The 57,671-nt window shown below is 38.1% G+C and carries 55 protein-coding genes, 1 tRNA gene and 3 pseudogenes (2 of these 59 running past the window's edge); 39 read left to right on the forward strand and 20 right to left on the reverse strand.

Annotated elements, in window-relative coordinates:
* On the forward strand, positions 1-525 hold the 3' portion of the coding sequence (gene hslO, locus PZ638_RS00475) for an Hsp33 family molecular chaperone HslO (protein WP_004263166.1). The gene continues 348 nt to the left of window position 1, outside the view; the window shows 525 of its 873 coding nt (coding positions 349-873); its start codon lies beyond the left edge, outside the window; the stop codon is at positions 523-525.
* 203 nt (positions 526-728) lie between these two features.
* A complete protein-coding gene (pckA, locus tag PZ638_RS00480) occupies positions 729-2,348 on the forward strand; it encodes a phosphoenolpyruvate carboxykinase (ATP) (protein WP_004263163.1) in 1,620 nt (539 codons plus the stop codon).
* Positions 2,349-2,415: 67 nt separating this feature from the next.
* Here pckA and PZ638_RS00485 read toward each other — a convergent pair whose 3' ends face one another.
* Together PZ638_RS00485 and PZ638_RS00490 are read right to left on the reverse strand one after the other, a co-directional pair.
* Positions 2,416-3,114, reverse strand: a complete 699-nt coding sequence (locus tag PZ638_RS00485) for a pirin family protein (protein WP_206277579.1) — start codon at positions 3,112-3,114, stop codon at positions 2,416-2,418.
* Between the two features lie 478 nt (positions 3,115-3,592).
* Complete coding sequence (locus PZ638_RS00490; RefSeq protein ID WP_206277578.1) at positions 3,593-4,801, reverse strand: BaiN/RdsA family NAD(P)/FAD-dependent oxidoreductase; 1,209 nt, start codon at positions 4,799-4,801, stop codon at positions 3,593-3,595.
* 375 nt (positions 4,802-5,176) lie between these two features.
* On the opposite strand from PZ638_RS00490, the gene pitA reads away from it, so the two are divergent.
* A complete protein-coding gene (gene pitA, locus PZ638_RS00495) occupies positions 5,177-6,667 on the forward strand; it encodes an inorganic phosphate transporter PitA (RefSeq protein ID WP_004263157.1) in 1,491 nt (496 codons plus the stop codon).
* A 132-nt stretch (positions 6,668-6,799) separates the two neighbouring features.
* On the opposite strand, the gene uspB is transcribed toward pitA, so the two are convergent.
* Positions 6,800-7,135 carry a universal stress protein UspB gene (uspB, locus tag PZ638_RS00500; protein ID WP_004263154.1) on the reverse strand — a complete coding sequence of 112 codons (336 nt, stop codon included), beginning with the start codon at positions 7,133-7,135 and terminating at the stop codon, positions 6,800-6,802.
* A 450-nt stretch (positions 7,136-7,585) separates the two neighbouring features.
* Between uspB and uspA the strand changes: the two genes are divergently transcribed.
* Both uspA and gdhA read left to right on the forward strand, forming a co-directional pair.
* The gene (uspA, locus tag PZ638_RS00505; protein WP_004263149.1) at positions 7,586-8,020 is read left to right on the forward strand and encodes a universal stress protein UspA; all 435 of its coding nucleotides are present in this window, start codon (positions 7,586-7,588) and stop codon (positions 8,018-8,020) included.
* 266 nt (positions 8,021-8,286) lie between these two features.
* Positions 8,287-9,621, forward strand: a complete 1,335-nt coding sequence (gene gdhA, locus PZ638_RS00510; protein WP_004263145.1) for an NADP-specific glutamate dehydrogenase — start codon at positions 8,287-8,289, stop codon at positions 9,619-9,621.
* An 83-nt stretch (positions 9,622-9,704) separates the two neighbouring features.
* Here the strand turns inward: gdhA and rsmJ are convergent, their stop codons facing one another.
* On the reverse strand, positions 9,705-10,475 hold the full coding sequence (gene rsmJ, locus PZ638_RS00515) for a 16S rRNA (guanine(1516)-N(2))-methyltransferase RsmJ (protein ID WP_196724699.1): 771 nt from the start codon (positions 10,473-10,475) through the stop codon (positions 9,705-9,707).
* Positions 10,468-12,510 (reverse strand): oligopeptidase A, encoded by a 2,043-nt coding sequence (prlC, locus tag PZ638_RS00520; RefSeq protein WP_180312275.1) that lies wholly within the window; start codon positions 12,508-12,510, stop codon positions 10,468-10,470. Before prlC ends, rsmJ begins: the two co-directional genes overlap by 8 nt.
* Positions 12,511-12,819: 309 nt before the next feature.
* Between prlC and PZ638_RS00525 the strand changes: the two genes are divergently transcribed.
* Both PZ638_RS00525 and rhuM (PZ638_RS00530) read left to right on the forward strand, forming a co-directional pair.
* Positions 12,820-12,914, forward strand: a tRNA-Sec gene (locus PZ638_RS00525).
* Positions 12,915-13,090: 176 nt separating this feature from the next.
* Positions 13,091-13,354 (forward strand): annotated as a pseudogene (gene rhuM, locus PZ638_RS00530) (RhuM family protein); the annotation flags it as partial.
* Between the two features lie 68 nt (positions 13,355-13,422).
* On the opposite strand, the gene PZ638_RS00535 reads toward rhuM (PZ638_RS00530), so the two are convergent.
* Positions 13,423-14,319, reverse strand: coding sequence for a LysR family transcriptional regulator (locus tag PZ638_RS00535; protein WP_096863483.1), 897 nt, complete (start codon positions 14,317-14,319; stop codon positions 13,423-13,425).
* 111 nt (positions 14,320-14,430) lie between these two features.
* Here PZ638_RS00535 and PZ638_RS00540 point away from each other — a divergent pair, with 111 nt between their 5' ends.
* From PZ638_RS00540 to rhuM (PZ638_RS00555), 4 genes and pseudogenes are all read left to right on the forward strand, one after another.
* Positions 14,431-15,633: an MFS transporter gene (locus PZ638_RS00540; protein WP_144138655.1), complete on the forward strand. Its 1,203-nt coding sequence runs from the start codon at positions 14,431-14,433 to the stop codon at positions 15,631-15,633.
* A 1-nt stretch (position 15,634) separates the two neighbouring features.
* The gene (locus PZ638_RS00545; RefSeq protein ID WP_004263133.1) at positions 15,635-16,111 is read left to right on the forward strand and encodes a cyclophilin-like fold protein; all 477 of its coding nucleotides are present in this window, start codon (positions 15,635-15,637) and stop codon (positions 16,109-16,111) included.
* 6 nt (positions 16,112-16,117) lie between these two features.
* Positions 16,118-17,233 carry an alpha/beta hydrolase gene (locus PZ638_RS00550; RefSeq protein WP_112308020.1) on the forward strand — a complete coding sequence of 372 codons (1,116 nt, stop codon included), beginning with the start codon at positions 16,118-16,120 and terminating at the stop codon, positions 17,231-17,233.
* Between the two features lie 32 nt (positions 17,234-17,265).
* Positions 17,266-17,382 (forward strand): annotated as a pseudogene (gene rhuM, locus PZ638_RS00555) (RhuM family protein); the annotation flags it as partial.
* Positions 17,383-17,477: 95 nt separating this feature from the next.
* Here rhuM (PZ638_RS00555) and PZ638_RS00560 read toward each other — a convergent pair.
* Complete coding sequence (locus tag PZ638_RS00560; RefSeq protein ID WP_036958636.1) at positions 17,478-17,840, reverse strand: YibL family ribosome-associated protein; 363 nt, start codon at positions 17,838-17,840, stop codon at positions 17,478-17,480.
* A gap of 290 nt (positions 17,841-18,130) precedes the next feature.
* On the opposite strand from PZ638_RS00560, the gene PZ638_RS00565 reads away from it, so the two are divergent.
* Positions 18,131-18,670 (forward strand): DUF2058 domain-containing protein, encoded by a 540-nt coding sequence (locus PZ638_RS00565; protein ID WP_004263100.1) that lies wholly within the window; start codon positions 18,131-18,133, stop codon positions 18,668-18,670.
* Positions 18,671-18,702: 32 nt separating this feature from the next.
* On the opposite strand, the gene PZ638_RS00570 is transcribed toward PZ638_RS00565, so the two are convergent.
* Positions 18,703-19,401, reverse strand: a complete 699-nt coding sequence (locus PZ638_RS00570; RefSeq protein ID WP_164454808.1) for an RluA family pseudouridine synthase — start codon at positions 19,399-19,401, stop codon at positions 18,703-18,705.
* A gap of 182 nt (positions 19,402-19,583) precedes the next feature.
* Between PZ638_RS00570 and PZ638_RS00575 the strand changes: the two genes are divergently transcribed.
* From PZ638_RS00575 to PZ638_RS00590, 4 genes are all read left to right on the forward strand, one after another.
* On the forward strand, positions 19,584-20,066 hold the full coding sequence (locus tag PZ638_RS00575) for a cold-shock protein (RefSeq protein ID WP_004263097.1): 483 nt from the start codon (positions 19,584-19,586) through the stop codon (positions 20,064-20,066).
* Positions 20,067-20,165: 99 nt separating this feature from the next.
* The gene (locus PZ638_RS00580; protein WP_094960882.1) at positions 20,166-20,906 is read left to right on the forward strand and encodes a MurR/RpiR family transcriptional regulator; all 741 of its coding nucleotides are present in this window, start codon (positions 20,166-20,168) and stop codon (positions 20,904-20,906) included.
* 193 nt (positions 20,907-21,099) lie between these two features.
* On the forward strand, positions 21,100-22,656 hold the full coding sequence (locus PZ638_RS00585; RefSeq protein ID WP_272674396.1) for a PTS transporter subunit EIIC: 1,557 nt from the start codon (positions 21,100-21,102) through the stop codon (positions 22,654-22,656).
* A gap of 14 nt (positions 22,657-22,670) precedes the next feature.
* Complete coding sequence (locus tag PZ638_RS00590; RefSeq protein WP_180312276.1) at positions 22,671-24,041, forward strand: class-II fumarase/aspartase family protein; 1,371 nt, start codon at positions 22,671-22,673, stop codon at positions 24,039-24,041.
* 71 nt (positions 24,042-24,112) lie between these two features.
* On the opposite strand, the gene ytfE is transcribed toward PZ638_RS00590, so the two are convergent.
* Together ytfE and norV are read right to left on the reverse strand one after the other, a co-directional pair.
* Positions 24,113-24,775 (reverse strand): iron-sulfur cluster repair protein YtfE, encoded by a 663-nt coding sequence (gene ytfE / locus PZ638_RS00595; protein WP_180312277.1) that lies wholly within the window; start codon positions 24,773-24,775, stop codon positions 24,113-24,115.
* A gap of 62 nt (positions 24,776-24,837) precedes the next feature.
* Positions 24,838-26,031: pseudogene (gene norV, locus PZ638_RS00600) on the reverse strand (anaerobic nitric oxide reductase flavorubredoxin); the annotation flags it as partial.
* Between the two features lie 181 nt (positions 26,032-26,212).
* Between norV and norR the strand changes: the two are divergent.
* Positions 26,213-27,727: a nitric oxide reductase transcriptional regulator NorR gene (gene norR / locus PZ638_RS00605; protein WP_180312278.1), complete on the forward strand. Its 1,515-nt coding sequence runs from the start codon at positions 26,213-26,215 to the stop codon at positions 27,725-27,727.
* A gap of 50 nt (positions 27,728-27,777) precedes the next feature.
* Here the strand turns inward: norR and PZ638_RS00610 are convergent, their stop codons facing one another.
* The gene (locus tag PZ638_RS00610; RefSeq protein WP_112308014.1) at positions 27,778-29,598 is read right to left on the reverse strand and encodes an FUSC family protein; all 1,821 of its coding nucleotides are present in this window, start codon (positions 29,596-29,598) and stop codon (positions 27,778-27,780) included.
* 108 nt (positions 29,599-29,706) lie between these two features.
* Here PZ638_RS00610 and PZ638_RS00615 point away from each other — a divergent pair, with 108 nt between their 5' ends.
* Positions 29,707-30,168 carry a MarR family winged helix-turn-helix transcriptional regulator gene (locus PZ638_RS00615; RefSeq protein ID WP_004263073.1) on the forward strand — a complete coding sequence of 154 codons (462 nt, stop codon included), beginning with the start codon at positions 29,707-29,709 and terminating at the stop codon, positions 30,166-30,168.
* Between the two features lie 117 nt (positions 30,169-30,285).
* Here PZ638_RS00615 and PZ638_RS00620 read toward each other — a convergent pair whose 3' ends face one another.
* From PZ638_RS00620 to PZ638_RS00660, 9 genes are all read right to left on the reverse strand, one after another.
* Entirely contained in the window at positions 30,286-30,732 is a 447-nt protein-coding gene (locus PZ638_RS00620) for a YbaY family lipoprotein (protein ID WP_004263072.1), read from the reverse strand.
* A 26-nt stretch (positions 30,733-30,758) separates the two neighbouring features.
* Positions 30,759-31,187, reverse strand: coding sequence for a winged helix-turn-helix domain-containing protein (locus tag PZ638_RS00625; protein ID WP_094960902.1), 429 nt, complete (start codon positions 31,185-31,187; stop codon positions 30,759-30,761).
* 318 nt (positions 31,188-31,505) lie between these two features.
* Positions 31,506-31,985, reverse strand: coding sequence for a hypothetical protein (locus PZ638_RS00630; protein ID WP_094960875.1), 480 nt, complete (start codon positions 31,983-31,985; stop codon positions 31,506-31,508).
* Positions 31,975-32,625 carry a hypothetical protein gene (locus PZ638_RS00635; protein WP_094960874.1) on the reverse strand — a complete coding sequence of 217 codons (651 nt, stop codon included), beginning with the start codon at positions 32,623-32,625 and terminating at the stop codon, positions 31,975-31,977. Before PZ638_RS00635 ends, PZ638_RS00630 begins: the two co-directional genes overlap by 11 nt.
* Positions 32,597-33,154, reverse strand: a complete 558-nt coding sequence (locus PZ638_RS00640; protein ID WP_094960873.1) for a hypothetical protein — start codon at positions 33,152-33,154, stop codon at positions 32,597-32,599. Before PZ638_RS00640 ends, PZ638_RS00635 begins: the two co-directional genes overlap by 29 nt.
* Positions 33,138-33,887 carry a type III secretion system inner membrane ring lipoprotein SctJ gene (sctJ, locus tag PZ638_RS00645; protein WP_094960872.1) on the reverse strand — a complete coding sequence of 250 codons (750 nt, stop codon included), beginning with the start codon at positions 33,885-33,887 and terminating at the stop codon, positions 33,138-33,140. The genes PZ638_RS00640 and sctJ overlap by 17 nt, the downstream gene beginning before the upstream one ends.
* 3 nt (positions 33,888-33,890) lie before the next feature.
* Positions 33,891-34,187 carry a type III secretion system inner rod subunit SctI gene (gene sctI, locus PZ638_RS00650; protein WP_004263051.1) on the reverse strand — a complete coding sequence of 99 codons (297 nt, stop codon included), beginning with the start codon at positions 34,185-34,187 and terminating at the stop codon, positions 33,891-33,893.
* A gap of 53 nt (positions 34,188-34,240) precedes the next feature.
* On the reverse strand, positions 34,241-34,549 hold the full coding sequence (locus tag PZ638_RS00655; RefSeq protein ID WP_094960871.1) for an EscF/YscF/HrpA family type III secretion system needle major subunit: 309 nt from the start codon (positions 34,547-34,549) through the stop codon (positions 34,241-34,243).
* 47 nt (positions 34,550-34,596) lie between these two features.
* On the reverse strand, positions 34,597-35,805 hold the full coding sequence (locus PZ638_RS00660; protein WP_094960870.1) for a PrgH/EprH family type III secretion apparatus protein: 1,209 nt from the start codon (positions 35,803-35,805) through the stop codon (positions 34,597-34,599).
* Between the two features lie 227 nt (positions 35,806-36,032).
* Here PZ638_RS00660 and PZ638_RS00665 point away from each other — a divergent pair, with 227 nt between their 5' ends.
* From PZ638_RS00665 to PZ638_RS00765, 21 genes are all read left to right on the forward strand, one after another.
* Entirely contained in the window at positions 36,033-36,812 is a 780-nt protein-coding gene (locus PZ638_RS00665; protein ID WP_094960869.1) for a helix-turn-helix domain-containing protein, read from the forward strand.
* Positions 36,802-38,505, forward strand: coding sequence for a type III secretion system outer membrane ring subunit SctC (sctC, locus tag PZ638_RS00670; protein ID WP_206277926.1), 1,704 nt, complete (start codon positions 36,802-36,804; stop codon positions 38,503-38,505). The genes PZ638_RS00665 and sctC overlap by 11 nt, the downstream gene beginning before the upstream one ends.
* Positions 38,496-39,596, forward strand: coding sequence for a type III secretion system gatekeeper subunit SctW (gene sctW / locus PZ638_RS00675; RefSeq protein WP_094960867.1), 1,101 nt, complete (start codon positions 38,496-38,498; stop codon positions 39,594-39,596). The genes sctC and sctW overlap by 10 nt, the downstream gene beginning before the upstream one ends.
* A 21-nt stretch (positions 39,597-39,617) precedes the next feature.
* Positions 39,618-41,684 carry an EscV/YscV/HrcV family type III secretion system export apparatus protein gene (locus tag PZ638_RS00680; RefSeq protein WP_180312281.1) on the forward strand — a complete coding sequence of 689 codons (2,067 nt, stop codon included), beginning with the start codon at positions 39,618-39,620 and terminating at the stop codon, positions 41,682-41,684.
* A 97-nt stretch (positions 41,685-41,781) separates the two neighbouring features.
* Complete coding sequence (locus PZ638_RS00685) at positions 41,782-42,186, forward strand: InvB/SpaK family type III secretion system chaperone (RefSeq protein ID WP_094960865.1); 405 nt, start codon at positions 41,782-41,784, stop codon at positions 42,184-42,186.
* 6 nt (positions 42,187-42,192) lie between these two features.
* Entirely contained in the window at positions 42,193-43,485 is a 1,293-nt protein-coding gene (gene sctN / locus PZ638_RS00690) for a type III secretion system ATPase SctN (RefSeq protein WP_180312282.1), read from the forward strand.
* A complete protein-coding gene (locus PZ638_RS00695) occupies positions 43,485-43,940 on the forward strand; it encodes a hypothetical protein (protein WP_180312283.1) in 456 nt (151 codons plus the stop codon). The genes sctN and PZ638_RS00695 overlap by 1 nt, the downstream gene beginning before the upstream one ends.
* Positions 43,912-45,681, forward strand: coding sequence for a SpaN/EivJ family type III secretion system needle length determinant (locus tag PZ638_RS00700; protein ID WP_272674389.1), 1,770 nt, complete (start codon positions 43,912-43,914; stop codon positions 45,679-45,681). The genes PZ638_RS00695 and PZ638_RS00700 overlap by 29 nt, the downstream gene beginning before the upstream one ends.
* 2 nt (positions 45,682-45,683) lie before the next feature.
* Positions 45,684-46,616 carry a FliM/FliN family flagellar motor switch protein gene (locus PZ638_RS00705; RefSeq protein ID WP_180312285.1) on the forward strand — a complete coding sequence of 311 codons (933 nt, stop codon included), beginning with the start codon at positions 45,684-45,686 and terminating at the stop codon, positions 46,614-46,616.
* A gap of 10 nt (positions 46,617-46,626) precedes the next feature.
* On the forward strand, positions 46,627-47,283 hold the full coding sequence (locus tag PZ638_RS00710) for an EscR/YscR/HrcR family type III secretion system export apparatus protein (RefSeq protein WP_172412213.1): 657 nt from the start codon (positions 46,627-46,629) through the stop codon (positions 47,281-47,283).
* Between the two features lie 13 nt (positions 47,284-47,296).
* On the forward strand, positions 47,297-47,569 hold the full coding sequence (gene sctS / locus PZ638_RS00715) for a type III secretion system export apparatus subunit SctS (protein WP_004262998.1): 273 nt from the start codon (positions 47,297-47,299) through the stop codon (positions 47,567-47,569).
* Complete coding sequence (sctT, locus tag PZ638_RS00720; RefSeq protein WP_136134131.1) at positions 47,566-48,360, forward strand: type III secretion system export apparatus subunit SctT; 795 nt, start codon at positions 47,566-47,568, stop codon at positions 48,358-48,360. The genes sctS and sctT overlap by 4 nt, the downstream gene beginning before the upstream one ends.
* A gap of 20 nt (positions 48,361-48,380) precedes the next feature.
* Positions 48,381-49,502: an EscU/YscU/HrcU family type III secretion system export apparatus switch protein gene (locus PZ638_RS00725; RefSeq protein WP_180312286.1), complete on the forward strand. Its 1,122-nt coding sequence runs from the start codon at positions 48,381-48,383 to the stop codon at positions 49,500-49,502.
* Positions 49,503-49,594: 92 nt separating this feature from the next.
* A complete protein-coding gene (gene sicA, locus PZ638_RS00730; RefSeq protein ID WP_272674385.1) occupies positions 49,595-50,095 on the forward strand; it encodes a type III secretion system translocator chaperone SicA in 501 nt (166 codons plus the stop codon).
* A gap of 12 nt (positions 50,096-50,107) precedes the next feature.
* The gene (gene sctE, locus PZ638_RS00735) at positions 50,108-52,141 is read left to right on the forward strand and encodes a type III secretion system translocon subunit SseC family protein (RefSeq protein WP_094960859.1); all 2,034 of its coding nucleotides are present in this window, start codon (positions 50,108-50,110) and stop codon (positions 52,139-52,141) included.
* Between the two features lie 18 nt (positions 52,142-52,159).
* On the forward strand, positions 52,160-52,333 hold the full coding sequence (locus PZ638_RS00740) for a hypothetical protein (RefSeq protein WP_275612171.1): 174 nt from the start codon (positions 52,160-52,162) through the stop codon (positions 52,331-52,333).
* A 24-nt stretch (positions 52,334-52,357) separates the two neighbouring features.
* The gene (locus tag PZ638_RS00745) at positions 52,358-53,320 is read left to right on the forward strand and encodes a hypothetical protein (RefSeq protein WP_275612172.1); all 963 of its coding nucleotides are present in this window, start codon (positions 52,358-52,360) and stop codon (positions 53,318-53,320) included.
* Positions 53,321-53,322: 2 nt separating this feature from the next.
* Positions 53,323-54,411, forward strand: a complete 1,089-nt coding sequence (locus PZ638_RS00750) for an IpaD/SipD/SspD family type III secretion system needle tip protein (RefSeq protein WP_094960857.1) — start codon at positions 53,323-53,325, stop codon at positions 54,409-54,411.
* Positions 54,412-54,458: 47 nt separating this feature from the next.
* On the forward strand, positions 54,459-56,048 hold the full coding sequence (locus PZ638_RS00755) for a hypothetical protein (protein ID WP_094960856.1): 1,590 nt from the start codon (positions 54,459-54,461) through the stop codon (positions 56,046-56,048).
* A gap of 1 nt (position 56,049) precedes the next feature.
* Entirely contained in the window at positions 56,050-56,301 is a 252-nt protein-coding gene (locus PZ638_RS00760) for an acyl carrier protein (protein ID WP_094960855.1), read from the forward strand.
* 231 nt (positions 56,302-56,532) lie between these two features.
* Positions 56,533-57,671 carry the 5' portion of an MFS transporter gene (locus PZ638_RS00765; protein ID WP_094960854.1) on the forward strand. It continues 247 nt past the right edge of the window, so only the first 1,139 of its 1,386 coding nucleotides appear in the window; it begins with the start codon at positions 56,533-56,535; its stop codon lies beyond the right edge, outside the window.

Genomic DNA, 57,671 nt, shown 5'->3' on the forward strand with positions numbered 1-57,671 from the left:
ATCACACCGAACCAAGGTGAACGTTATCAAGGGATTGTGGCTATTGAAGGGGATTCTATCGAAGAAAGCATTGATGCCTATTTCCGCCAATCAGAGCAATTACCAACCCGTTTATTTATCCGTGTGGGTGAAGTAGATGGGAAACCAAGTGCAGGTGGTATGTTATTGCAAGTTTTGCCAGCAGCAAATGAAACAAGCCATGACTTTTTTGACCACTTAGTGCAACTGACTGCCACGATTAAAGGCCAAGAGCTGAGCACATTGGATGTGAAAGAGGTTTTACATCGTCTTTATCATGAAGAAGATGTCACTTTATATGACCCTCAATCTGTCGAGTTTCGTTGTACTTGTTCAAGGGAGCGTTGCGAAAGTACGTTAGCCACCTTACCTAAGGAAGATGTTATCGATATTTTGCACAAAGATGGGAAAATTGATATGGAATGTGAATTTTGTGGCTCACATTATGTATTTATTGAATCCGATCTTCAGGGGTTAAATAATGAGCTAAATCAGCAACTTCACTGATACGATTTAGCAACCTAATTATGTGACAAGGGTGCAATTCTGCACCTTTTTCTTATAATTTTAAAGCATTATTACGTGCTCTAAGTCTCATTATGAATTAAAAAAAATCATACATTTTCAATTCTTTGATAGCAATCGCTGTTAATTAGTCGTAAAGAATTATGATCATCCGCAGATTAGTTATGTTTACCAGGAGCAATATAATGAGCGCTAAAAGCATTACCCTGAAGGAACTTGAAAAGTACGGTATTCATGATGTAACTGAAGTGGTTTATAACCCAAGTTACGAGCTATTATTCACGGAAGAAACTAAGCCTGGACTTGAAGGTTATGAGCGTGGAACAGTAACCACTTTAGGAGCTGTTGCGGTTGATACAGGTATCTTTACTGGTCGTTCACCAAAAGATAAATATATTGTACGTGATGACGTGACTCGCGATACAGTTTGGTGGGCAGACCAAGGTAAAGGTAAAAATGACAACAAACCTATGTCACAAGAAGTTTGGGCGGATCTCAAACATTTAGTGACTGAACAACTGTCAGGTAAACGTTTGTTTATCATTGATGCATTCTGTGGTGCGAACGCTGACACTCGTCTAAAAGTACGTTTTATCACCGAAGTTGCATGGCAGGCGCATTTCGTTAAAAACATGTTCATTCGCCCATCTGATGAAGAATTAGTGGGTTTCGAACCTGATTTCATCGTCATGAATGGCGCAAAATGTACTAACCCGAATTGGAAAGCACAAGGTTTGAATTCAGAAAACTTTGTTGCGTTCAACTTAACCGAACGCATGCAACTGATCGGCGGCTCTTGGTATGGCGGCGAAATGAAGAAAGGTATGTTCTCTATGATGAACTACCTGCTGCCATTAAAAGGCATTGCATCTATGCACTGTTCTGCTAACGTCGGCGAAAAAGGTGATGTAGCCATTTTCTTTGGTTTATCTGGAACAGGTAAAACCACACTCTCTACCGATCCAAAACGTAAGTTAATTGGTGACGATGAACACGGTTGGGATGATGACGGCGTATTCAACTTTGAAGGTGGTTGCTACGCAAAAACTATCAACTTATCTAAAGAAGCTGAGCCAGACATCTATGGCGCTATCAAACGTGATGCGTTATTGGAAAACGTGATGGTGTTGGCAGATGGTTCAGTTGACTTCAATGATGGTTCAAAAACAGAAAACACCCGTGTTTCTTACCCAATCTACCACATTGAAAATATTGTAAAACCTGTTTCTAAAGCGGGTCATGCAACAAAAGTTATCTTCTTAACCGCAGATGCATTTGGTGTGTTACCTCCTGTTTCTCGTTTAACGCCTGAGCAAACGCAGTACCACTTCCTATCAGGTTTTACCGCGAAATTAGCAGGTACAGAGCGTGGTGTCACGGAACCAACTCCAACCTTCTCCGCTTGCTTTGGTGCGGCATTCTTATCACTGCATCCAACACAATACGCTGAAGTATTAGTTAAACGTATGGAAGCAGCGGGCGCGAAAGCTTACTTAGTGAATACAGGCTGGAACGGTACAGGTAAACGTATTTCCATCAAAGATACACGTGCCATCATTGACGCTATTTTAAGTGGTGACATCGAAAAAGCAGACATGATTAAACTGCCAGTGTTCGATTTAGAAATCCCAACAGCATTACCGGGTGTGGATACCAATATCCTTGACCCACGTAATACTTATGCAGACAAAGCACAGTGGGATGAAAAAGCGCAAGACTTAGCGGAACGTTTCGTGAACAACTTTGATAAGTACACGGACACCCCAGCAGGCGCTGCACTGGTGAAAGCAGGGCCAAAACTGTAATTGGTTTTGTGAATCAATAAATAATAAAGGCTCTACCAAAGTAGAGCCTTTTTTGTTGTGAAAATGATTATTCTGCTGATGGTAAGTCAAACAACAGGATTTCACTATCTTCACTCGCTTTGATGGAGAGTTCAGTTTCCTGCCAAATGGCTAAACCATCGCTGGTGGTTGCTTTTTGGCCATTCACTTCAACATTCCCTTTAACGAGCTGGATCCACACGACACGTTTATCAGCGATAGCATGGGTGTGTGTTTCATTAGCAGGTAATGCCCAGCGCCACAGTTCCATATTTTGATAAATTTTTAATGAGCCATCACGTGCATCCGGTGATAGCACCAATTGCTTGCCGTCTTTGGAGTCGAACCGTTTTTGCTCATAACGTGGCTCAATGCCTGTTCTTTCAGGAATGATCCAAATTTGGTACAGATGTAGCTCTTCTTCATTGCTTGGGTTGTACTCAGAGTGACGAATACCCGTACCCGCACTCATTATTTGAAATTCACCCGCAGGGATTTGCTCCATATTGCCCATGCTGTCTTTATGTTCCACAGTACCATTGAGCACGTAGGTTAATATTTCCATATCTTTATGGGGATGTGTTCCAAACCCTTGGCCAGCAGCAATAAAGTCTTCGTTAATCACTCTCAGCGCAGAAAAGCCCATAAATTGCTCATCATAGTAGCTAGAGAATGAAAAAGTATGCCAACTGTCGAGCCACCCATGATTTGCATGACCACGTTCGTTCGCTTTGCGTAAATAGATCATCGTGTTCTCTCCTGTACGGGTTTCAACCTTGGTTGAACTCGCTCTAAATGTATTGATGACAGTTTAACCAATTTATACACAGAGAAAAGTAGCTCCCATTAACCATAGGATCCAAAAAATTTGAATAAGATATAAGGTGATTGCAGAGAATGTGGTGTGAATAAAAAAATAGCCAGCGCAAGGCTGGCTAAAGTAAACACTGGAAGCAATGTGAGCAATGTCGTACTCCCTGCAAAGGGTGACTAAGTAACCCTGTTGAGGAAGTGATGATAATGATAATAGTTATCACTATCGTTTGTAAAGCATTATTTTTAACCAAAATAATATATCTTATAATTAAAACTGCAATTATATGATTTATATGAAATTAAATATTAACCATTATTTTTCAATGGATTAAGATTATTTGGCCATAAATAAAGGCCGATAACTTTAACAGAGCAATCCTGTTAAGAGTCTGGTTAAGGCCGAGTGTTTTTTAGTCGTTTTTTGCAAAAGGGAGAGGTAAGCTTTCCGCGCATGCAGCCGCGGAGCTCCATGCCCATTGGAAATTGTAACCTCCGAGCCAGCCGGTCACATCCATCACTTCACCAATAAAATACAGGTCTGGTACTTTAAGTGATTGCATGGTTTTAGATGATATTTCGTGAGTATCAACGCCACCCAATGTCACTTCGGCGGTACGGTAACCTTCCGTTCCATTAGGTTGCACCTGCCATTGGTGTAAGGTGGTGTGTAACGCTTCAATTTGAGGATGATTAAGCTGTTTTAGAGCAAACTCAGGGATTTGTCCTTGGGCTTGTAATACCTCAATTAGCCGTTTTGGTAATAATTTAGCTAAGGTATTTTTCAATGATTGATTTGGGTGCTGTTGTCTCTCTGAAACGATAAAATCATTGACGGAGATATCTGGAAGTAAGTTAATACTCACGTACTCGCCAGGGTTCCAGTAGCTGGATATTTGTAAAATAGCTGGACCAGAAAGCCCTCGATGGGTAAATAAAATATTTTCTTTAAATACGGTGCCGCTTGCCGCTGTTACCGTTGCAGGGACAGAAATACCTGAAAGTACCTGTAAGGTTTCTAAAAGGGGTTTATGTAAGGTGAATGGCACCAGTGCTGCTCGTGTTGGAATAATAGTATGCCCAAACTGTTCCGCAAGACGATAGCCAAAAGGGGTCGCACCTAAAGCTGGCATAGATAGGCCGCCTGTTGCAACGACAAGTGAGTGGGTACTTACTTGAGAGCCGTTGATCGTGACTAAAAAACCATCATCTGCTTTGTCAACGGCAGTCACCTCACTGCGTAACTTGATAGTGATATTAGGTAGATTACACTCACTTTGCAGCATATCGACGATATCTTGTGCACTATTATCACAAAAAAGCTGCCCTAAGGTTTTTTCATGATAGGGAATATTATATTTGGCCACTAAGGCAATAAAATCCCACTGTGTATAGCGAGCAAGTGCTGACTTACAAAAGTGTGGGTTTGTTGAAATGTAATTGCTGTGTTCTGCATACATATTAGTGAAATTGCAGCGCCCGCCACCGGACATCAATATTTTTCTGCCTAATTTTTTCCCGTTATCAACCACTAGCGTCTTCAAACCGCGTTTGCCAGAGTGTGAGGCACAGAATAAACCCGCTGCACCAGCACCTAAAATAATAACGTCGAAATTTTTCACAATAAGTGTCTCTATATATGTTTGATTTTAAGCGTAATTACATTGATAACTGGGATATTTTACGTCATCTCACCGGGATTGTAATGTAAAGCTTTGAGGAAGAACTGATGAAAACTATACAGGACGTATTATAATTAGAAAAATTCGTCTAAAAAAAGCAAACAACGATTATTTTCTGGAAATATCGTTAAAAAGTTTCAAAAATTCAGAATAAGTTTGATTGCTTTAATGTATTGAAAAATATGGGGTAATTGCTATGAGGTGCTTTTTTGATGGGTAGTTAAATCAAAAAAAGGTTAGATTTTGCTTCCACCGCCAGCGTTTGTCACTGATAATGCGCCGCGTTCATGTCCAACATATAATGGCTTAACGTCTATGCTACATCTTTTTACAGGTTTAGAATTTCATACAGGTCTATTATTAGTTCTGGCACTGTTATTTGTGCTGATCTATGAGGCTATAAATGGCTTCCATGACACCGCTAACGCGGTAGCAACGGTTATTTATACCAGAGCAATGCGGGCTCAGTTCGCAGTTGTCATGGCAGGGGTTTTTAACTTTTTTGGTGTCTTGCTGGGAGGGTTGAGCGTTGCATATGCCATTGTCCATCTCTTACCAACAGACCTCTTGCTTAATGTGAGCTCAGCTCACGGCCTTGCAATGGTTTTTTCATTGCTCTTGGCTGCAATTATTTGGAACCTTGGAACTTGGTACTTCGGTATCCCTGCTTCCAGTTCACACACACTGATCGGGGCAATAATCGGGGTGGGTTTAACCAACGCGATTGTGACTGATTCGTCTGTTGTTGATGCCTTGAATATACCGAAAATGATCAGTATTTTCATGTCATTAATTTTGTCTCCCGCTATCGGTTTCGTGATTGCCGGTTTGATGATTTTCTTTTTGCGCCGTTATTGGAGTGGCACAAAGAAACGTCGTCGTATTCACTTAACACCAGCGGAACGTGAGAAAAAAGATGGTAAGCGTAAGCCACCATTCTGGACCCGTACTGCATTGATTTTGTCAGCAGTTGGGGTGAGTTTCTCCCATGGTGCGAACGATGGCCAGAAAGGCATCGGTCTTATCATGCTGGTGTTAATTGGTGTTGCTCCAGCAGGTTTCGTTATGAATATGAATTCTAACGGTTATGACATCGCAAAAACACATGATGCGGTTGTCCACCTGCAACAATACTATGAAACACATAAACCAGCGTTAAACCATGCAATAGAAAATGCCCCGGCCGTTGCAGAAAGTAGTGATGAGCCTGGCGGTGAATTCCATTGTGATAGCACGCGTACTAGCGCTATTTTAAATCAAGCGCAAAAGATGCTTGATGGCATTCAAAGCTATGAAGAGCTGACGCCAGACCAACGTAACCACGCACGCCGTTTGCTGATGTGTATCTCTGATACTGCGAATGCGGTTGCGAAATTGCCAGAAACCAGTTCGAAAGATGCCAGCTTACTGAAAAAACTCAGTAATGATTTGCTGTATACCGTTGAATATGCGCCACTGTGGATCATTATTGCGGTTGCTTTAGCATTATCATTAGGCACCATGTTTGGTTGGCAGCGTGTTGCTGTGACCATTGGTGAGAAAATTGGTAAGAAAGGCATGACTTATGCGCAAGGTGTATCTGCCCAGGTGACTGCAGCAGTTTCTATCGGCGTGGCAAGTTATACTGGTATGCCAGTTTCAACAACGCAGGTTTTATCTTCTGCGGTTGCGGGGACGATGGTTGTCGATGGTGGTGGTGTACAAACAAAAACCATTAAAAGCATTGCATTAGCATGGTTATTGACTTTACCGGTGTCCATTGTGTTATCGGGCGGTTTGTACTGGCTATCGCTGTTGTTTATCTAGTCGCACTAATTTTGGCTTCATACATGAGTATGGAGCCTTTAACAGTTACATGAACACAGTAATCTACATATATAAAATAGTGATGATCGGAAGGTCATCACTATTTTCTCGCTAGCAAGTTACTAATCACAATTAACCGGTTATCAATAAATAGGCTAAGCTCACGACAACAAGAATACTGAGTCTGCTTATCATCATGAATTGCTTACGGATCCGCTCACAACGCAAAATAACTTCTGGGTCGTAATGTTCCAGATATTGTTTATTATTTATGTATCGAACTAACCGCAGTTGTTTGTTCAGTTGGCCGTGTGTAGTAAAAAAACCATTACCATCAACGGATTGATAAAGCAGGGGATCTGAATCCCTTAGAATAGACAATAAAACACGAACGGAAGAAAAGTACCGCATCATATTTAAGATGCACAAAATGCATAATGCCCAAAACAATGCAATCATACTGAACATAATCCTCTCCTTAGAACCTAGCTCAAGCTCACAGCAATTGTCGCAAAGGAAATACAGCAGAAAAATTGTACTTATACTCAGTTATTTTATTGTAGGATAAATTACTGTTTAAAAAAAGTGCAGTTAGCGCAAATTTGTGATGACCTCTTGTTTCTATTGAAGAAAATAAATCTGAGTTACTGAACTTTATTATCACAGTTTGCTGTGCAACTTTGTTGCATTTCTAAACTAAAGAGTCGCCATAACTCGAATTTTTTAGGGCAATATATTAATATTGAATGAATGATGTTATTGTTTTATAAAATGTTATATGAAGTGATGATTTTAAGGTTAATCTGCTTAGATGTGATCAAAGCAACACTTAATAATCACAATTAGCAGGTATAGTATTCATAAAGATGTGGTGAAGGCATAACCACCAGATAATCAGCATTCGGAAGGAGTTTACTTATGGCTTACAAACATATTCTCGTTGCGGTAGATTTATCACCTGAAAGTAAAGTATTACTGGATAAGGCTGTCTCTATGGCAAAACCTTACGGGGCCAAAGTATCTATGATCCATGTTGATGTTAACTATTCAGACCTCTATACCGGTCTTATTGATGTCAATCTTGGTGACATGCAGCAACGTATTACTGATGAAACACGTAATGCTCTGAAGGATTTGTCTGCGGGCGCAGGTTATGAAATCCAAGAAACACTCAGTGGTAGTGGCGACCTAGGCCAAGTACTTGTGGACGCGATTAAGAAATACAATATGGATTTAGTGGTCTGTGGGCATCACCAAGATTTCTGGAGCAAGCTGATGTCATCTGCTCGCCAGTTAATCAATACTGTTCATGTGGATATGTTGATTGTGCCACTAAATGATGATGAAGAATAATCCATATCACTCAATTTGAAATATTATTCACTGAAAACGCTTGCTTATGCAGGCGTTTTTTTTGTTTCAAAATATGTATTTTGAGGGAGTTATTGGCAGGTCAAGCAATTTATTTTGCTATAGAGTGAAAAAAAACCTTGAATTTAGAATACAAACTAATGATATATTCAATAGGCAAACACAAATCAACCTCACATTTCCTAAAAATAATGATAAGAAAGAGTGAGGCACATCACAACAACTACATGTTAAAAAGGAAGACATAGATGACACAATCACTATCTTCGTTCTTGGAGTCTGTCCAAAAAAGAGACCCTTCTCAACCTGAATTTCTACAAGCCGTGCGTGAAGTATTCACTTCCCTTTGGCCGTTCTTAGAGCAAAATGCTAAGTATCGTGACCAAGCATTACTTGAACGTTTTGTTGAACCTGAGCGTGTAATTCAATTTCGAGTATGTTGGGTAGACGACCAAGGTAAAGTTCAAGTTAACCGTGCATGGCGTGTGCAATTTAGCTCTGCAATCGGCCCATTCAAAGGTGGTATGCGTTTTCACCCATCTGTGAATTTATCTATCCTGAAATTCTTAGGCTTCGAACAAACACTGAAAAATGCTTTGACCACATTGCCAATGGGTGGTGGTAAAGGTGGCTCTGACTTTGATCCTAAAGGTAAAAGTCATGGTGAAGTGATGCGTTTCTGCCAAGCATTGATGACAGAACTCTATCGCCATATTGGTTCAAATACTGACGTCCCAGCAGGGGATATTGGTGTTGGTGGCCGTGAAGTGGGCTTTATGACAGGTATGATGAAAAAGCTGTCTAATGACACTTCTTGTGTATTTACCGGTAAAGGCTTGTCTTTTGGTGGTAGTTTAATTCGCCCTGAAGCAACCGGTTACGGTTTGGTTTACTTCACAAATGCGATGCTAAAACGTCATGGCCTAGGCTTTGAAGGGATGCGTGTCGCGGTTTCTGGTTCTGGTAACGTTGCGCAGTACACCATTGAAAAATGCATGGAGCTAGGTGCCAAAGTGGTTACAGCTTCCGATTCAAGCGGTACTGTAGTTGATGAAGACGGCTTTACAACAGAAAAACTCGCACGTTTGGAAGAAATCAAAAACAACTATGGTCGTATTGAAGAATATGCAAAAGAGTTTGGCTTAACTTACTTAGCGGGTCAGCAACCATGGAATGTTCCTGTCGATATCGCTCTGCCATGTGCAACACAAAATGAGCTAGATGTTGATGCAGCAAAAGTGTTAATCAAAAATGGCGTTAAAGCGGTCGCTGAAGGGGCTAATATGCCAACGACTATTCCTGCAACTGAGCTGTTCCTTGAAGCAGGAGTGCTGTTTGCGCCAGGTAAAGCGGCTAACGCAGGTGGTGTGGCAACCTCAGGTCTTGAGATGGCTCAAAATGCGGCTCGTCTAGGTTGGAAAGCAGAGAAAGTTGACGCCCGTCTGCATCACATCATGTTGGATATCCACCAGCATTGTGTGGAGTTCGGTGGTGAAGAGAAACAAACTAACTATGTTCAAGGCGCTAACATCGCGGGCTTTGTAAAAGTCGCAGATGCAATGCTTGGGCAGGGTGTGTTGTAATCCTCTGACCTCAAAACGTACGCGAAAGGGCGGCTGTATCATACTGATAAATTCACCTGTACATACGCCCTTCGCCGTTACGTTTATTCGCTATTTTTAATGCATGGATAGATATCAAACCGATGGTTTTTAGTGATAACTGCTGATGGCGCTTTTTGTCCCGCAAGGGGCTCCGCGTAGTCAGGGCGCTTAACAACCACTCTACGTTTAGCCAAAGCAATCGCAGGGGCTAATAATGAATCTGCATCATCATCTGCTCCCACCAATGACTGAAATACTCGCATTTCTTTCTTCACTAAAGCACTTTTTTGCCGATGAGGGTACATCGGATCAAGATAGATAACATCAGGGGCATGGGTTATCTCACTCAGTGCTGTAATACTGGATGCATGAATCAATGACATTCGCTCTTGTAACCATGGGCCAATTTCTGCATCTTGGTAGCCTCGTTGTAAACCATCATCCAATAGAGCAGCAACTACAGGGTGGCGCTCCAACATACGGACATGGCAACCGAGAGCGGCTAGAACAAAGGCATCACGCCCTAGGCCAGCAGTGGCATCAATGACATCGGGAAGATAATCTTTTTTGATCCCGACGGCTTTGGCAACAGCTTCACCGCGACCTCCACCAAATTTGCGACGATGGGCCATCGCCCCAGAGACGAAATCAACAAAAATCCCACCTAATTTAGGCTCATCTAGTTTGCGCAGTTGTAAGTTTTCAGGCGTAAGTACAACCGCCATAATGGCATCAGGGGTATGAGAAAGTTGCCATTTTTCAGAAAGTTGAGAAAGAGTGCCGGGATCGGCACCCTCTTCGCAGATCAATTGGATCTCAATACGATTAGCCATGAATACCATAGCTCTTCAACATGGCATCTAATTCTGGTTTGCGACCACGGAAGCGTTCAAACAGCGCCATTGGTTCTTCTGAGCCACCACGACTTAAGATATTGTCGAGGAAAGACTGACCTGTTTGACGGTTAAAGATGCCTTCTTCACTGAAACGTGAGTATGCATCTGCCGCAAGCACATCTGCCCATAAGTAGCTGTAATAGCCAGCTGCATAGCCACCTGCGAAAATATGGCTAAAAGCATGTGGAAAGCGCGACCATTTTGGTGAAGGAACCACAGCGACTTTATCTTTAATCGCATATAGCGTTGGCATGACTTGCGCACCTTTGGCTGGGTCATACTCAGCATGTAAGGTGAAATCAAACAGGCCAAACTCTAACTGGCGTAGAACAAACATAGCTGATTGGTAGTTCTTCGCCGCTAACATACTATTGAGCATTTCTGTTGGTAATGGCTCGCCTGTCTCATAATGGCCGGAAATAAATTCGAGGGCTTCAGGCTCCCAGCACCAGTTTTCCATAAACTGACTTGGTAACTCGACAGCATCCCATGGTACACCGTTAATCCCTGCGACATTTGCAACATCAATTTGCGTTAACATATGATGTAAGCCGTGACCAAATTCGTGGAATAAGGTAGTGACTTCATTATGAGTAAACAGTGCGGGTTTATCGCCAAGTGGTTTATTGAAGTTACAGGTTAAATAGGCTACAGGATTTTGTAATGAGCCGTCTTTATGCACCATACGGCCAACACAATCGTCCATCCAAGCTCCACCGCGTTTATGTTCGCGAGCATAGAGGTCTAGGTAGAAGCTGCCGCGTAAGGTATTGGTTTCATCATAGAGTTCAAAGAAACGCACATCTTTATGCCATGTTTCTACATCATTGCGTTCTTTGGCAGTTAAACCATAAATGCGATGAACAACTTCGAACAAGCCATTCAGGACGCGTTGTTCAGGGAAATATGGGCGCAATTGTTCATCATTTAATGAGAATTTATGCTGTTTTTGTTTTTCGCTGTAATAGGCTAAATCCCAAGATTCAAGCGTATCGACACCATAATGTTCTTTAGCAAAAGCCGTCAGTTCAGCCAGTTCATTTTCCCCTTGCTGATGAGCACGGTCAGCTAAATCATTGAGGAAATTCAGCACTTGTTCTGGCGATTCGGCCATTTTGGTCGCTAGGGATTTTTCTGCGTAGTTTTTAAAACCTAATAATTGCGCTAGCTCGTGGCGTAAAGCCATCAGTTCATCGATTAATTCGCTGTTATCCCATTTACCCGCATTTGGGCCTTGGTCAGACGCACGGGTGCTATATGCATGGCTCATCTCACGACGTAATTCTGCGTTATCAGCATAGGTCATAACAGGTAAATAGCTTGGCATATCGAGAGTGAGTAAGTAGCCTTCTTCACCTTTTGATTCAGCCATGGCTTTTGCTGCAGCAATAGCGCTTTCTGGCATACCCGCTAATTCTTTTTCATCTTTAATCAGTTTGGTCCAACCCATAGTTGCATCAAGCACGTTATTGCTAAATTTAGACGCTATCTCCGACAAACGTGCCACAATTTCACCATAACGTTGCTGTTTTTCAGCAGGTAAGCCAATGCCGGATAACTCAAAATCGCGTAAGGTATTTTCGATAGACTTACGTTGAGCTTGGCTAAGGGAATTAAATTCAGCCCCTTCTTTTAATGATTTATATGCTTGATACAAAGGCTCATGCTGCCCCATCCAGGTACTGAATTCAGACAGTAATGGTAAACATTTTTCATACTCTTCGCGCAGTTCTGGGCTGTTTTTCACGGAGTGTAAATGACTCACTGGCGACCAAACACGAGACAGCTTATCACTGGCTTCTTCTAAAGGTTGGCACAGGTTGTCCCAAGTGTATTGATCTGTTGCACTCAACAGGTTTTCTACTGTTTGGCGATATTCATTGAGTACGTGTTGGACCGCGGGAAAAATATCCGCAGGCTCTATAGTAGAAAAACGGGGTAGTGCGGAATCGGCTAATAATGAATTTGTCATAAAACATCCTGTGATTGCAGGCTTGTGCTCGTAGGCCAAGGCTTACTGTGTTGACAATAAAAGTTAAATGGCGAACTTATACCCAAATAGGATAAATGTTATGGGTGATAGAACCAGCACGCCATTGCGAATATAAGAAAGTATATGGGGGCAGATGTACAAACCTCAATATCAATCTAACGTTTTTTCTTATTAACGCTTATCAATAAATGGGGTTTTTGTTGGTTTTTATCAATAAAGGCAATAGTTGTAGTTTCAATGCTTTGGAAAATAATGAATTCAGTCTATAATCACTTTCCAATCTATAGAGGAAGATCGTCGTCTCCGGTGAGGCGGCTGGATTTCAAATCCAGTTGGGGCTGCCAGCAGTCCCGGGCAGGTTCGACTCCTGTGATCTTCCGCCAAACGCAGTTTCTGAATTTCTCTCAAAGTCTATATTTTCCTTTTAAATCAACAAGATTAATCACTTCGAAGTCTGTCTGATTCTCCCCTTGTTTACTGGTTTATACCCCTGTTTGGGGGCAAAATTGGGGGCATAATTTTTCCCTATTTTTTGGATGCCCCCACAATGAAGCTTAAAGCCAGTCAGCTGGATATGGGCTTAACCAGCTATAAATTTGATGAGGTGCATAAAACCGATGTCACGATCGCGAAGAACTATCTTCGAGAAAATGAACTGAAAGAATTAAACCGTATCGTCAATATGTGGTTAGATTTTGCAGAAGACTAAGCACTGCGTCGTAAGCAAGTTTTTTTACAGGATTGGGATACCAAGCTGGATCAGTTTTTAAGTTTTAATGACCGTGAAGTTTTGCAATGTGCTGGTGGGATTAGTAAAAAAGCCTACCACTAAAAAACCAATCTGGGGGTATTAATGGGGGCACTGCTATTTATCCAACTCACCAAATGCGACTACTTTGTTCGATACCGTATCGCTTCTACAAAAGCCATAAAAGCGGGTGAGGACTGTCGACGGTTTGGGTAATACAGGTGAAAACCTTCAAAGTAAGGGCTATAATCGATTAATACAGCCTGTAACTTCCCCTTGGCAATATAAGGCTCGGCTAAATGTTCTGGAATATAGGCTATTCCCATTCCGTCCAGCGCTGCATTTAACTGGTGCAGTGTACTATTGAAAACGAGTTGCCCATCCACCTTTATACTTGTTGTATGATCATTTTGTTTAAATTCCCACGCATAAATAGCCCCCGCAGCACGATGGCGAATATTGATGCATTGATGTTCAGATAAGTCGTTAGGAAATAAAGGTTTAGGGTGCTGTTTAAAATAGTCCGGTGAAGCGACTGCAATTAAGCGCCAATCTGGCCCAATGCGAACTGCTATCATGTCTTTATTGATATCATCGCCAATTCGAATTCCTGCATCGAAACGTTCTTCAACAATGTTTGTAAAACCATAGTCCACATATATTTCTATTGTGATATCAGGGTATTTTTGTAAAAAATTATTCAATATTGGTCGAATATAAATTTCTATTTGGTCATCGGTACAACTTAAGCGAATAGTCCCTCTAGGGCTGTCTCTTAACTCACTTAATGCATTAAGTTCAATATCAATCTGTTCAAATAATGGTCGGATGGCATTCATTAGCTGTGCGCCAGCCTCTGTTACTGAAACATTTCGGGTTGTTCTTGCGAGAAGTCGAATCCCTAAGCGTTCTTCCAAAAGTCGTATTGTATGGCTTAATGCCGAAGGCGTCACACCGAGTCTTGCGGCCGCTTTTGTAAAACTTTGCTCTTGAGCAACGATAAGAAAAGCGTGCAAGTCATTCATTTTACCTTTCATCATTAATGAATTTTTCTCACAAGTTCATAAAGATTATACCCACTAATTAAATTATTACCTGTATGCCATGATGATGTCCATTAAATATCGTAGGTACATAGGCGAATATAACCGATGGATAATGCCATTTTTCAAGAGCGAAATTTTCCTGAAAGAGCGAACTGGAGTGCAGTTTTTGCCATGACGCTATGTGTTTTTGTATTGATAGCCTCAGAATTTATGCCTGTGAGCTTGTTAACACCGTTAGCGCTTGATTTTCAGGTGACAGAAGGAATGGCGGGACAAGGTATTACTATCTCAGGAATATTTGCTGTCATAACGAGCTTATTTATTTCTGCACTTACTCGTAATTTAAATCGTAAAGCCTTATTGCTGGGGCTTACGTTCTTAATGGGGGCGTCAGGCGCGATGATTGCTTTAGCCACCAATTATTATACTTATATGGTTGGTCGTGCGCTAATCGGTATTGTTGTTGGCGGTTTTTGGTCTATGTCTGCTGCGATAGCAATGCGCCTTGTGCCGATAGATCAAGTTCCTAAGGCACTGGCTATTTTCAATAGCGGCAATGCGCTAGCAACGGTTATTGCTGCACCTTTAGGAGCTTATCTGGGCTCAACTATTGGATGGAGAGGGGCATTTTTAGGCTTGGTGCCTATCGCGATTGCAACTATTTTGTGGTTGTGGGTGAGTTTACCCTCAATGCCAACTGATCCGAACATTCATCAAAATACGCCTCAGATTTTCAGTATTTTTAGCTTCTTTAAATACCGCGTTATCACACTGGGTATGCTTGCTATCGGGTTATTTTTTATGGGGCAATTTACCTTATTTACCTATGTACGCCCTTTTCTTGAGACCGTCGTAAAAGTCGATATTTCGATGGTGACATTTAGTTTGTTACTTATTGGTATTACGGGATTTATCGGAACTCTACTGATTAATCGTGTATTAAAAATAGGGTTCTATCAAACATTAATCGCCATTCCACTATTGATGGCCAGTATTGCGGTATCACTTATTTTCTTTGGCTATTCCAGTCTTACTTCCATCGTATTATTGAGTATTTGGGGTTTTATCGCGACTGCGGCGCCTGTTGGTTGGTGGAGTTGGATACCTCGAATATTTTCAAATAGTGCAGAAGCAGGAGGGGGATTGATGGTTGCTGTGATCCAACTTTCCATTGCCTGCGGCGCTTCGGTGGGAGGCATAATATTTGATTTGATGGGCTATGAAAGTACCTTTGCAGTCAGTGCGTTATTTCTTGTAGTCGCAGCAATACTTGTTCAATGCACAGCAAAGGCTGAAAAGGAAAAATAATATGTTGAATCTATTATTTAAAAATAGGCTTACCCCATTAAATTTTTATTTTCTGTTGGTATTTGCCTGCATCAGCCAGCCATTATTGGCACGTAGTTTACCAATAGAACCTAAAGTGTATTTAATCGAAATTCGTCTTGATACGCAAATAATCAAGGCAGAATTAAAAGATTCAGAAATGACGCGTGATTTTATCAGTTTATTACCGCTCACTGTTGAGTTAGCAGATTATTCATCCACAGAAAAAATCACTTATCTTCCCCGAAAACTACTAACTCATAATTCATCCAGTGGGATCGTGCCAGAGATTGGGGATATTACTTATTATGCCCCTTGGGGAAATATTGCTATTTTTTATCAACCATTTAGTTACTCCTCAGGGTTATTTAAATTAGGAAAAATAACCGATGGGCTGGAATATTTACAATTTACATCACCAAAACAAGCTGTGATAGAGCTTATCCAAAGAAATAACTAAAAGAGGATGCATATTATGAATCATGAACGTAGAGATTTATTGAAATTAACGGGGGCAAGTATTGCTGTTGCGAGTATGGCATCAATAATGACATCACCAGTATTAGCGCAACCAAATACAAATTTCAGTGAGCTATGGGATAAAACCTTTGTAAAAAGTGATAAGGTTGAACATAGAAAAGTCACATTCAAAAATCGCTATGGTTTAGCCTTAGTCGGAGATTTATATCAACCTAAACATACTAGTGGGTTATTTGCTGCGATTGTATTGAGTGGCCCATTTGGCGCAGTAAAAGAGCAGTCTTCGGGGTTGTATGCGCAAACATTAGCAGAGCGTGGTTTTATTACTCTAGCATTTGATCCCTCTTTTACTGGAGAAAGTGAGGGTGAGCCTCGAAATGTTGCTTCTGCGGATATCAATACGGAAGACTTTAGTGCTGCTGTCGATTTTTTAGGGCTACAGCCAAATGTGGATCGCGAGCGTATTGGTGCGTTAGCTATCTGCGGATTAAGTGGTATGGCTTTAACTGCAGCGAGTAGCGATTCACGTATTAAAGCCGTAGCAACAGCATCAATGTACGATATGTCTCGCAGTATTAGCCGCGGATACCAAGATAGTTACACCATTGAAGAACGACATAAAGTGATTGATTATCTTAGCCAGCAGCGCTGGAAAGATGCAAAAAACGGACACTATGCTTTAGGTTACCATGAGGTGCCATTCGATGAAGATGGCAATATTATCGAGGGACAACGTGTTTTACCGGAGACTCTGCCAGAGAATGCACCGCCTGTATTAGCCGCATTTTTTGATTATTACCGTACTCCTCGAGGTTTTCATCCCCGTTCAATTAATTCAACAACCGCGTGGACAGCAACAACGCCTATATCTTTTTTTAATTTTCCTATGCATACCAATATTGAAATGATATCACCAAGACCAATTTTGCTGATTGCAGGGGAAAATGCACATTCTCGTTATTATTCTGAAGATGTGTACAAAGTAGCTTCAGATCCTAAAGAACTCTTGATTATTCCAAATGCTGATCATGTTGATTTATATGATAATCTAAGCAAGATCCCTTTCGATAAACTCACTGTTTTCTTTCAACAGAATTTATAAATATAGTAGCACATTATTTTTAGTAAAATAATGTGCTTGCTGTCAGTTACTGCGTTACATCTGTTGGTGGCACTCAATTTCGCCAGTAGGCAACGCAAACGCTAGAACGGTATCTGATCAAAGGGTTTGTGATGGATGATGAGCGGCTGAATTACTTACTAGCGGTTCATAACTATAAAAAGTGTATTAAGAACCTCCCAGTATTCGTTGGGCATTACAGATTTTAGTTGGGTTGACTTTCTAACTAGAAATCAGCCTTAGAAAAACCGGTCATAACATCCAGTTCCATTTCGCGGCCTAATGCCGTCATTGGATGGACAATGGTCAAGCCTCGCACGGATTTTTTCAGCTTGCCAAGGTCGGCTTGTTCTTTCTTAGTGATGGGACGCTTGAACGGCATATCTACTAGTTTTTGCGCTTCTTTGCTTAGTTTTTTGTTACGCACCGCCTTCAGACGAGCGATTTCAATTTCCAGTGTCGCTTTTTCTTTCTCTAGTTCTGCGTGTTTTTCTACTTCACTCGTCAGTTGCATACTTGCCATCTGGCGACGAATAAGATCTAAACGGTCGCTAAGAAGCTTAATTTGTGCTTTTTCGATTTCTTTCATTATATTAATTAACCGTGAATAAATTTCTTGTTGGCAAGTATACACTATTCTAGATAAGGGGGGAAAAGGGATACAGGGCGGTTAGCTATTAAATATAACACTTATGACAAATTGTTAGATAGAACTTGTTATTAAACCAATGTAGGTTCAGCCAATAATTGTATTATCATCGGTATCATCTTTTCTTAAATAACATCACATAATTTCTACATCTATAAAGCTCAAAGCCTATCAGGTCTCAGTAGCTACAGGTATAATCACATAATTATCCGATAGATTTAGAGGCGAAGATGGCGAAACTCACCTTACAAGAGCAAATGCTAAAAGCAGGATTAGTTACTAGTAAGAAAATGGCAAAAGTGCAAAGAACGGCTAAAAAATCACGTGTTCAGGCGCGTGAAGCAAGGGAAGCCGTAGAAGAAAATAAAAAAGCACAGCTTGAGCGTGACAAACAATTGAGTGAGCAGCATAAACAAATGGTGCAATCCAAAGAGTTTAAAGCGCAAGTTAAACAACTTATTGAAATGAATAAAGTTGATATTTCAAAGGGAGATATTAGTTTTAATTTCACAGATAACAACGTTATCAAGCAAGTTGTTGTAGACAAGATAACACAAACGCAACTGATCAGTGGGCGTCTGGCGATTGCACGTTTAGCGATTGATAACAGTGATGTTAACGAGTATGTGATTATTCCAGCAAGTGTAGCGGATAAAATAACGCAAAGAGATGCGGATAGTATCGTACTCAACAATGCTCTCAGCCAAGAAGAACAGGATGAAGATGACCCGTATGCGGACTTTAAGATCCCTGACGACCTGATGTGGTAATACTCGTCAAATTTTAAGTCGTAGCTTTGGCGTTAAAACGGGCTAGCGCTAAACATTTTAACGTTCTTCTGACTCGCAGGGTGAACAAAATGCAATTCGCTAGCGTGCAAAAGTAAACGTGGAGTCTGCTCAGTCCCTTGTAATAATCGCCCACCATATAGGTCACAGCCTAATATAGGGTAACCTAATTTTTGGCAATGGATACGTAGCTGGTGGGTGCGCCCTGTCTCAGGGGTTAATTGGACACGGGTTACAGGTAACGATATCCCATTTTCTACAGGGTGATACAGACGCTCTATCACTTGATAGTGGGAGCGGGCAGGTTTGCCATTCACCTCGCAAAGCGACATGCGGGGAAACTGTGCAGGGTCTTTTGCTATTGCCGCATCAATGACACCCTCATCATTAGCTAAGTGGCCACAAAGTAGAGCTTGGTATATCTTAATGACGGAGCGTTGGCTAAATTGCTGGCTCAGAGCTGCATTGATGGCTTTATTGCGAGCAACCACCATCAATCCAGATGTGCCGAAATCTAAACGGTGGACAAGGGTGCAGTCTGGGAATATTTTTACTAATCGGTGATGGACGGAGTCTAAGTTTTGTGGGTTTTTTCCAGAAAGGCTGAGTAGGCCACTTGGCTTATTAATAAGAACCAGATGCTCATCCTGATAGATAATTTCTATCTCATCGTGACAGGGCGGAGCAATAAAGGTGTCGATGATTTCAGTCATTAGCCTTTCCAGCAAAAAATGGTTGTTGATAATAACCAATTTTTAGTAGGTAGGCGAACGCTGTCACTTGCATCACGTAAATTTATCACTCAGACTAAAAGCAAAGCCGTAGTCTGCACACGCATTGTGCTCTATACTGCGGGTTGTAAAAACTGAGTCAATAAAAGATTAATTAGGCGGTAATGGCAATGAATGGAACGATCACAACATGGTTCGAAGATAAAGGTTTTGGATTTATCAAAGATGAGAATGGCGATAACCGTTATTTTCATGTGGTTAAGGTTGCCAACCCAGATTTGATTAAAAAAAATGCTGCAGTTACTTTCGAACCGACGACAAATAATAAAGGGTTATCTGCTTTTGCGGTCAAAGTCATACCTGAAAGTAAATATATTTATATCGCAGGAGAACGGATTAAGATTACATCAATTAAATCCTATCGTGTTTATTCAGTAGAAGTACCTGCAGATACGCGTATCGATAAAGAAAATACCGTGTTATCAATTGGCGCATTAATGAATAGTATCAAACCAAAATCAGATAAACCTGGTCAAATGCGTTCATTGAAAAAATTAGAAATTAGTACGTTACATGGGACATCATTAACATTTTCGGAAGATGAAATTGATATCGATGAGGCTGTGAAACAACTTAAGTTTAAGTGATTTCTTGTCAGGTAAACAGCGCCACTCTTGAGTGCTGTTTACTTGTTTATTACTTAATAGAGTCATTTGAAAGCTAGCTAGGCTTATCGGAGAGGGGATATGTTAGATTTCTTAAAAAATTACGATAATTTAACCATTAGCGAAAAAAAAGTCTTAAAATACCTGACTGATAATATTACAGATATCCCTTACTTAAATATTAATGAACTAGTTGCTAAAACCTTTGTTTCTAAAACAGTTATTATTAATTTGTCGCAAAAATTAGGGTTTAGTGGATTTAAAGAACTTAAGTTTCAGATTAATAATTATATTTTAACAAAAAATAAAACTGAAAAAATCACACCTTCGTCTTATAAAAAACAACTCGAAAAAAATATTAATAAAAGTTTTACATTAATTAACGAAGAGCAAATTAGCGATTGCGCTAAAATACTACATAAATCGAGAAATATTTTTATTGTTGCCAGAGGGACAAGTAAAGCTGTTGGCTATTATCTTGAACACTTACTATTTGCGTTAGGTTTACACTGTTTTTTTATTAATGACTACAATTTATCTGACTCTTTCACTCGATTAGTTAGCAAAGATGACACCGTCATTTTTATCTCACTATCAGGGGGAACCAAAAAAATTATTGAAACAGCAAAAATTGTGCAATTAAAAGGGGCAAATATCATTAGTATGACCGCTTTTAATACTAATGAACTAACCACTTATACTGATAATACTTTGTTTTGTTTTGCCGATAATTTTGATACTAAAAGAGATGACACAAAATCCAGAATTGGCTTTTTTATTTTAGTTGATTTACTTATCAATGAATTAGAAAATCTACTTTAAATTTTCTTTTTTATTTTCTAAGAGAACTTCACTCGTCTTTCATTCTTATCTTTGGTAGATAGTTTTTATTAACATGACCTAAGTCATTAGTTATGACCTAAGATAACTTTTAAAACCGTGACATCATTTCTTTTATAATCCCCCCAAGCTAGTATGCCTTTAATTCTAATAATAGAAGTCATAAGGAAACAGTATGGCCAGAAAAAAGTTTGGTGAATCTATTCAACGCTTTGGGAGAACATTACTCCTTCCAATAGGTGTTTTAGCACCTATTGGTATGATATTGGGTATCAGTGGTGCATTAGTGCAAACTTATATGATTGCACGTTTTCCTTTTCTCGGAAATGAAACGGTTAATGCATTACTTGTCAGCATTCGTTCAATCGCGGGTGTTATTTTTGATAATATTCCCCTATTGTTTGCTATGGGTGTGGCCTATGGTATGAGCCATCGAGATAAGGGGATCGCCGTCTTTGCGTCGGTTGTCGGCTACTTGTCGCTGATCATCACCATGAATATTTGGTTAGTGCTTACTGGTAAACTTGCAGACCCTGCAATGATGGGGCAAGTAGGACAAATTAAAGTTCTTGGTATACAAACTTTAAATATCAGTGCCGCAGGAGGGATTATTACCGGTTTGATTGCCGCTTGGGCGACTGATAAGTTCTATAACCTTGAATTGCCAACCGCATTTGCTTCCTTTTCTGGTAAAAAATCCGTCTCTATTATTATGATCGGTTTAATGATTGGAGTGGGTGCGTTATTACCGTTTATTTGGGAAGTATTAGTCCAAGGTTTGATGAAACTCTCCGCGGTATTTTTAAGTCCTGTAGGGCCATTTTTTACCGCGGGTGGTGAACGTTTATTTATTCCATTTGGTTTACACCATGTATGGAACGTTTTATTTAGATTTACTGAGGCGGGTGGTACTTATGTTATTGACGGACAAACCTTTGTTGGTGTTGTTCCTGCATTAACTGAGGTGCTATTTAACCAAGGCCCAGATAGTGAATATTGGTCGATGATGCCAAGTTTGACTCGCTTTATGGCGCAGCAACAAATGCTAGTCACACTATTCCTATTCCCTGCAATTGCTCTTGCTATTTACAAAACATCGAAGAAAGAAAACCGCGCAGAAGTGAAATCCATGCTGGTTACCATGGTATTAACAGCCATGCTTGGTAACGTCACGGAGCCACTCGAATTTACCTTCGTATTTATTGCGCCATTATTGTACTTAATTTACGCCATTATTGTCGGTATCGGTGCGGTATTACTTTCTTTAGCTGAGGTCGGTATTGGTTATATTCGTGGAACCGTATTTGATTTCACGATTTTTGGTCTACTGTACGAAAACACTAACTGGATTTTCTTGGTTATTATCGGTAGCTGTTTGGCTGTCGTCACTTATTTTATTTTCTACTGGGCCATTATTAAGTTTGATATAAAAACACCAGGTCGCGAAGAATCGAGTAATCTGAAAAATACCTTAATTAAAGAAAAACGTTATGGCGAAATTGCAGAAATTTTAATTCAAGCGTTAGGTGGCAAACAAAATATTCGTAACGTAGATAACTGTATTACCCGTATGCGTATTGATGTTGGAGAAGTGAACCAAATTGATAAAGATTTAATGTTGGAATCAGGATGTACCGCATTCTTCTTTCCATCGGCAAACCACGTCCATGTTGTATATGGACCAAAGGTTGAGTTTGTTCGCAATGCTGTTGATGAAGCAATGAAGAAATAAAGAAGGGATACGAAATGAGAGCATTATACGATTCTAAAAGTAAAACTATTGATGACCGTGGAATTAAAGACTTATTGTCTGATGAAGCAAAATATTCTACTTGGTTAATGTTTGAATCCATGCTGGCCCAAGCTCAAGCGGAACTGGGATTTATTCCACAATCCGCGGCAGATGAAATTAAAGAAAAGGCCGTTATCGAAAATATCGATTTTGAAGAAATGAGCCGTATTTACCAAAAAATAGGCCATGGCTTTGTACCTTTCTTGAAAGTTTTAGTGAATGCTTGCTCTGAGGAAAGCGGTAAATATATCCATTATGGAATTACCACGCAAAATATTCAGCAAAGTTCACAGCTCTATATGATGAAAACTGTACATCATAAATTTATGTTGTTACTCGGTGAAATCATCGAAAACTTAGCCGATTTGGCCGAAAGAACCAAACATATGGTGATGCCGGGAAGAACTCATGGGCGTCATGCCATCCCCATCACCTACGGCTATAAAGTTTCGGTGTGGATCAGCGATTTTATTGATTGCTATCAACGTATGAAAGAGTGTGAAAAACGGGTTTTCACTATTATGATGGGTGGTGCAGTTGGTGCATTTAACTCAATGCCTAGTGTTGGTATGGCGGTACAAAAACGTGTTGCTGAGTTGGTAGGGATGGAAGCCATGGAAGTGCCATCCAGAAACTTGAGTACGCATAAGCTTGAATATATGGCAAATTTAGCGTTAATGGCCAATATTTGCCATAAAATCGGTGAAGAAGTTTATAGCACAACGTTAGAAGAAATTGCAGAGGTTTCTGAAGGCTTTACTAAAGGAACAGTGGGCAGTAGTACTATGCCGCATAAAATAAACCCAAAACTTGCTAAGGGAATTATTGCTAACTCACAGAAATTATATTCTTTACCGAGTGTTGGTATGTATTCTGCGGTAAGGCCTTATGAAGGTGATAGTAGTTCTTATATGTTATTTGATGGGTTAATCGAAGAAGCTTTGGAATTGACCACGGAAATTTTACTAAGAACTGAAGAGCTTTCTAGGACGATTGTGCCACATGAAGAGAGAATGCTTCATAATGTCTTGAGAAACAAAGGGCTGGATAATACTGAGTATGTCATGATGAAGATGGCGGAAAAATTAGGCAAAGATAAAGCTCACTCCCTTCTGTATGAAGAAGCAATTAAAACTGCGGCGGATGGGGAAGATTTTTATACTAATTTGACCAAAAATAGTGTGATATCAGCAGCATTCAGTAATGAAGAAATTAAAGCAATGCTTGACCCGAGATCTTATATCGGGTTATCCGTTGAAATTGCAGAAAAAGAAGCAAAACGTGGATTAGTCGTTTCGCAAGAAATTAAGCAACAGTACAAATAGGTATTTTTAGTATTTACTAAAAATTATTTTAAATAAGGGGCTGTCTATTATATAGATAGCCCCTTACTTATTTATTCGCCAGCGAGTGCTCTTGGGAATAATAAGTTATTTTCTAGGTTAATGTGATTCATTAAATCATCAATCAGTTCATTGATACCATTATACAACACACGCCAGGTAGTACAGGCTTCTGGCGGTGGTGTGACATTATTGGTAATATCTTTAATTGCTTCTAAGATATCACTAGCATCATCATGTTCTTGTTCCATGACACTAATTGGACCTGCTGCGTTTCTGCCCATTCCGTTTTTTATCATAGGGAATAAAACGCGTTCTTCTTTCATCATATGGCTAGCTAGTTCTTCCAGTAATGCTTCTAAGTATTTTGATAAACCTTTTGGCACGCTTGGCTTATTTATATGAACGCGTTCAACTTTTTGTGCCTGTAGTATTAGTTCAGGTAATTGTTCTCTGTGCCTATCATGATAGCGAACAATGATAAAATCGATAATCTCACTGAGTGGGGCTTTGCGCCAATCCTGTTCTAACGTTTCTGTGGCTAATTTAGCTAATTGGCTTTCTAATAGGTCAATATCTAACTTTAATTTTTCTGCGCTGCGATTCAGCGTCTGTTTGCCACCACAACAGTAATCCATATTATATTGGCGAAATAAAGAAGAAGCTCTAGGAATGGATAATGCGAGCTGTCCGAGTGTTTTATCTCTAAATTGCATATGAGGTATCCTTTAAAAAATCATAAAATTCTGATGCTACTTTGTTATTTAATTTATGCAGGTAATGCCCATTGGCGAGCAATATTACGCCCATACTCACGGCAGTCATCTAATGTTTTTGTGTCTGGTTTCCATTTTGCTTTTAAAGATAATGCGGTATCAAAACCGGCATCCATCAAACGTGTTTGAACACGGTCAACGGCGCCGCCATTCCAACCAAAACTACCGAAAGCAGCGGCTTTTTTATTTAAAAAACGTAAGCCTGTAATTTCTTCAAGCATACCTGCTATTTTAGGCATCATGACATTATTCATGGTTGAGGTACCGACCAGTGCCGCTTTGGAGCGAAAAACATGAGTAATAATGTCGTTTTTATCACTGCGTGCAACGTTAAATATTTTAACCGCGACATTAGGGTCGGCTTCATTGATGCCTTGAGCGATTGCATCCGCCATTAAACGAGTATTATTTGACATGGTATCGTAGAAAATAGTGATACGATCTTCTTGATAATCTGCTGCCCATTTCAAATACAATTCAATGATTTGATTTGGATTATCACGCCATACTACTCCGTGAGATGTCGCTATCATATCGACAGGTAGATTAAAGCCTAAAATTTCATTTATTTTTGGCGTCACTAAGCGGCTAAATGGGGTAAGAATATTGGCGTAGTAACGCTGGCACTGTTCGAATAATTCATTTTGGTCGACTTCATCATTAAATAATCGCTCATCACAATAGTGCTGCCCGAAAGCATCATTACTAAAAAGTACGGCATCTTCAGTAAAATAAGTCATCATGCTGTCAGGCCAATGTAGCATTGGAGTCTCAATGAAAATCAATTGTTTATTGTTACCTATATCGAGCGTGTCACCTGTTTTAACGATTTTGAAATTCCATTCAGGATGATGGTGATGACCATTTATTGAATCAATGGCATTGGCTGTGCAATAGATCGGGGTATTAGGAATAAAGCTCATTAATTCGGTTAATGCACCTGCGTGATCTTCTTCTGCATGGTTAATGACGATGTAGTCAATATCATTTAAATCAATTTGCGAGCGCAAATTTTGAACAAACTCACGGCTAAATTTATGATCGACAGTATCAATAAGAACATTTTTTTCTTCGCGGATTAAATAGCTATTATAACTACTTCCCTTTAATGTTTTGTATTCGGTTCCATGAAAATCACGTACTTCCCAATCACGCTGACCTACCCAATGGATGTTATTTTTTACATGAATCGCCATATTAATTTTGTCCTGTAGCTTTTAGAGTATAAGAAGACATAATCAATATTCATGCCAATATCTAACATTTTGATTTTTAACTAAATTAAAATAATTTGTTTTAGTTTATAGTCAAAATGACTATGCTAAGTGTTGTCATTATGACTATAATTGTTGTCAAATTGACAATGGGGAATGAATCATGGGTTTTTCTGTCGAGGCACTGGCAAAGATTGCAATCGAATTACAAAGTGGTATGGAGCATTCAGATCGATTTCAGCGTTTGATTACCACGTTAAGGCAATCATTAAGGTGTGATGCATGTGCGTTATTACGTTATGAATCAGGCCAATTTATTCCTTTAGCAATCGATGGGTTAATGGCTGATGTTTTAGGTCGTCGATTCTTTTTGTCAGGGCACCCTCGGCTAGAAGCAATTGCAAGAGCCGGTGATGTAGTGCGTTTTCCTGCTGATAGCCAGCTCCCTGACCCATATGATGGGTTAATTCCTCATCATCAACACCTAAAAGTTCATGCTTGTGTCGGCTTACCCTTGTATGCGGGGCAAAATCTTATTGGTGCATTAACATTAGATGGTATGGAACCTGATCAATTCGATGCATTTAGCAATGAGTCACTGAGGTTAATTGCCGCGTTAGCTGCGGGAGCACTAAATAATGCATTACTTATTGAACAGCTTGAAAAGCAAAATATATTACCGAATAAACCCATACTATTTAAACCTTCTGGAGAAACCGAGATTATTGGTTTATCTCTTCGTATGCAACAATTAAAAAAGGAAATTGATATTGTTGCCGCGTCTGAATTAAATGTTCTGGTCGGCGGAGAAACGGGAACAGGAAAAGAGCTAGTCGTTAAATCTATCCATGAAAAATCCCTTCGAGCAGATCACCCTCTTATTTATTTAAACTGTGCTGCGCTGCCTGAGAGTGTGGCGGAAAGTGAATTATTCGGTCATGTTAAAGGTGCCTTTACTGGGGCAATTAGCCACCGTAGTGGTAAATTCGAAATGGCGGATAATGGTACCTTATTTTTAGATGAAATAGGGGAGCTTTCATTAGCGTTACAGGCTAAATTACTGCGAGTATTGCAATATGGCGATATTCAACGTGTTGGTGATGACCGTAGTTTACGCGTTAATGTTCGTATATTGGCGGCAACTAACCGTGATCTACGCGAAGAAGTGTTAGAAGGTCGGTTTAGGGCCGATTTATTTCATCGTTTAAGTGTATTTCCGCTATTTGTTCCCCCATTAAAGGAACGTGGCGAAGATATTATTTTATTAGCGGGGTTCTTCTGTGAACAATATCGTCAGCGTTTTAGCTTATCCAGTGTGGTACTGAGTCCTTCATTACAACGGTATTTACTCAATTATTCATGGCCAGGTAATGTACGTGAATTGGAACATGCGATTCATCGTGCCGTTGTTCTTGCTCGAGCTTCAAGTGATACTGATGAAATTATCTTACAGCCTCAATATTTTACCTTTGATAATAATAAGTATGAGTTTACAGAAACATCACAGAAAGCCTTACCACTAACTAAAAATTTACGTGAGGTAACGGATGATTTTCAGCGTAAAGTCATTTCACAAGTATTAGAACAAAGCCATTATAATTGGTCTGCATGTGCCAGAGAATTGTCTGTCGATATCGCTAATTTACATCGATTAGCTAAACGACTAGGTCTGAAATAAAGTATTAATGCCTGCTTTAGTCGGGGTACTCATAAGAACTTATTTTATTATTAGCAATATTCTTTTTCCATATAGTGTTTTACATATTTCTTAAGCTGTTCAAGTTCTTTATTATCATTTTCGTTACGCTGTAAATGCTGAAATAGTGTGGAAATTTTCTTTAAGTCAAAGCGATTTTGTTGAATGCGTTTTTCAAGCGCAATAAGGGCTCTTTTCTTTGATGCGTGGTGCGCAAATTGCTTATGCAAAATAAGTAGATACAACCAAATACTTTGTCGAGTTATAAAAAAATCAAATATAGGCGGGTGAGGAAGATTTGCTTTTTTTGCTAGCAATAATCCACTAAATAAACGGTGCATGAATTGGGATGTGGAAGGCTTATTGCCCTGAATTAGAGCCGCTACTCCTTGTTTAAATTGCTGCTCAGAGAGATAGATTAATTGCTGGTAACGCTTGGTCGGGTTGGTTGGATAAATCCATGCGAAAGCAGCCATTGCAACTAATGGGCCTGAAACTATCGCAATGGCATTACCGATACTTTGAGGGAGTGAAAGAGAAAAAGGATAGCTCGGTTGGAGCAAAATTAAAGAAACCATAATGTAATCAAAAGCAATTAAAATTAGGCGGTTATGGGAAAAAATGATAACGCCACTAATAATCACTGGAATAATGAAAAAGGTCATCTGCCATGATGAAGAGGCAAAAGGCCATAAGTACCATGTGCAGATTAACGCTGTAATAGCGCCAAACAATTGCCCAGTAAAAATATTTTTCATAAACCTAGCGGGGTAATCGAGGGATGCGAATAGAGCCAACATCACTGAAAGACCGAGAGTAAGATAAGCCAGTACTTGCCACTGTGTCCACAACCATAACAAACCAACTGCAGCGATAGTCATAAAAGAACGAGCAAAGGCGTGCCATGCTGAAATTTTATCTTGATGAAGCTTCAGTTTATCCACTTTTTCAAAGTGTTTCGCTGATTTACCAAAAATAGCATAGTAAAGTGGGATCAATAGTGTTTTCAGTACTCCAGCGGGGCATAATGATAAAATATGTTTCCATTGAGTCTCAGTTGGCTCTAGTGCAGGAAAATAAAAAGGTGCAATAGATTGATATTTATCTAAGTGTAATAATATTTGGCTTTGAAACATGAGTTTTTGACGCGCTTTAGCAACTTGTTTGCGGTGATAACGCCAGCCAATACGATGAGTCTCTAAAATTTCGTCATAGCTAGCCATGGTTTGCCAAAGATAGTCGATATCGTGTTGCTTAATTGGGTGCTTTTTCTCAAGTGAGTCATGTAGTATTTGGAAGAATAGTGTATCAATTTGATTTTTAAGGGTAATGATATTATCTTGTTCACGCTTAGGGGTAAAAAGGAAATTGAATACTACCGCTGAAAGCACGCCAACCAAAATGGTCCATAGCCGATCCCAAGCGACTATAAATAAGTTATCAGTAATATGAACGCTCAACATACTCACCATCACGGCGGAGTAACCTGCTAAAAATGTGCCATAAGCGACAAAGCCCTTTTGTAATTGGCCGATACCACTGCAAATGCCTAACCAACTCGCTAGCCCAATAATGAAAAGTAACGGGTGAATAAGGTGAAGCTGAATTAAGACGACACCGGCAAGCACACCACAAACTGTTCCAGCAAAACGCCACCAACTTTTTTCCAGTAAATTTTCGCGCCAAGGTTGCGCTGAAGCCCAGACGGTCATGGCTGCCCATTGGGGGTGAACTAACTCTAAATATTGAGCAATAAAGAGCGCAGCAATTGATGCACAAGCGGTAATGGCGGCAAAACGAAAGCGTGCTGGGTTGAATCCCAATGAATTCAGTAAAGTTATTATTTTTGACATAGAATATGAGTAAATTTGGGGTGTTAAAAAAGTATTTAGTTGATAATATCAACTAAAATCAGCGTGATTATTAACTAATTGGTTGATAAAATCAACTAAAGAGGGATTATGCGTACAGAACAGGCTCGAGTATTTGGAGTGATTAGCCGAGCAGCTCACCATTATATGAAATGGATGGGAGAGCCTTATGGTATCAATGCAATTGAGTGTTTGATGATTTTACATATTCATCAATATGATGCATCAACCCTAGAGCAGATTACGAAAGCGATGGTTGTGGATAAATCAGTGACGACTCGAGGTGTGAGCAAATTTTTAGCTAAGGGCTGGGTTGCTAAAACGAATAGCTTAGTCGATAAACGGGTTTATCATGTTTCGTTGACAGCGCTCGGCAAAACGATTGTGAATGAGTTAAATTTTAAACTAGATAAATGGAATGATTATTTAGCGGCGGATTTGCCAGAACAAGAGGCTGATCAGCTATTTAGTGCACTAGAAAGCTTAGCGAAACGAGCTATTGAAAGCTCGGCGGCAGATTTTCCGAGTTTATTAGAAAAACCAAATGAGTGAGGCTCAATAACCAACCTAGCAATGTTATGTATTTAGGGCTGGTTTGAGAGCGGGTTATGACATTCTTCATTAAGAGGAGGAGAATTCTTTAAATTTATTTTGGCGAAATGAACGTTGTTATTGCGAAATAGCGGTCATAGGAAGTAATACTACTTCAGACATATTCTCAGGTATTGGGCTTAGTTTATTACTCATCATGATTAATTCGCCATCTTTTTCAATTCTTGCACTCATTCCTAAGGTATACCGTTTGGATTGAAATTCTTCAGGAAGAGCGACTGTAAATGCGATACTACGTCCTGCACTTTTTGTTTTTAAACTGTAATCCAGATTAGACTTTGCGTTGTTTTCATTTTGTTGTATTGAGGTCAATGACAGTGTAATTGTGGAATTTTCGGGAATATCATAAGAGTGGGAATAAATATTACCATTAATATTATAAGCGGGAGTATGAGTAAAATAACTCATTAAAGTACTATTACAAGCAGATAGCATGAAGGTTATAAAAAGTATAAATAATAAAAAAAAGTATTTCTTTGAAAAATTTGGGTTAATATTTAGCATTAAATTTTCTCTTTGATGAAATCTGGTTATAGTGATGAACGAATAAACATTCTCTGAAGAAAATATCGTATATAGGTGTAAAAGCTTTTTTTTGTATCATATTTAGAGAGCACTGGCATTTCTGATTTCTCTCCTGTATATAAAATGCCAATTCGAGGTAAGGTCATAATTAAATTTTCATCGAGATCGACTTTTTTAAAGGATTGTCGTAATTGCCTGACTAGCTTGTAATAACTACTTTCAGTTACGATAGTGCCTCTTTTTTCCCAAATTTCATACATGACTTCTCTCTTACTATTTGTTTTTATTAATAATAATTTAAGCAGGCATGATTCATTTTCGGAAAGGTTAACGACATTTTTTTCACGGGAAAGTGTGCGTTTGAGTGGGTTATAGACGACATTCCCAGATAAGAGGATCATTGATTCTTTTTCATTATAGTCAATGTTATCCATAAGGTTTTGTACTGTAGGTAAATCGGTCATAATTTATATCTGTCCTGATCATTTATGAATATATTTCAATACAAAAAACGAGACTAGATAAGATGTTTAAAAAAATAAAATCGCTTTTTGATATTGAGCTAATGTGTTTTGATAAAGTGAATTTAAACGATATTCAGAGGTTGTATATATCAATTTTTATTTAAATTTTTTATGTTTTTTATATTTTTATAAATAAATAGGCTTAGGGTATTAAAAAAATACACTAAACCTATAAATATTAGTCGATAGATAATAAATTCAAGATGAGGGTAATAGAGGCAATTAATGCTAGATTACTAGTTCATCATCCTCATCGTCGCTACCCTCTAAATTAATATTAGTCATATTATGACGAAGTTGGTTGCTAAGAGGGGCGCTCATCAAACTGATAGACATATAATGGTTGAGTGAGCGATTAAATTTTTTATTTAGTGATACTAGCTCTGGGTCATTTGATGATTGTAATGCTTGGCTAACACCGGCGATAAAGTTTTGTTTTTCATCTTTACCCAATGCAATCATAGTTTTAAATACATGAGAGAAGAATATTTTGTCATCTCCCTTTGATTTAAGCTCATCAATAAAGTTGTTAACTTTATTTTTTTCTATAGGGGATAAATCTATTTTTTCGCTGTATTGATACTTATTTGTGGTCTCCATATTTTTCTCCTGCCATATTGAGGTCATTTTACTTTGAATATTTTCTGTATGAATTTGAGAACCGTTATATTGAGGATTAATAACCTTAGTTTGTAGATTAGTCTGCATATTTGTGTTCTTCCGGTATTGAATTTATTGTTGTTATCAAGTTTTGATAGGCATTTTTATGCATTTTTAAAATTTGGCATTGTGTCGGAACAGAAAATACATGAGGAAAAATATTTTTAGAGGCAATGACAGGGGAAAAGTAGGTGATTCTATTATCGACTTCTAAGGCAATTGTATTATCAGCCGTGGTTGAAAACTTCATATCAGAACCACCTATCGTAATACGAGTTTGCATTTTTTCAGGTAAGTGTAATGTTGTATTGGTTGTTTTTGCACATTGCCTCTCAAAATAGGTTGCAACCGTCTCTTGTAGATGGTTATCACCAAAAATATCATTCAATATTTTCATCAGCTGTTCTTTGCTTTGACTGATATTTTCTTGGTATTGAATTTCACTGGTTTCTACCGCATGAATAAAATCAGTTAATAATTGTTTAATTCCATCGTTATAGCCTTGTTGATAAGCGGTTTGGTAGATAGCTTCTTGCTGTTGTTTTGTTTGTTTGTATAGCTCACTCGCCTTTTTTTGAGCTTGTTGAGTGATAATTGTGTGGTATCTATCGGCACTCAATGCTTGGTATTTGATCAAAACTTTTTCAGACATCGTCTGTTTAACATTTGGGGGTGTTTTCTCTGACATATCGACATGTTTCTTCAATAGTATTCCAAGGTAGCATCGTTTTTACGGATGACGGTATAAGTTGCTGAGTTTCAAGACTAAACATATATTTAGCTCGAAGAGTGTAAGCGGTGCCAAAAGGGGTTAAACACATCAATAATTGTTGTGCTCCAAGGGCAGTTAATACCTGTGGTGAAGTAGTGGGTTGATTTTCTGACTGCCAAAGTGGGCGACTTAGGCGTGTATGTAATACACGGTATTTGGAAAGTTCAACCCACCAAGGGAGCGGTTTGGCGTGTAACAAAACCCCTAAGCCTAACGCTACCTCCGGTAGTAAAGCCCAATGTTCAGATAATACTTTTGGCAATAAGGGAGTTTTCTCATTGGGTAAAGGCAATGAGTATTGATGAATCAATTGCTGATTGTGTTTACGTTGCAGTAAAGGTGGAAAGTCGTTATATCCGACCCCATTAAATTCACTATGGAAATAGCAACCTGGCGCGAGTAAAATATTCCCTTGTTCAATTAGTAGGTTAGTCAGCGTTGCCATCAACAGGTTTCTCCATCAGATGAGTTGCTGATTTTTTGTTACTTAGCTGGCGCCACAGTAATAGTAAAATAGTAAATAGAATGATAATTGCTGCGATAATTGAGCTGATTATAATTGGATTGAATGTATTTTCTGGTTCAGATTTAATTTGGTATTGTAATGGTGGCCGGTTGACGACGACGACTGAGACATTATCGTAATTTGCTTCAGCAAAACTGTTCGTTAGAAACAGTTTAATTTTATGCATCATCATCTGAGGATCTTCACTTCCGGAATAAGTAACTAAGCTAGACACATTTTGTATTTGCTTGGTCGGATTATTGCCATTTAATGGGTAGCTGACATGCACTCGAGCATTAATAATGTCGGGGATGGTGAGCAGTGATTGTTCAAGCCGTTGTTCGATTAAAGAAAGTAAACGGGTACGTTCTGCTTGTGGTGATGCGACCAAAGAATCTCCAGGGAATGCTTGAATAATTTCTATTGGCTCTTTTGATGGTAAGTTATATTGGCGCAATAAATCTACCGCGATAACAAAATCACTAGGTTGAACACGAATAGAATCCCCGTTTTTATTATCTTGTTTACGCGTAGCCTCAACACCATGCTCTTGCAGTATGGCCAACACTTCATTACTTTGCCTTTGGCTTAACTGACTGAGTAATAATTGGTTATCACAGCCCGCTAAGAAGCTAATAAATCCAATCAAGATAAACTTCTTTAAAATATTCATGGTTTACTGTGCTTTTAAGACGGCATCAATTGCAGAGACGCTTTTATGTGTCAATGTGCTAATCATATTCATTGTCAGGCTATAATTGCCGACACGATTTTGAAATTGCAGTAGTTGGGTTGGGTTACTTGGGTCAATATTATTGACATTCTCAGTTAAGGCTTTCCGTTCTTGACTGACAGTTGCTGTGTATTCAGCAAATAGCTTTTTGACCTTGTCTTCAATCGGAAGAGATGGTGAGAGAACTGATGTGGTCTCTGTTGGGGCAGTGAGTAGTAAATGTGGTGTAATAGCTAACATAAATAATTATCCTAAATAAAATAGAGCATTATAATTAATAATGCTCTTTAAAATTAAACGTTACGAATAATGGCTTGGTCAGTATCTTTAATGGATTTCATAAAATTACTCTGCAATTGGCGTGCCATATTATAGTTACCACTCATAGCGGTGATTTTTGCCAACACTAGTGGGTTATCGACTTCTAAATTGGTGCTAGCAAGTAAGGTGTTTAATTCATCGCCAAATTTTGTAGCTTTAGCACTAATACTTGCCGAGGTACGATAGATCATACCCAGATCATTTTTACCTGTTCCTTCGGTTTCTAATTTAGAGCTGCCCCAACGGCCACTAGTATCTAAACCTGAAATTATATCTGACATTTTATTTCCTCTTTATGTTTAAAATCATATTAATTAAATTTTTTAAGTTAAAAACTGATTGAATTAAAAAACCAATGGTTATTACCTAATAGAATATAACCATTTGCATTGGTGACAAATGATTTTCCTTCGAGCTTGTTATTTGCAAGGGAAATAGAAAATTGAATGTGATTTTCTCCCCATTTTTTGTAAAATAAATTTGTAAAATTAATCAGTGAAGCCGTCTGGTCGTCATTTAAGCTGTCTTTTATTATAAATATGACTTTATTATCTTTAGTGATTTTACGCCATTGAACATTACTTTCTGTTAATCCTAACTCTGCTTTTTGTAATAATTCACCAAGGTTAACCTGTTTTATTTCACTCTTAATATAACAACTGAAATAACCAGATAATATTTTGTCTATTTTATTGTTTACATTAATGGATGTTTTGTCATCTATCGCTGTTATTTTTGGATTACATGGGTTACTAAGCTCTATCTTTAATGTATCTGGAAATACGTCAATAATCTTATTTTCAATTTCATTTTCGAGTTTATTTATTATTTTAATTGAAAACTTTTCATTATATTTAGCTTTGACTAGGCGTTGCATACTCCAGTCGGCATCTCTTTGGGTTTTAACTAAAATGAGGCTTTCGTCATTTGCACTTTGAGTTACAGTAATAGGGTCGTGGTTGCCTTGAAGTATGCGCTCTAGTGTTTTTACTTTTTTCTCAGTACTTTGTTCTGGAATATATTGAAAAATAACGTAAGCAATAAATATTGAAAATAAAGTAAAGAAAAAGACCAGCATAGTTTGTTTATTAAAAACACTTGCTTTTTCCTTGGTTGACTTTTTTACTTTAGATTGAATGGCAGGTAATGGATTTTCCACTTCCGAGCTCAATGCATCCTCAAACGTTTGGAAGCTTTGCCAATCAGTATCTTGCATTTTTATTGCAATAGGAAATATATCAGCCAAAAGCAATTGCTGAAGAACGATAGGAATTTCGGTACTTAGTCCACTATCATTTAGTCTAATTGCCAAACCACTTTCAGTAGATTGACTTGCCGTAACAATTGAAAACTCACAGGTAATACCATCACTAGGGATCTGGTAAGTTGTAAATCCATCATCATTGATGTCAGTTTTGTAATCTAGGCCGTTACTAATGATAATAAGATTATTATCTGTATTAACCATTAACTCTTGGCCGGTCATAGGACCACTAGCAATTTTTATTATGCATGTTTGGCTATTTGTGTTACTCATAAAAATAATCTCATGGAATTCATTTCATTTTAGTTATGTATTTATTGGGTCTCGTTATTGGCAGCAAGTAAAACAAGAAATATTTTTTCTGTCAGTTGAATTGTTCTTATTCATTTTTACTTTTAATTTGGAATGGAAAGTGTGAAGGATTCCAGAGTATTCCCTTGAGGATTTTTCATCTATCGCTCATTCTGTATACACCAAATTACTTTAATAAGGCTTATATCATGTCAAAAAAAGATATTGCTATATTATTAGAAAGTAGGGGCTGTTGCTTTTCTTTGCAGGATAAATTGGTCTTGGCTATACCTAATAAGAATGCAACGCCTTTTTCTTATAAATCTCTATATTCAAATTTAAATATTTCGATAGAAATTCAGGCTATATTTATTTGCCAAGAAAATGAATGGGAGTTGATAGATAAATCAAACTGGAATTTATATTCAATGGATTTATCAGAATTAGTTGAAATTTTAGCGGTTATTGATACCGCGACAGGGCAAGCATTTCTCGCTAAAAAAGAGAAACCAAAGGTTGATGAAAATAGTCAAGACGAACTTATTGTATTACCGGAAAAGTTTCCACCAACCGTTTCGATTAAAAATATAGCGATTGATTTAATTATTAGAAACCACCCTGTATTTGATAGTTGGTGTGAAATATTAAGACGATATGAAGCCTACGGTATGATGCGATTTATTCTTACTTCCGCTCAAGATGATAAGAATGCCAATATTAATCAGCTATGTGCACGTTATGGTATATCAGCTTCTTATTTTAGGCAGCTTTATCGAGAAAACTTTAATAAAACGGCAAAACGTAAAATTATGAGTGTGCGTATGGCTAATGCCATTCTACAGCTAATTGAAAGCGATGATTCAATATTAGATGTAGGGCTGGAAGCGGGATATTGCTCAGCATCTCATTTTACTAATGATATTAAAAAAGAATTAGGCCTAACACCATCAGAAATTAGGCATATTGGAGCAACATTATATGAGCAGTAAAAAAAATCGAGTGTTAGGACTAACACTATTTTTACTGAGTGTGAATTTTTATTCGGCGCAAGCAGAAATTATTGTGGCGGAGCCTGTTACACAGTCAAAAAACCACGATACATTCGTCGCAAATAATATAGCAGTGGGTAAGGTGTTTGATGCGGTCGCAGAGCGTCTAAATAAACCGATTATTCTTAGTAAATTAGCAGCTCAAAAAAAAGTAACTGGCAATTTTAATTTGGCTAATGCAGATGAAATGTTTAAAGCATTAGCTCGGCGAATTGCGCTAGTGTGGTATGACGATGGCGCAAGTATCTATGTTTATGATAATAGTGAAATGCGCAGCGCAATTATTCCAACGAATAACGTCAGTAGTAACCAGTTGCTTAATTATATTCAACGAAATGGCATCTATGATTCACGTTTCCCTGTACGTTCACAAGAGGGGGAAAGATTATTATTTGTTTCTGGTCCGCCTCTGTATATTGAATTAATTAAAGCAGCTTCTTTATACCTTGCAGAACAAATTAGGAAAGAGGAATTATCCAGCGGTGAAGTTGCGGTTATTCCGTTAAAACACGCCTCAGTAACAGATAGAAGTTATTCATTACGTGGGCAAAATATTACGATCCCAGGTTTGCTGAATGTCATTAATAACTTATTTAAAAATGGCACAACAATCGATGAAACGTTAATTATTCAGCCTCCATCTGTAGCGATTAACTCAACAGGAGATTCAATCGATGAATTAATGGATGCGCCAATTGGGGACTCATCATCTTCTACGAATAAGCCCCAGTTGGTAACAAGAAAGCCTTCTAACAGTGCTTTTTCTCTAGTGGCGCATCCTGACAGTAATAGTTTGATTGTTAAAGGCAGCCAAGAGCAAATTCGTTATGTTCGTCAACTTGTGAATACATTGGATATGCGTCGTCGCCAAGTGGAGCTGTCATTATGGATTATCGATATTACTCGTTCTGAATTAGATAATTTAGGTGTCAATTGGGAAGTTGGCACATTTAATACGGGAACGGGCTCAGTATCTTTTAATCGCAGTACATTATCGAACAGCCAGCAATTTCTATTACAGATTGATGCATTGAATAAGACGGGTAATGGGCACATAGTTTCTCGGCCAGTGCTATTAACCCAAGAAAACATTCCTGCTTTATTTGATAACAACACTAGTTTTTACGCCAAATTACAAGGTGAACGTATTGCGACTCTTGAGCAAGTCACATATGGCACCATGGTGAGTGTGATGCCGCGTATTTCCGCAGGTAATAACGTTGAAATGGAAGTCAATATTGAAGATGGTGCAGAAAACCGCGATAGCATGGGTAAAACATCCAGCGTAGAAGGGCTACCAGCCGTTAATCGAACCAGTATTAATACTGTTGCGCGTATTGCAAAAGACAGTAGTTTGCTTATCGGTGGTTATACACGTGAGCAATATGTTGAAAATGAGAGCAAAATTCCTTTTTTAGGCGATCTTCCTTATGTGGGAGGGTTATTTAGCCATTCATCTACGAATCAGCAAAAGATGGTGCGTTTATTTTTAATCCAACCGCGTTTATTGAATGAAAATGAAGGGTGGGATGGGCGACAATTTTCCGAAAAAACGCGGATTACCAACCATGACAGTCAGTTGCATAGTACGGTTCAATTTCTTCAACAATACATGAGTGAGTCATGGCAATAACACCACTGAGCTTTAATACCCGCTTTTCGGTTAATACTCAAAACAAAAGTCGTGCACCAGTGAGTAGCAGTAGTGACGACTCCGATGAAGTTGCTCGTGGCGCAGGTGTCATTGATAGCTCTAGTGAATATGCATCGATGTCGATGCTAGCGGCAAGTCATGTGCGCCGAGGAAGTTCTAAAAAGGGCAGCGAAGAAGACTGGTTGCAATTTTCTGAACGCATTTTAGATAAAGATGCGGATGACAAAGTGTTACATATAGAAGGGTTACTTAATAAGCAGTTAATGACCCCGAAACAGTTACGAGAATTTTTATTGCAATTTTTTACTGATCCTAGTGACTTATTAATGCTTCTTGCAGCATTACTTAATCGAAAAAAATTAAAAAAAGAACAAATTGATAACCTTGAAGCTTTAGCGGAATTACTGCAAGCAGAAGACACTGAACGGAGCGCTCAAGCAGGCATTAATGTTGCACTCATTGCAAAGGCATTTGCAAAAAAATTACATTTCAGTGCTGGGAATTTACGTACATTATATCGTGAATTTATTAGTTATGACGGGCCGATTGTTTATTTATATGAGCAATGGGTTGAGGAAATGGAAATCCAAGAGCGTGAAAATATGATGCGTTATCTTGGTCGGGCGCTTGCTTGTGATTTACAGGCGTTGCCATTAGGCGATCTAAATATCACTGCGTTCGGTAGTTTTTTTAGCCGTGTTGGCCGGCTCCGAGAATTGCAATCATTAGACTATGTATTTTGTCAGCAATTCTTTCAATCCGGGTTTTTTCGCCACAATGGAAAATCAAATCAATCAAAGCTTGAAAAAGAGTTAAGCCAATTATTTACCCGAGGGATACGTAATCACGTTGGCTTTGAAGAAGTGGTCATCACTTTTATTAATAACATATTGAACATAATGAGCTCCGATATTCGAGGCCAATTTTTACAATTACTCTTACTGGCGTTTTCTATCATTCCAGTTGCTGTATTTCCTTCATTGGAAGCACGAGAGGAACTTATTGATCAATTAAAGAAACTCATGGACCAAGTTATGGTGAAAGAGCTGTTTTTACACCGACATTCGTAGTTTGATAGGAAAAGTAATTTCATGAAAAATATAACCGGATTTTTATTACAAATCCGTAATCGCCCAGAGCTAATGGTATTAGTTATCATGGTTATGGTTATTGCGATGTTGATTATTCCATTACCCACAATATTGGTCGATTTATTGATCGGCTTAAATATTATGATCTCAGTACTTATTTTTATGAGTTCTTTTTATATTACTCGGGTACTTAATTTTCAGTCATTTCCATCTATCTTGCTAATTAGTACGTTATTTCGACTTGCTTTATCAATTAGTACTAGTCGTCTAATTTTATTAGAAGCAGATGCAGGGGATATTATCGCAACGTTTGGTGAATTTGTTATTCAAGATAACTTAGTTGTTGGTATGGTGGTATTTGCGATAGTTACCATTGTACAGTTTATTGTTATCACTAAAGGTTCTGAACGTATTGCTGAAGTGGCTGCACGCTTTTCCCTTGATGCGATGCCGGGCAAACAAATGAGTATCGATGCTGATCTACGTGCAGGTGTGATTGATGAGGCGACAGTTAAAGAGAAGCGTGGCGACCTTGAAAAAGAGAGCCAATTATTTGGGTCTTTTGATGGCGCGATGAAATTTATTAAAGGGGATGCGATAGCGGGTATTGTCATCATTTTTGTTAACTTAATTGGCGGAATATCTGTTGGCACAGCTCAACAGGGAATGGATGTTTCAACTGCATTAAATACGTTTTCTTTATTAACGATTGGTGATGGTTTAGTTGCTCAAATCCCTGCACTACTCATTTCTATCAGTGCGGGTTTTATTGTCACTCGAGTAGGCGGTAATGATAAAAACTTAGGTGAAAACATTGTTTCGGAGTTATTTGCAAATGACTTTACGATTTTAATTACAGCATTAGTTGTACTTTCAATGGGTTTTTTACCTGGTTTTCCAACGATTATATTTTTACTATTATCAGGGCTTCTTATTGGACTATTTTCTTTCCGATATTTTAAAAAACAAAAAAATAAGCAAAAAATAGTGAAAGGTGAAGCAGAATCGATTAATTCAGATGTGACGGAAGGTGAAACACAAAGAGAAATCAGTGATATTGAGGAAGAATATATTCCAGAAACATTACCGATTATCATATCTGTTAACCAAAAATATAGAGAACATTTAGAAGATAATAGATTTTTGTCTAGAATGAAAAAAGATATTTTTATTCGATATGGATATAGGATCCCAGATATTGCTGTCAACTATTCACCGATTATTCCTGAAAATAAAATGGTGATACTCATTAATGAAATTAAAGCAGGAGAATATGATATCTATTTTCATGGGTATCGCTTACTGACTGTTAATGATGAACCTGAATATCTAGGTATGGAATTAATAAAGTTTACGGATGAATACGGTTCAGTGAGCACGTGGTTTGAAAAAAATGATCTATCTAATATTGAACAACTCGGTTTAATGGTTCGTGATGATGTAACAGAAGCGATTGATTGTGCTAGTACCTTGTTGTTGAGATTTATAAATGAATTTTTTGGTATTCAAGAAACTAAAAACTTACTTGATGACCTTGAAAGAAAATACCCTGAATTATTAAAGGAGTGTTATCGACATACGACAGTACAAAAAGTTACTGAAGTTTTTCAACGTTTATTAATGGAAAAAATTTCAGTTCGTAATATGAAACTAATTATTGAAACCTTAGTGCAGTGGGTGCCAAAAGAAAAAGATAGTTTAATGTTAGTTGAGCACGTAAGAAGCTCAATGGCACGTTATATTTCATCCTGTTTCTCTGTGGATGGGCGTTTGAATGTCCTCATGATTAACTCAGGGCTAGAAGACACGATACGTCAAGGGATTAGGCAGGCTTCCGGTGGAGTGTACTTACATCTTGAACCTGAAAAAACCAATGAGTTGATACAGGCTGCAGAACTTGCTTTAGAAAATAGTTATTTGTCAGTTAGGGATGTGAATGTTTTAGTACCGGTTGATATTCGTCGTTTTGTCAAAAAAATCTTAGAAGGCCGCTTTCCAGAGCTAGAAGTGCTTTCTTTTAATGAAGTTTCTGAAATGGTGAAGGTTAATGTGGTTAAAACCATATAATCAAAAAATTGGCTTTATTAACAAATAAAGCGACTTAATTCAATATAATTAAAAATGTTGGATGATATAAAATATATTTAAAATATAAGGAATACCAATGAAATATAGATTTATAGAAATGTTAAATGAGTATTTAAATTCTATGGGGCGTAGTGACCTAGTTAACTCTCAGCTAGATTGTCATTCTAATATTCAATTTGAAATGAACGAGTTCTCTGCGATTAATATCGATTTATCAACGAATGATATTATCATTTGGAGTCAATTAGTAGATTGCAATTACAGTCATTTAGAGTTAGTTAGTGCTCCTTTATTGAAATCATTATTAGAATATGCGCCAAATAATTTTTATCCGGGGCAACCGGCATTGAATCTTGTGGATGATGCCTATGTTCTTTCTGCGGTTTTAAAAGAATCAGCTTTAAATGATATGCAATTATTTGCAGATAGCTTTGAAGAGTTCTTTGAGCGTGCAAATGAGCTTAGTGCTCAGCTAACGTAACCCATTATGAAGTTATTCGATTTCTGCGCGCATCCTGCGCGCATTCATGGATGCTTAATAGAAGCACCTTTACACGGTGTTTTTATTGGTGAAATTTGTTTTATTGAGCGTTCTCTTATGCAGCCCGACATTATTGCGAAAGCGCAAGTTGTTGGTTTTAAAGAAGGGCTCACAGTATTGAGTTTAATAGGTCGCACACAAGGTTTAACGCGAGAAGTGGTTATTCGCCCGAGCGGCTACCCATTTGTATTTGAAGTTGGCGAACACTTGGCGGGTAAAATTTTTAATGCGGCAGGTGAACAAGTTGGTGCGTTGAGTGAAGACCTTACTGAGCCAATGTTGCTCAATACAAAATTATTACGTATTGATAGCCCTCCAGTGAGCGTGACACAAAGGCGACCGGTTTCTGAGCCGATGGTCACAGGGGTACGTGCAATTGATAGCCTACTAACATGTGGCTTAGGTCAGCGTATTGGTATTTTTGCCGCCGCAGGTAGTGGTAAAACTTCATTAATGAACATGATCATCAACCACGCTCATGCGGATATTCATGTCGTTGCTTTAATCGGTGAACGAGGGCGAGAAGTTATTGAATTTATTGAGGAGTTGAAAGAGTCGCCTCATGCGGCACAGACGATATTAATTTATGCAACTTCAGACAGCCCACCGATTGAGCGGTGTAATGCCGCGTTGCTTGCGACTACGATTGCTGAATATTTTCGTGACTGTGGTCGTAATGTATTGCTGTACGTTGATTCCATGACCCGATATGCGAGAGCGTTGCGAGATGTGGCTTTAGCTACCGGAGAACTGCCGGCTAGACGCGGTTATCCTGCCTCTGTTTTTGAACAGCTTCCTATGTTGTTGGAGCGTCCAGGGCAATTAAAGCATGGCTCGATTACTGCTTTTTATACGGTGTTATTAGAAAGTGAAGAAGAGGCTGACCCGATTGGCGATGAGATTCGCTCCATTCTAGATGGTCATATTTATTTAAGCCACAAATTAGCGGGACGTGGGCATTACCCAGCGATTGATATCTTACACAGTATTAGCCGCGTATTCCAAAAGGTAACGACTCCAGAGCATCGCCAGTGCGCAATTGATCTACGTGACATGATCTCAAGGCTTGAACAAATTCAGCTTTACCTTGAACTCGGTGAATATCAACGAGGTGAAAGCCATGAAAATGATCGAGCTTTAGATAAAAAAGAGCAAATTGAAGCTTTCTTAAAACAAGCCATGGATGAGCCAATGAGTTTCGACAATATATTAAGCAATCTCAATGAATTGGCATCTTAATGATTTCTAACTTGCTGGCTTTAACTGAGAGACGTTTTGACCGGACATTACAAGAACAATCGCAATTAAATTCAATAATAAAGCAACAGCAACAGCAATGCAGGGATATTCGCCAGCGTATTTTAGTTCTATCAACACAAACTGCATCTTATGAAAAATCAGAAGAATTAAGCCGAACTGCTTTTTGGGAAAGGCAGCGATTAAAGGCAGCGGTTCTTGCGGAAATAGCTCAACTTGAATTTCAAATAGAAACTCTAGCAGCCGAAATATCAAAAAATAAAATACTACAGTCTGAAATTGCTAAACGAATATTCATATTACGTAATAAGTGCGAGAAATTCCGAAATTATCTCAAGCAACAACGTATAGCCAGAAGGTTAAAATCAGAGCTACAGCAACAAAATGAAATTGAGGAGTTATTCGTACATGTCAGCAATAAAAATAAGTTCAAATGAAAAAGTACCCTGTGTAGCTATCGACAGAGAAGCAATATCATCAACATATAACACCACTGAATTTAGCCACCAAAATATAACTCCAAAAATGGCAAAAGTAGTGAATGACAAAAATATGATGCATCTATTCGGCCATAAAAATAAAAGTCAGCCAAAGGATATATCTGCTTTTCTATCCGTATCCCTTCCTTTTATGCAAAAAATATCGCAATTGAGCGACTTAGCGAAGGGGTTTATTACATGGAAAGAAAATGTATATATTGGTGAAGGTATCCAAATAGCCGGGGAAAATAAAGAATTAAAGGCCAAAGCGATTGAGCCGCTAATAAATAATTATATATTTACGGAAAGTTGTATACCTGTTGTTCATTATTTTCAGGATAACTTACCAAAGACTCATCAGGTCAATATTACGAATAAATTGATGGTGGATAATCAGCCAGATATGAATCTATTGGCTGATTTGACGACTACTGGGAAAGTCGAAACCGTCCCTGAATTAATTGAGAATAATGAGAATAATGAGAATACTAACTTTATTATTAGCACCCCAGCCGCTGACCTAGTCGATATACTAAATAAACCAGTTGTTGATAATAATCTGTCAGAGAGTCCGGTTATTCACGTTGAACAAAATATTGCTGACGAAGATGAGATTCCTTTGTTTAACACTATGATGGTTGGCTATCCACTACTGAATATCCCACAGCGAGCAAGGGGGAAAGCTAACGATAATTTAGTCCCATACGGGGAAAAGAAACCGCAATTAAGTGAGAAGAATCAGCTCAATATGGAAAGTCCACTGGCAAATTTGGCGCTTAGGAGTACTTTAGAACCGACATCAAAAGAGTTGAAACCAGAGGTTAAAACGGGGAAACAGTATATTAGATCTTCAGTCAAAGTAGAGCTTGAGCCCGCTATCCAAAGGAAAATAGTTGGAGAACAATCCAAGCCAGTTAATATTCGACAAATTGATTCACTCGATACCATTTTGTTAAATACATATCCACGAAAAAATAACCCAGCAAAAGATGACTCACTAAGAAATCCCCCTTCTCTTCTGGGAATGCAGTTAGCTACCCATCATTTGCATGACCAACAGGGCACCCATCAAGGTATTAAAGAGAACACTCATCAAGGTACTAAAGAGAACACCCATCATCATGTTGTTGGGCAGCTTGAACTTGCTTTTACAAAAAATGAGCCACCTACACAGCCAGTTACCTCACTGAGAACTTCTTATCTACATGATAATAAAAGTATTTTATTATCTGAAAATGAGACGAATAATCTCCCTGATAAAGTGCAAGAGACGACAATTTCTGCACAAATCTCACCTGCAGAAGATATGAGCCCACCTAGCAATATGATAGCAACGACTACTAATGAGGTTATGCGGGTGTCTGTGCCACTACAAGCCACACAGCAAAAGCCAGAGATGCACAAAATGCCAGAGCTAGTGGAAACCCCCCCATTTTTAGGTGAAAACCAACAGCCGAAAACTGCAGAACGTAGTTTCACTTATACCTTTAACCAGTGGCAAAGTAGCCCATCAGTGACGTTTGAATTGGCCTCTAAAGGAGAGTTCGTTGCCTCAACAGCGAGTCCAGAAGTTCAATTGGCATTAAATGAGAATAAGCATTTATTGGCTCATGAAACGAGTGTGCATATTCGACGTGAAGATGAACGTCAGCAGCATCGAAACCGACAGCAGCATGACCAACAGCAAGAAGAAGATTAATTATGTTGAAGATTAGACGGATCAGCTCTCAAGAAAAACAACTTAAAATTTGGCAGCAATATTATTTAGTTAATCCACAAATAAAGCTAGCTAACCGCAGTATTGGTTATTTTCAATTATCACTAGTGAGTGAAACACAGAAAATAAATGCATTCGTTGTTGTTGAAAGTTGGTGTCATTATCGTTGGCCTGAACTGGTTCATTATGCATGGAGTTCATTATCAAACAGCCAGCTATGTGAATTGTTTGCTTCTGAATATATTGGAATTACATTTTTCTCCCAGAATTTCCGTTGTGAATCTGTCGAGATAGTTGATGATATGCGTATTAATTACCAGCCATGGCTAATTGTTAAAGAAGCTAGCCTCGGGGAAGTATTATTAGCAGAACCAATAGAAAGCCTCGAAAAAAAGCAGGGAACTAATCAGATATTCGACCATTTAAAACTGCGAGCGGATTGGATATTAGGGTATAGCTATATTAGTGCCAAACTTTTGCAAACTATAGAATTACGTGATGTGCTGAGTATCCAACAATTACAGTTAAATATGTCTGTGGCAGGACAGGTATTAGCTCGATTTCAAAAGCAAGATGAAGGACTACTTATGATTGAAGAATTAGTGGCGCCAGAGAGTGAAGAGGAATTCGTATTTCCTGAAGAAGATGAAATGCAAGAAATTGTGCGCCCCTTTAATGTAAAAGAAATGAATATTAAATTAACCTTTGTTTTAGGTCATAGTGATATTACGGTCGATGAGCTTTCAAAAATGGAGCCCGGTTATATTTATTCTATTGGTGAAAATAAAGAACGTGAAGTTAAAGCCTATGCTAATAAGCAACTTATTGCAGAAGGGGAGCTTATTTATATTGGCAATAGTGATGAGTTAGGTTTGGAAATCACACATGTTGTCAGTTTGGGTGATAAAAGAGTTTAATATGCCAACGATACCTGATGGGATCCCATTATTAGCGATTATCGCATTCTCGACATTATTGCCATTTGTTATTGCTGCAGGCACCTGCTATTTAAAAATATCTATTGTATTAATTATGGTACGCAACGCGATGGGCGTTCAACAAGTTCCTTCTACTATGGTATTAAATGGTATTGCATTGTTACTTTCTATTTTCGTTATGATGCCAGTTTTACAGGATGTGAATAATCATATGCGACAAGAACAGGTTGATTTTAGTAATGCTGAATCAATCGATAGTTTTGTTGAAAATGGGCTGGGGGGATATAAAGCGTATTTGAAAAAATATTCAGATCCACAACTAGTGACGTTCTTTGAGTCAATACAACAAGGTCGAAGTGAAGAAGAAGTGACCGCTGATGAAGGCGAAGCTACATTATTTTCTTTATTACCTGCTTATGCATTAAGTGAAATAAAATCAGCTTTTGAAATTGGTTTTTATATCTATTTACCTTTTGTTGTAGTTGATTTAGTTATTTCCAGCATTTTATTGGCACTGGGTATGATGATGATGAGCCCAGTAACAATTTCGATTCCGGTTAAATTAATTCTATTTGTTGCAATTGATGGCTGGTCACTGATTTCTAAGGGGTTAGTGATGCAATACATTGAATTAGCACAGCATTAAAGCGAATGATACTATGGATCAAATCGTTTATTTAAGTAACAAAACGATGTTATTAATCGTTATATTATCTGCAATACCAGTAATAGTGGCTACTGCAGTAGGATTATTGGTAGGGTTACTACAAACTGTCACGCAACTTCAAGAGCAAACATTACCTTTTGGTATTAAATTATTAGCTGTTTTTGGTTCACTTTTTATGATCTCTGGTTGGTTATCCGATAAGGTAATGAATTTCGCATTAGAAACCTTAAGCGCTGCTATCCCTGCTATCGGGTTATTCGGATGAATCAGGAAATACTATCGCTGATGTCCTCGCTCTATTTTATCTTTCAAGAAGGATTGATAAAAATAGCGTTAGCTTGGTTGAGAATTGCACCAGTGATGTTTTTATTACCTTTTTTAAGTAACAAATTACTTAATGGTGGGATTATTAAAAACTGTGTGGTGGCTTATATTGCATTAGGTTTATGGCCTTTTTTTTCATCCTATGAAATACAATGGGATGAAATTAATTTTGTTGATGTATTTATTTATGAAATTTCGATTGGACTCGTATTAGCACTGATGTTAGCGCTGCCTTTTATGATAGCCAATATTGTTGGCGAATTAATTGATGCGCAGCGTGGCGAGACGATTAGTAGTATTGTTGACCCTGCGAGTGGAACCGAAGCTTCGGAGCTTGCTGTATTATTAAACCATATTACGTGTATGATATTCTTAGCACAAAATGGAATGTATCAACTTGCTAATCTATTCGCACAGAGCTATCAGTTATTACCCTTTGCCCATGGATTTACGTCATTCAATAGCCTTCCTTTAGGGGAATGGTTAAATAAAATGGTAGTCAATGGAGTTGTTTTAACTGCACCCATATTAGTGACATTATTTATTACAGAGGTTGCCTTAGGGCTATATTCCCGTTTTTGCCCTCAATTAAATGCATTTTCATTATCTTTAGCAATAAAATCAATCATCGCTTTCTGTGTTTTTTTACTTTATTTCCATAATGAGGTACCAGAGATATTAGTCAATATGATTTCGATTTCACCACTGCGAGACATATTCCTTTCTTCTTGATTTTATGGATATAAATAAATATGGCTGAAAAAACAGAAAAACCTACGGATAAAAAAATTAGAGATTCAGCTAAAAAAGGGCAAAGTTTTAAGAGTAAAGATAGCGTTGCGGCAATTGTATTAGTCGTAAGTGCATTTGTTATTGAAGGCGTATCTAGTTTATATGAACTGGGTGGGTTAATGCGAAAAATATTTTTATCCCCAACGGAGATAAAAATTGATGCACTACTTTGGCAATTCTTCACGATATTTTTAAGTATTGTATTACCTGTTCTATTTACTTGTTTTTTATCCGGTACAATTATTTCTTTATTACAAAGTCGATTTAGATTGGCCAGTGAAGCAATAAAGCTTGATTTTGCTAAATTAAATCCAATTGCAGGATTTAAAAAAATATTTTCATTGAATTCATTGAAAGAGTTAATTAAGGCGATTTTGTATTTAATTGTCTTTATTATATCAATATTAGTCTTTTTTATTGTTTGGCGTAAAGATATTTTTATGCTCTACCGAACAATGATTAATGGGATGATTAGCCAATGGGTTAGTTTGTGCGTAACATTTATTGTCGTCTTTCTTGCAGTTGCTCTTATTATTATCTTGGTTGACGCAATAGCTGAATTCTTTTTGTATATTAAAAACTTAAAAATGGAAAAGCAAGAGGTTAAAAAGGAATACAAAGATAATGAAGGTGATCCTCATATCAAAAGTGCACGTCGAGGAATGCATCAGGAATTACTGTCTGAAGAGGTTAAATCAAATGTTCGTAATTCAACATTTGTAATGGCAAATCCAACGCATATTGCATTGCTTATTTATTATGATTCGAATATTGCACCATTACCCTTTTTATTCTCTAAAAGTAAAGGCGCACAAGCAAAAGCAATTATTAAATACGCGGAACAACAAGGTGTTCCAGTTATTAGGGATATCGTTTTAGCTAGGCAAATATGGCGGTCATATAAAAATGATAGTTTTATTGATGAAAAAGGATTAGAAGATGTTATGCAAATAATATCATGGTTAATCCGTATAGAATTAGTAAAAATGGGAGTCGATATTGATAAAGCATTAGAAAAAATATCAGAGAACGAGGCATATTCGAAAAATAATAGCGAACTTAATAATTTATTTATTACTTAAATCGTTTTTTTAAAGAAAGAATCAAATCGGTTAATTATGATGCAAGCATAAAGTATATGTTATGCATTGCATATCAACAATAAGGTAAATATATGAATAATGCGGAAACAGAGAGTTTTCAACAATCTGATATGGAAGAATTACTTGACAATATTACAACTGCACTAATGGATGGTGCAACTTATAAAGATATTCACGGGATCCCACAAAGTACAATGGATGGCATTTATTCCTATGCATACGAGTTCTATCAACAAGGCAAATTAAAAGAAGCAGAAACTTTTTTCCGATTTCTAAGTATTTATGATTTCTATAATACAGATTATGTGATGGGGCTTGCTGCTGTCTATCAATTAACGAAACGGTATGACAAAGCAACTGAATTATATGCTCTCGCATTTGTATTGGCAAAAAATGATTACCGCCCGCTATTCCATGCAGGACAGTGCAATTTAATGATGAAAAAAAGCAGTACCGCAATTCATTGTTTTGAAAGCGTTGTAAAAAGCAGTACAGATATTGATTTAAAAAATAAATCTCAAGCTTATTTAAATGCATTAAAGAAAAACTCAGAAAGAGATTCTAATATATAACGAGGAAATGGCATGGTAGATATTAAAGCTTTAGGAAATAGTGAACGAATAAATAATATTAATGCCTATTTACAAGGTAGTAATCCTTTAGCACTAAGTGAGGATATTACAAAATCAGTTTTAGCTTTAGAGGATGTATGTAGGGAGTCCATATCGGGAGAACAAGCAAAACGAGCTAAGATAGAAGGCTCGCCTCGCCTGAATAAGCCGATGATGGCAAAAGCTATGCTAAGTGCACAATCATCTTCGCAAGATAAAACATCTAATGCAATGGCCATACTGGTTGAAACATTTGCGACAATTCGTCGGTTGTTACATGAAGGTAATATTGGTGAACTAAGTAATCGGTTACAGCTTTTAAACCTTGAATCAGGTTCCTTACGAGAGAAAGGGAAGGAGTTACTTGATTCTTTCGCAAATTCGACAAAAAAAGCACTTAATATTAAACATCAATTAGATGAGGCCAAAGGTATTTTAGATTTAGGTAAAAATAAGTTGGCGAATACCTTAAATTTACTAGAGGAACATCAATTTTCTGTAGCAGATAATATAAATGATATTACGAATACAAAGGAAGAATTAAGCAATTGTGAACAACGATTAGAGAAAATAAATACTTTTGATAAACCTATTACAGAAGAAGTTTATAACCAAGAAGTTAATATTAAAAATAAAATAGAAGTGCTTACCAATAAACTCGAAGAGTTGACAAATAAACGTGATGCTTTAGAAAGCACAACAACTTTATTTAAAGCTAATGTTGGAACGTTAACTGAAAATGTCGATAAACTTCAAAATAATTATGAAGTTCTAATAAATAAAGAATATGAGCTTGTAAAAACTTCTGACGACGCCAGCCAAAAACTGAATGTATTTATGGAAACAGCACCTAGGTCTGTTGAGGTTGACGGTGAGAAATGGGAGAACACATTATCTCTCTTAACGATGCTGACGGCTCAGCTTAAAAAGGTTATGAATGAAGACTCTATTCGTAACATGAAAGAGCAAGAAGCAGTGATGATGAAAATCAATGAGGCCTCTCGGAAAGATTCTGATAACAAAGCAAAAGAGGCCGCGGAATCTGAACGTAAAGCGGCTGAAGCAAATAAAGCGGCATCTTGTGCCAGTAAAATTTTTAGTTATGTACTTTTAGCTGTTTCAGTGGTTGCTACCGTAGCTTCTTTTGGAACAGCAGCACCGTTAACACTTGCGATTGCAGCTATTGGTATTTCTATGGCGGTTGCGGACATTGTATTGGAAGAAACAGGGCACGGTAGCTTAATGCAGATGCTTGCTAATGAAATTTCTTCAGTAGTAACGGATGTATTGATTAAATTTGGTGTTGATGAAGATAAAGCTAAGCAGATTGGTAGCATCGTGGGAATGATTGTCGCTGCGATTGCATTTTTAGCTCTTTCGTTAATTTCTATGGGTTCAATGGCTAAAAATATCGTGAATACGGTGAAGAGTGCGGCTCAATTATTGCTCAAAAATGCGGGTTCTTTACTCAAAAGTACAATTAAAGCCATGCCAAAAAATTTAACTAATGCATTGGGTAATATGGCAACCAAAACTGCAAAAGTGAGCGATTCAGTGGCTGATAGCACAGATGATATGGTGAAGTTAACGAAATTCACCAAGCTGGCAGACAAATTTGATGATGCAAAAGATACCGTGAAAACGACCGAAAACACGATAGCTAAAATCAAAAAAGTCGACACGGTGAAAAATCCAAGTGTAGCAATGGCCAAATTAGAAGTTACTGCAAGAGGCATGAATGCAGGGCTTACAGTTGCAAATGCAGCGACAACAGGAGGGTTAAATGTACACGCGGCATCAATGGGAGCCAAAATGAAAGAGATGCTTGCAGGTATGATGTTAAATAACTCTGCTATCGAAGCTATTACCGAGTTACTTAATCAATTAATTCAAGCTATGTCGAAAAACTATGAGCAGTTTGATGAAATGTTTGTATCAATGCTTAATGGCCTTCAAAAATCGGGTCAAAGTAAAGTCGATATGATGAATACCGCACGCTTTGCGTAAACTAAGGAGTAATTTTATATGACACCCATTATGACACAACCCGTTATAGCCAATAAAGCTGTTTTCAATGCTGAAGCATTAGGTAATAAAAAAGAGATATCTGTTTCAACTCATCCATCTGCTCGACAAGAAATTAATTTAGCAAGTTTGCCACAATTAACACCCGCAGAATTTTCAGATAAGCCGGTATGAAAGTCACCATCGAGTGGGGAAATAATGCCAGAACAATTAATGGGCGCCCTATCAGAGCTTGATTCAGACGAAATAGAAAAGGCGGCAATACGGTTAAGTGCATGTCCTCCTAAACTTGCTAATGAGTTGCATCATATTTTTAAAAATGCAGAACAAAAAGCGATTGAAAGCATTAGCTCCGCGAAGACGAGTGAATATATTGGTATTATCAGCAGTGATATTATTGTTGAAATATCAAAGCTTATCCGCAAAGTTGCATCCGAAATTAAAATCTCAGACCGCCAACTTAATGCAGCATTTAATATCTTAAGTGGCAAAATGGTGGCGGCAGCCGCCACATCTACCATTAAAGAAGGAAAAAAAATGATGGAGAGCGCCATGATTAATTTTGGCGTCTCATTAGGCGTAAGTGGTTTAGGTGCTGCATTCCAAGCGAAATCGTTACATACGCAAAATAAATCGATAAACACTAACTTAAAAACGGGTACTAATAATATTAATGCAGGTAATAAACTTAATGGTCATGCCTCTGAGTTAACAGGAAAAAATAACGGAAGTACCGTACTAAAAGGTAAGGACGGTAGTACTATTGAGTTGGTTGACCAAGCAACGGCGGGGCAGAAAACGTTAGTTGCGAAAAATATGCAAAATGCAGCGGATAGTACGAAAGCTCACGGCCAAAATCAGCTTAATGATCATAACAATATTGTCACCAAAGAGAGTGTGAAACGTGGTGTAGCAGAACAAGGGGCTCGCTTATCCGATAGCGCAGGGAATATGGCAGGGTCGGCATCACAAGCTGGGGCTAAAGCGGAAAGTGCTAGCGCGATGATAGAGCAGGAAACGTCATCAGCAGCACGTAAAGTCTCTGAAAATGCAGAGAAAACGATGAGTGAAAGTACTGAGTTGTTGAAGAAAATGGATGAAGCTTTAAGGGATATTCGTGATTCTAAAACGCGCACATTCCAAGCTGCAATACGAGGGTAATAATGAGTACAACATCATTGAACCTATTGGCAAATATTCAGCTTTCACGCGTAAATAATGTCGGTTTAATTGATAACAATCCTTCCCCTGTCGGGGAAGGTGTTTTGATTGATCCTAATTTGGATATCTATCAACAAGTCGTCAGTTATTATGAGCAATTATGTGATGAAATAGCCAAACCTATAGAACGAACTAATATTGTTTTTGATCAGCTAAATGATATTTCTGAACAGGCAAACGCTTTAATCCGAGAATTAAAAATATCAGGGGACAGCACCTCTAGAGTATTAATAAAGTTATCTGAAGAGTTCGCGACATTACCCAGTGGTGCGGCAACTCATTTTTTTCGTTCTCAGCCGATTGATGATGGTCGAAGCCATATTGGCGAAATTTCTAAAATAATAGAGAATATTAATTCTGGATACCAAAAAGATTTCGGTAACATCATAAAATCGGCAACAAAATATATGCAGGATGTTAATACTGCCCTTGGTAAAATATCCGAATATATTAAGGCAGGGGATAGTGGAAAAATCAAATTTCTGCGAGTTGCATTATTAGATAGACTCGATGAGCTTTTTAACAAGTATACAGATCATAAAGAAGTAAGAGGAAATAAACCTGAGATAACAGATTCTGATGAGGCGAATAAAAGGTACTATGAAAATTGGTCTGAACCTGATAAAAGTGCGGAGAGTATATATCAAATGAAATATAGTGATTCGGCTTTTGCATTTTGGAAAAAAAAACTACACGGCCAAGGTTTTAGTGTGGAAATAAGAAATGAGAATAATAATAAATTTATTCGTATTTATCCAGATATTAACCCGCTCCGGGAAATCATGAAGGTGATTTATGATGTTGATAAATATGAAAAAGGTTGGGCGAGTAAAGGCGTGGACTTAATGGCTCAGACTGTACAAAGCCTGCAAACTGCAATTGATGCTCAAAAAAATGCAGTTAATAGTTCGGTTTCTCGTTTATTAGAGACTTTCCGCCAAGATAATAGTCATTTTGATACGTTAACTCAATTATTGATAAAGTTAATTCAAGAACTCAACCAATATAATAACGGTTTAGTTAATAGTTAGTATATATACAAGAAATTAATAATTGTTTATTATAAGGATAACCTTTGATGCCAACATCAAACATTGGTAGTTCGTGTAAGGCTAACATTAATAATATTAACCATAACCAACAAAGTAGTGGTGAATTTGTTAATCAACTAAATAAAATTATTTCATCGGGAACCGAGAGTTTATTACCTAAGAATAATATTGAAAATGAAATTAATATCTCTGGCGATGTTAATAAATTACATGCGAGAAACCATCAACAACAAATAGAAAAAATTACACAACTACTTAGCTCTTCTGACAGTCATATTACTCATGAGATGGTTGAAAAGGTATTAAATGCAGGGGGGCATGGCTGTACTTTGCAGCAGGAAATAAATCATAGACCTGAAAGTGCATTGGTAGTATTGACGTTATTTGAGCCCCAAGAAATACCACGAGCTTTACTTTCTGCAGCGACAGAGTTAGTTAAAAGTATAAATACAACAAATTTAAGTAAAGAAAAAAATGTTAAAGATATTTTAAATGGTCAACAGGAAAAGGTAGATACGCAACTCGCTAATTTTTTATTAACTAAAGGGAATAATGACTTGGTAATGCGTTACCAAGAGAAGTATGTTTCCCCGGCAATTAAACAGCAATTAACTGCATATTTCCCTGATAATGAAATTCAAAGCCACTCAGTAGATAAGTTTTTAGTCACAGAAGCAAATGAACAGCTAGATAGTGATATTTCTAAATTAATAATGGAATATAATAAAGTTCCTGCTAATCAGTATGGCGATAAGTATCAGCAATTAAATAATATATTCCGTAGTTTAGAGGAAAAAATAGGCATCATTATGCCGTTAAAAGTCAAAATGAATTTAACGGAATCTGTGAAACAAGAAAACCCTGACAATGAATCATCGAGCGATGAGGTTGATGGTTTGGCCAGCCAATTAGGAACGGATTTACCTGGGATTATTTCAAATAATTATAAAACAATTTTATCAAGTAATTATGCTAATTCACCATTAAGTGCAAATTCTGAGTATATTTCTCATCAAAAGCATGAAAGTAAGACAGATCAAGAGCTTAATTTATCAAATACCCATGAAAGTGATAAGCCATTTGATGACAATGCGCCTTTATCACAAGAAAGCGTAGTATTACGGGCGGTATTAAATGGAACAGAGAAAAAACCTTTACCAGATTATGAGTCTCTTAATCGAGGTGCTGAAAATGACCAAGAGGTTGCAACTATTGAACCGGAACTCTTTATCGAATCAAGCAACGAAGGCTCTTTAGCTGAGAAGAAAAAGCAAATATTGAAATCGATTGAAGACCAGCCTGAATCTTCTGTTAAATTAGCGAGTCAGAGTAAGCAACCACTGAATATCACGCCTAAACTGGGTAGTCACTACGGTAGTTACTTAATCGACAAAAAAGTTCCTGAAGGTGTGAAACTCAGCAATAATAGAGAGCTAGTGAAGGAGAAATCAACCAAACCGGCAGAGACAGAATCGTTTTTGGCCATTAAAAATGCCTCTCACTATAGAACATCTTATATTGATGGTAGTGCTAAAGTTGTATTGTCTGCAGAAGGGCTAATGACACGTAATTTAAATGAAAAATTAGATTATGCGAAGCAGTCTCAAGGTGAATAAAATGACTTTATCGACAGAAATTCACTGGCAGTGGTTATTCGACCAAATTCATTTAATTCGAACCTATTCCGGCATTACAAATGATTTTACTCTTGATTCGGCATTAATTGCGGATGTGCATATTGACTCTTTGGAAATGTTGGAGTTGATAGCAGCCATTGAGCAGTATACCGGGCAACCCATTAGCGATGAAGTCTGGATGAAATGGTATAATTTACAGGATATTGTCGAGTATCTATTGAGTGTCAAATAAAAATAGAAAGCCACGGTATTTATTCGAGCGTGGCTTTTGTTTATTTATTTCCTAGCGTATTATTTCAGTCATCTAAAATTCATATTTTTGTCATCAAGTGATAACGCTCACAAAATAGCATACCCTCGTTTGCTTAATTCTACGCGCGTAGACTATCCTTTAAGTAAATAAAAAACGCCAGTTAGATTTTTTGATTAATAGGCTTCGCGCCAACACCAAGGGTTTATCACTATGGCTACACAATTAAATATCGAGGCGAGTCAACAAGCCGCGCAAGAGCGGTTAAGTACGCCAGAAGGAAAAAAAGATTTCCGGCGGGCGATTTTTTCTTGTTGGTTAGGTACAACCATGGAATATGCAGACTTTGCTCTCTATGGTTTAGCGGCAGGTATTATTTTCGGTGATGTTTTCTTCCCTGATGCAACGCCTATTATGGCGCTGTTATCCAGTTTTGCAGCCTATTCAGTTGGGTTTATTGCACGTCCAATAGGCGCGTTATTTTTTGGTTGGCTAGGTGATAAACATGGCCGAAAAATGGTTATGGTCATCACGATTGCATTGATGGGGCTATCGACTACATTAATTGGTGCAATACCCAGCCATGCACAAATTGGTGTTTGGGCGCCTGTTTGTTTGGTGATCCTAAGGTTTGCTCAAGGCTTAGGGGCGGGAGCTGAGCTATCCGGTGGTACTGTGATGCTAGGTGAATATGCGCCAGTAAAACGCCGTGGTTTAGTTTCTTCGATTATTGCATTAGGCTCCAACAGTGGAACATTACTGGCCTCAATGATTTGGCTGATAGTGTTACAAATGGACAAAGAAAGTTTGATGTCATGGGGATGGCGGATTCCTTTCCTTGGCAGTATTTTGATTGCATTGGCGGCATTATTTATTCGTCAACATATGCGTGAGACGCCAGTTTTTGAGCGGCAAAAAGAACAGCTTGCTGAAGAACGCCGCCTCGCATTGGAATCTGATGCTGTCGCTCACCCTGTAGATAACCGTTCATTTTGGCAAAAAACGCGTGCGTTTTGGACCATGGTCGGGTTGCGTATTGGTGAAAATGGGCCATCTTATCTTGCTCAAGGCTTTATTATCGGTTATGTCACCAAAATATTGTTGGTTGATAAATCTGTGCCAACAACGGCAGTTTTAATTGCTTCAATCCTTGGTTTTGCCATCATTCCATTTGCCGGGTGGTTATCAGATAAATTTGGGCGTCGGATTGTTTATCGCTGGTTCTGTTTTTTACTGATGTTGTATGCCGTGCCCGCTTTCATGTTATTAGACTCCCGAGAGCCAATGATTGTTATTCCAACCATTGTTATTGGGATGGGGTTAGCATCACTAGGGATTTTTGGCGTACAAGC

Origin of the sequence: Providencia hangzhouensis, assembly GCF_029193595.2 — a bacterium.
GTDB lineage: Bacteria > Pseudomonadota > Gammaproteobacteria > Enterobacterales > Enterobacteriaceae > Providencia > Providencia hangzhouensis.

Excerpts from the sequence above, each read along its gene's own strand:
- PZ638_RS00585 (WP_272674396.1), top strand. The coding sequence starts at position 21,100 with ATGGCCAGAAAAAAGTTTGGTGAATCTATTCAACGCTTTGGGAGAACA.
- PZ638_RS00635 (WP_094960874.1), bottom strand. The coding sequence starts at position 32,625 with ATGTCAGAGAAAACACCCCCAAATGTTAAACAGACGATGTCTGAAAAA.
- PZ638_RS00760 (WP_094960855.1), top strand. The coding sequence starts at position 56,050 with ATGACTTTATCGACAGAAATTCACTGGCAGTGGTTATTCGACCAAATT.
- PZ638_RS00565 (WP_004263100.1), top strand. The coding sequence starts at position 18,131 with ATGGCGAAACTCACCTTACAAGAGCAAATGCTAAAAGCAGGATTAGTT.
- sctS (WP_004262998.1), top strand. The coding sequence starts at position 47,297 with ATGGATCAAATCGTTTATTTAAGTAACAAAACGATGTTATTAATCGTT.
- rsmJ (WP_196724699.1), bottom strand. The coding sequence starts at position 10,475 with ATGGCTAATCGTATTGAGATCCAATTGATCTGCGAAGAGGGTGCCGAT.
- PZ638_RS00655 (WP_094960871.1), bottom strand. The coding sequence starts at position 34,549 with ATGTCAGATATAATTTCAGGTTTAGATACTAGTGGCCGTTGGGGCAGC.
- PZ638_RS00755 (WP_094960856.1), top strand. The coding sequence starts at position 54,459 with ATGCCAACATCAAACATTGGTAGTTCGTGTAAGGCTAACATTAATAAT.
- sctW (WP_094960867.1), top strand. The coding sequence starts at position 38,496 with ATGGCAATAACACCACTGAGCTTTAATACCCGCTTTTCGGTTAATACT.
- PZ638_RS00550 (WP_112308020.1), top strand. The coding sequence starts at position 16,118 with ATGCATATTATGAATCATGAACGTAGAGATTTATTGAAATTAACGGGG.
- PZ638_RS00580 (WP_094960882.1), top strand. The coding sequence starts at position 20,166 with ATGTTAGATTTCTTAAAAAATTACGATAATTTAACCATTAGCGAAAAA.
- PZ638_RS00535 (WP_096863483.1), bottom strand. The coding sequence starts at position 14,319 with ATGATGAAAGGTAAAATGAATGACTTGCACGCTTTTCTTATCGTTGCT.
- PZ638_RS00750 (WP_094960857.1), top strand. The coding sequence starts at position 53,323 with ATGAGTACAACATCATTGAACCTATTGGCAAATATTCAGCTTTCACGC.
- PZ638_RS00740 (WP_275612171.1), top strand. The coding sequence starts at position 52,160 with ATGACACCCATTATGACACAACCCGTTATAGCCAATAAAGCTGTTTTC.
- uspA (WP_004263149.1), top strand. The coding sequence starts at position 7,586 with ATGGCTTACAAACATATTCTCGTTGCGGTAGATTTATCACCTGAAAGT.
- sctJ (WP_094960872.1), bottom strand. The coding sequence starts at position 33,887 with ATGAATATTTTAAAGAAGTTTATCTTGATTGGATTTATTAGCTTCTTA.
- PZ638_RS00625 (WP_094960902.1), bottom strand. The coding sequence starts at position 31,187 with ATGGATAACATTGACTATAATGAAAAAGAATCAATGATCCTCTTATCT.
- sctC (WP_206277926.1), top strand. The coding sequence starts at position 36,802 with ATGAGCAGTAAAAAAAATCGAGTGTTAGGACTAACACTATTTTTACTG.
- PZ638_RS00640 (WP_094960873.1), bottom strand. The coding sequence starts at position 33,154 with ATGGCAACGCTGACTAACCTACTAATTGAACAAGGGAATATTTTACTC.
- PZ638_RS00590 (WP_180312276.1), top strand. The coding sequence starts at position 22,671 with ATGAGAGCATTATACGATTCTAAAAGTAAAACTATTGATGACCGTGGA.
- PZ638_RS00685 (WP_094960865.1), top strand. The coding sequence starts at position 41,782 with ATGAAATATAGATTTATAGAAATGTTAAATGAGTATTTAAATTCTATG.
- sctI (WP_004263051.1), bottom strand. The coding sequence starts at position 34,187 with ATGTTAGCTATTACACCACATTTACTACTCACTGCCCCAACAGAGACC.
- pitA (WP_004263157.1), top strand. The coding sequence starts at position 5,177 with ATGCTACATCTTTTTACAGGTTTAGAATTTCATACAGGTCTATTATTA.
- PZ638_RS00680 (WP_180312281.1), top strand. The coding sequence starts at position 39,618 with ATGAAAAATATAACCGGATTTTTATTACAAATCCGTAATCGCCCAGAG.
- PZ638_RS00620 (WP_004263072.1), bottom strand. The coding sequence starts at position 30,732 with ATGCTAAATATTAACCCAAATTTTTCAAAGAAATACTTTTTTTTATTA.
- PZ638_RS00665 (WP_094960869.1), top strand. The coding sequence starts at position 36,033 with ATGTCAAAAAAAGATATTGCTATATTATTAGAAAGTAGGGGCTGTTGC.
- PZ638_RS00705 (WP_180312285.1), top strand. The coding sequence starts at position 45,684 with ATGTTGAAGATTAGACGGATCAGCTCTCAAGAAAAACAACTTAAAATT.
- PZ638_RS00615 (WP_004263073.1), top strand. The coding sequence starts at position 29,707 with ATGCGTACAGAACAGGCTCGAGTATTTGGAGTGATTAGCCGAGCAGCT.
- PZ638_RS00725 (WP_180312286.1), top strand. The coding sequence starts at position 48,381 with ATGGCTGAAAAAACAGAAAAACCTACGGATAAAAAAATTAGAGATTCA.
- PZ638_RS00695 (WP_180312283.1), top strand. The coding sequence starts at position 43,485 with ATGATTTCTAACTTGCTGGCTTTAACTGAGAGACGTTTTGACCGGACA.
- PZ638_RS00660 (WP_094960870.1), bottom strand. The coding sequence starts at position 35,805 with ATGAGTAACACAAATAGCCAAACATGCATAATAAAAATTGCTAGTGGT.
- PZ638_RS00575 (WP_004263097.1), top strand. The coding sequence starts at position 19,584 with ATGGCAATGAATGGAACGATCACAACATGGTTCGAAGATAAAGGTTTT.
- PZ638_RS00745 (WP_275612172.1), top strand. The coding sequence starts at position 52,358 with ATGCCAGAACAATTAATGGGCGCCCTATCAGAGCTTGATTCAGACGAA.
- PZ638_RS00545 (WP_004263133.1), top strand. The coding sequence starts at position 15,635 with ATGTTGAATCTATTATTTAAAAATAGGCTTACCCCATTAAATTTTTAT.
- PZ638_RS00540 (WP_144138655.1), top strand. The coding sequence starts at position 14,431 with ATGGATAATGCCATTTTTCAAGAGCGAAATTTTCCTGAAAGAGCGAAC.
- sctN (WP_180312282.1), top strand. The coding sequence starts at position 42,193 with ATGAAGTTATTCGATTTCTGCGCGCATCCTGCGCGCATTCATGGATGC.
- norR (WP_180312278.1), top strand. The coding sequence starts at position 26,213 with ATGGGTTTTTCTGTCGAGGCACTGGCAAAGATTGCAATCGAATTACAA.
- uspB (WP_004263154.1), bottom strand. The coding sequence starts at position 7,135 with ATGTTCAGTATGATTGCATTGTTTTGGGCATTATGCATTTTGTGCATC.
- PZ638_RS00700 (WP_272674389.1), top strand. The coding sequence starts at position 43,912 with ATGTCAGCAATAAAAATAAGTTCAAATGAAAAAGTACCCTGTGTAGCT.
- PZ638_RS00485 (WP_206277579.1), bottom strand. The coding sequence starts at position 3,114 with ATGATCTATTTACGCAAAGCGAACGAACGTGGTCATGCAAATCATGGG.
- sctE (WP_094960859.1), top strand. The coding sequence starts at position 50,108 with ATGGTAGATATTAAAGCTTTAGGAAATAGTGAACGAATAAATAATATT.
- PZ638_RS00610 (WP_112308014.1), bottom strand. The coding sequence starts at position 29,598 with ATGTCAAAAATAATAACTTTACTGAATTCATTGGGATTCAACCCAGCA.
- pckA (WP_004263163.1), top strand. The coding sequence starts at position 729 with ATGAGCGCTAAAAGCATTACCCTGAAGGAACTTGAAAAGTACGGTATT.
- PZ638_RS00560 (WP_036958636.1), bottom strand. The coding sequence starts at position 17,840 with ATGAAAGAAATCGAAAAAGCACAAATTAAGCTTCTTAGCGACCGTTTA.
- ytfE (WP_180312277.1), bottom strand. The coding sequence starts at position 24,775 with ATGCAATTTAGAGATAAAACACTCGGACAGCTCGCATTATCCATTCCT.
- prlC (WP_180312275.1), bottom strand. The coding sequence starts at position 12,510 with ATGACAAATTCATTATTAGCCGATTCCGCACTACCCCGTTTTTCTACT.
- PZ638_RS00570 (WP_164454808.1), bottom strand. The coding sequence starts at position 19,401 with ATGACTGAAATCATCGACACCTTTATTGCTCCGCCCTGTCACGATGAG.
- sicA (WP_272674385.1), top strand. The coding sequence starts at position 49,595 with ATGAATAATGCGGAAACAGAGAGTTTTCAACAATCTGATATGGAAGAA.
- gdhA (WP_004263145.1), top strand. The coding sequence starts at position 8,287 with ATGACACAATCACTATCTTCGTTCTTGGAGTCTGTCCAAAAAAGAGAC.
- sctT (WP_136134131.1), top strand. The coding sequence starts at position 47,566 with ATGAATCAGGAAATACTATCGCTGATGTCCTCGCTCTATTTTATCTTT.
- PZ638_RS00630 (WP_094960875.1), bottom strand. The coding sequence starts at position 31,985 with ATGCAGACTAATCTACAAACTAAGGTTATTAATCCTCAATATAACGGT.